General features: G+C 53.6%; 52 protein-coding genes, 13 pseudogenes and 1 riboswitch (1 of these 66 only partly in view). Of the genes and pseudogenes, 36 read left to right on the top strand and 29 right to left on the bottom strand.

From position 1 onward, the window contains the following. Positions 1-196, top strand: the 3' portion of a protein-coding gene (locus DO97_RS07135) for a hypothetical protein (protein WP_036532064.1). The gene continues 152 nt to the left of window position 1, outside the view; the window shows 196 of its 348 coding nt (coding positions 153-348); its start codon lies beyond the left edge, outside the window; it ends in the stop codon at positions 194-196. Positions 197-272: 76 nt separating this feature from the next. Next, entirely contained in the window at positions 273-656 is a 384-nt protein-coding gene (locus DO97_RS07130; protein ID WP_036532062.1) for a hypothetical protein, read from the top strand. Positions 657-664: 8 nt separating this feature from the next. Here DO97_RS07130 and DO97_RS07125 read toward each other — a convergent pair whose 3' ends face one another. From DO97_RS07125 to DO97_RS07115, 4 genes are all read right to left on the bottom strand, one after another. Continuing rightward, positions 665-1009: a hypothetical protein gene (locus tag DO97_RS07125; protein WP_036532061.1), complete on the bottom strand. Its 345-nt coding sequence runs from the start codon at positions 1007-1009 to the stop codon at positions 665-667. 68 nt (positions 1010-1077) lie between these two features. Next, on the bottom strand, positions 1078-2238 hold the full coding sequence (locus DO97_RS07120) for a glycosyltransferase (RefSeq protein ID WP_204368520.1): 1161 nt from the start codon (positions 2236-2238) through the stop codon (positions 1078-1080). Between the two features lie 214 nt (positions 2239-2452). Beyond that, positions 2453-2713, bottom strand: a complete 261-nt coding sequence (locus tag DO97_RS23780; protein WP_156120477.1) for a hypothetical protein — start codon at positions 2711-2713, stop codon at positions 2453-2455. Positions 2714-2717: 4 nt separating this feature from the next. Next, the gene (locus tag DO97_RS07115) at positions 2718-3449 is read right to left on the bottom strand and encodes an MOSC domain-containing protein (protein WP_239651545.1); all 732 of its coding nucleotides are present in this window, start codon (positions 3447-3449) and stop codon (positions 2718-2720) included. Between the two features lie 341 nt (positions 3450-3790). Here DO97_RS07115 and era point away from each other — a divergent pair, with 341 nt between their 5' ends. After that, positions 3791-4747 carry a GTPase Era gene (gene era / locus DO97_RS07110; RefSeq protein WP_052128480.1) on the top strand — a complete coding sequence of 319 codons (957 nt, stop codon included), beginning with the start codon at positions 3791-3793 and terminating at the stop codon, positions 4745-4747. Between the two features lie 11 nt (positions 4748-4758). On the opposite strand, the gene aroB is transcribed toward era, so the two are convergent. Further along, positions 4759-5853 (bottom strand): 3-dehydroquinate synthase, encoded by a 1095-nt coding sequence (aroB, locus tag DO97_RS07105; RefSeq protein WP_036532057.1) that lies wholly within the window; start codon positions 5851-5853, stop codon positions 4759-4761. Positions 5854-5966: 113 nt separating this feature from the next. On the opposite strand from aroB, the gene smpB reads away from it, so the two are divergent. The 3 genes and pseudogenes from smpB to DO97_RS07090 all read left to right on the top strand — a co-directional run bounded on the left by smpB (position 5967) and on the right by DO97_RS07090 (position 9385). Then, positions 5967-6434, top strand: coding sequence for an SsrA-binding protein SmpB (gene smpB / locus DO97_RS07100; protein ID WP_036532056.1), 468 nt, complete (start codon positions 5967-5969; stop codon positions 6432-6434). Between the two features lie 231 nt (positions 6435-6665). Then, positions 6666-8460, top strand: a pseudogene (gene menD, locus DO97_RS30895) (2-succinyl-5-enolpyruvyl-6-hydroxy-3-cyclohexene-1-carboxylic-acid synthase). Beyond that, on the top strand, positions 8453-9385 hold the full coding sequence (locus DO97_RS07090) for a DNA-methyltransferase (protein ID WP_036532054.1): 933 nt from the start codon (positions 8453-8455) through the stop codon (positions 9383-9385). The pseudogene menD and the gene DO97_RS07090 overlap by 8 nt, the downstream one beginning before the upstream one ends. A 106-nt stretch (positions 9386-9491) precedes the next feature. Here the strand turns inward: DO97_RS07090 and ribD are convergent, their stop codons facing one another. Then, positions 9492-10559: a bifunctional diaminohydroxyphosphoribosylaminopyrimidine deaminase/5-amino-6-(5-phosphoribosylamino)uracil reductase RibD gene (ribD, locus tag DO97_RS07085; protein ID WP_036532052.1), complete on the bottom strand. Its 1068-nt coding sequence runs from the start codon at positions 10557-10559 to the stop codon at positions 9492-9494. On the opposite strand from ribD, the gene DO97_RS27515 reads away from it, so the two are divergent. Then, a complete protein-coding gene (locus DO97_RS27515; protein WP_275574969.1) occupies positions 10535-10657 on the top strand; it encodes a hypothetical protein in 123 nt (40 codons plus the stop codon). The genes ribD and DO97_RS27515 overlap by 25 nt on opposite strands. Before the next feature lie 73 nt (positions 10658-10730). Here the strand turns inward: DO97_RS27515 and DO97_RS07080 are convergent, their stop codons facing one another. The 3 genes and pseudogenes from DO97_RS07080 to DO97_RS07070 form a co-directional block, all read right to left on the bottom strand. Beyond that, a complete protein-coding gene (locus DO97_RS07080) occupies positions 10731-11477 on the bottom strand; it encodes a M48 family metallopeptidase (RefSeq protein ID WP_036532050.1) in 747 nt (248 codons plus the stop codon). A gap of 11 nt (positions 11478-11488) precedes the next feature. Then, positions 11489-12314, bottom strand: a pseudogene (locus DO97_RS07075) (DUF1838 domain-containing protein). A 242-nt stretch (positions 12315-12556) separates the two neighbouring features. Beyond that, positions 12557-13541, bottom strand: a pseudogene (locus tag DO97_RS07070) (GntR family transcriptional regulator). Positions 13542-13758: 217 nt separating this feature from the next. Between DO97_RS07070 and DO97_RS07065 the strand changes: the two are divergent. The 10 genes and pseudogenes from DO97_RS07065 (at position 13759) to DO97_RS20760 (ending at position 22604) form a co-directional block, all read left to right on the top strand. Beyond that, on the top strand, positions 13759-14055 hold the full coding sequence (locus DO97_RS07065; RefSeq protein WP_036532047.1) for a hypothetical protein: 297 nt from the start codon (positions 13759-13761) through the stop codon (positions 14053-14055). Between the two features lie 61 nt (positions 14056-14116). Beyond that, a complete protein-coding gene (locus DO97_RS20770; RefSeq protein ID WP_081980660.1) occupies positions 14117-14776 on the top strand; it encodes a serine/threonine protein kinase in 660 nt (219 codons plus the stop codon). Beyond that, positions 14773-15312, top strand: a complete 540-nt coding sequence (locus DO97_RS20765; RefSeq protein WP_052128478.1) for a serine/threonine-protein kinase — start codon at positions 14773-14775, stop codon at positions 15310-15312. Before DO97_RS20770 ends, DO97_RS20765 begins: the two co-directional genes overlap by 4 nt. 176 nt (positions 15313-15488) lie before the next feature. Continuing rightward, positions 15489-16669, top strand: a pseudogene (locus tag DO97_RS30890) (chromate transporter). A 75-nt stretch (positions 16670-16744) separates the two neighbouring features. Beyond that, positions 16745-17489: pseudogene (locus DO97_RS30885) on the top strand (TVP38/TMEM64 family protein). An 85-nt stretch (positions 17490-17574) separates the two neighbouring features. Next, a pseudogene (locus DO97_RS30880) lies at positions 17575-19071 on the top strand (mercuric reductase). Positions 19072-19131: 60 nt separating this feature from the next. Continuing rightward, positions 19132-20052, top strand: coding sequence for a metallophosphoesterase (locus tag DO97_RS07040; RefSeq protein WP_072016388.1), 921 nt, complete (start codon positions 19132-19134; stop codon positions 20050-20052). After that, positions 20025-20702, top strand: a complete 678-nt coding sequence (locus tag DO97_RS07035) for a lecithin retinol acyltransferase family protein (protein WP_036532130.1) — start codon at positions 20025-20027, stop codon at positions 20700-20702. Before DO97_RS07040 ends, DO97_RS07035 begins: the two co-directional genes overlap by 28 nt. 277 nt (positions 20703-20979) lie before the next feature. After that, the gene (locus DO97_RS07030; protein WP_052128477.1) at positions 20980-21339 is read left to right on the top strand and encodes a hypothetical protein; all 360 of its coding nucleotides are present in this window, start codon (positions 20980-20982) and stop codon (positions 21337-21339) included. Positions 21340-21776: 437 nt separating this feature from the next. After that, complete coding sequence (locus DO97_RS20760; protein ID WP_052128476.1) at positions 21777-22604, top strand: DUF4115 domain-containing protein; 828 nt, start codon at positions 21777-21779, stop codon at positions 22602-22604. A gap of 110 nt (positions 22605-22714) precedes the next feature. Here the strand turns inward: DO97_RS20760 and DO97_RS07015 are convergent, their stop codons facing one another. Beyond that, entirely contained in the window at positions 22715-23062 is a 348-nt protein-coding gene (locus DO97_RS07015) for a single-stranded DNA-binding protein (protein WP_162182955.1), read from the bottom strand. A 151-nt stretch (positions 23063-23213) separates the two neighbouring features. Here DO97_RS07015 and DO97_RS07010 point away from each other — a divergent pair, with 151 nt between their 5' ends. Further along, positions 23214-23684 (top strand): DUF4079 domain-containing protein, encoded by a 471-nt coding sequence (locus tag DO97_RS07010; RefSeq protein WP_036532123.1) that lies wholly within the window; start codon positions 23214-23216, stop codon positions 23682-23684. Here DO97_RS07010 and DO97_RS07005 read toward each other — a convergent pair. From DO97_RS07005 to speB, 6 genes and pseudogenes are all read right to left on the bottom strand, one after another. After that, positions 23681-24451: an ABC transporter ATP-binding protein gene (locus DO97_RS07005; RefSeq protein ID WP_036532044.1), complete on the bottom strand. Its 771-nt coding sequence runs from the start codon at positions 24449-24451 to the stop codon at positions 23681-23683. The two genes, DO97_RS07010 and DO97_RS07005, sit on opposite strands and share 4 nt — an antisense overlap. Before the next feature lie 4 nt (positions 24452-24455). Next, the gene (locus tag DO97_RS07000; RefSeq protein ID WP_036532121.1) at positions 24456-25301 is read right to left on the bottom strand and encodes an ABC transporter permease; all 846 of its coding nucleotides are present in this window, start codon (positions 25299-25301) and stop codon (positions 24456-24458) included. A 44-nt stretch (positions 25302-25345) separates the two neighbouring features. Then, a complete protein-coding gene (locus DO97_RS06995; RefSeq protein ID WP_036532042.1) occupies positions 25346-26380 on the bottom strand; it encodes an ABC transporter substrate-binding protein in 1035 nt (344 codons plus the stop codon). A 49-nt stretch (positions 26381-26429) separates the two neighbouring features. Further along, the gene (gene hypB / locus DO97_RS06990) at positions 26430-27143 is read right to left on the bottom strand and encodes a hydrogenase nickel incorporation protein HypB (protein ID WP_036532040.1); all 714 of its coding nucleotides are present in this window, start codon (positions 27141-27143) and stop codon (positions 26430-26432) included. Positions 27144-27243: 100 nt separating this feature from the next. Beyond that, complete coding sequence (gene hypA, locus DO97_RS06985) at positions 27244-27609, bottom strand: hydrogenase maturation nickel metallochaperone HypA (RefSeq protein WP_036532039.1); 366 nt, start codon at positions 27607-27609, stop codon at positions 27244-27246. After that, positions 27609-28794, bottom strand: a pseudogene (gene speB, locus DO97_RS30875) (agmatinase). Before speB ends, hypA begins: the two are co-directional and overlap by 1 nt. 95 nt (positions 28795-28889) lie before the next feature. Then, a riboswitch (guanidine-I (ykkC/yxkD leader) is annotated at positions 28890-29028 on the bottom strand. Positions 29029-29204: 176 nt separating this feature from the next. On the opposite strand from speB, the gene DO97_RS06975 reads away from it, so the two are divergent. Next, positions 29205-29585 carry an Npun_F0494 family protein gene (locus DO97_RS06975; protein WP_156120481.1) on the top strand — a complete coding sequence of 127 codons (381 nt, stop codon included), beginning with the start codon at positions 29205-29207 and terminating at the stop codon, positions 29583-29585. 53 nt (positions 29586-29638) lie between these two features. Here DO97_RS06975 and DO97_RS06970 read toward each other — a convergent pair whose 3' ends face one another. The 3 genes and pseudogenes from DO97_RS06970 to DO97_RS06960 all read right to left on the bottom strand — a co-directional run. Beyond that, on the bottom strand, positions 29639-31225 hold the full coding sequence (locus DO97_RS06970; protein WP_036532035.1) for a B12-binding domain-containing radical SAM protein: 1587 nt from the start codon (positions 31223-31225) through the stop codon (positions 29639-29641). A gap of 549 nt (positions 31226-31774) precedes the next feature. Beyond that, on the bottom strand, positions 31775-31957 hold the full coding sequence (locus tag DO97_RS06965; RefSeq protein WP_036532033.1) for a CsbD family protein: 183 nt from the start codon (positions 31955-31957) through the stop codon (positions 31775-31777). Between the two features lie 188 nt (positions 31958-32145). Further along, positions 32146-32406 (bottom strand): annotated as a pseudogene (locus tag DO97_RS06960) (IS4 family transposase); the annotation flags it as partial. Between the two features lie 220 nt (positions 32407-32626). Here DO97_RS06960 and DO97_RS23020 point away from each other — a divergent pair. Continuing rightward, a pseudogene (locus tag DO97_RS23020) lies at positions 32627-33426 on the top strand (IS5 family transposase). A gap of 125 nt (positions 33427-33551) precedes the next feature. Here the strand turns inward: DO97_RS23020 and ilvN are convergent. The 6 genes and pseudogenes from ilvN to atpD form a co-directional block, all read right to left on the bottom strand. Beyond that, positions 33552-34070, bottom strand: coding sequence for an acetolactate synthase small subunit (gene ilvN / locus DO97_RS06945; RefSeq protein ID WP_036532119.1), 519 nt, complete (start codon positions 34068-34070; stop codon positions 33552-33554). Positions 34071-34158: 88 nt separating this feature from the next. Beyond that, positions 34159-35241: a cobalamin biosynthesis protein CobW gene (gene cobW / locus DO97_RS06940; RefSeq protein ID WP_036532025.1), complete on the bottom strand. Its 1083-nt coding sequence runs from the start codon at positions 35239-35241 to the stop codon at positions 34159-34161. Between the two features lie 62 nt (positions 35242-35303). Next, positions 35304-36723: pseudogene (locus tag DO97_RS30870) on the bottom strand (aldehyde dehydrogenase). A gap of 216 nt (positions 36724-36939) precedes the next feature. After that, positions 36940-37179 carry a hypothetical protein gene (locus tag DO97_RS06930; RefSeq protein ID WP_036532024.1) on the bottom strand — a complete coding sequence of 80 codons (240 nt, stop codon included), beginning with the start codon at positions 37177-37179 and terminating at the stop codon, positions 36940-36942. Between the two features lie 116 nt (positions 37180-37295). Then, positions 37296-37712 (bottom strand): ATP synthase F1 subunit epsilon, encoded by a 417-nt coding sequence (gene atpC, locus DO97_RS06925; RefSeq protein WP_036532021.1) that lies wholly within the window; start codon positions 37710-37712, stop codon positions 37296-37298. Between the two features lie 94 nt (positions 37713-37806). Next, positions 37807-39258, bottom strand: a complete 1452-nt coding sequence (gene atpD / locus DO97_RS06920; RefSeq protein WP_036532020.1) for a F0F1 ATP synthase subunit beta — start codon at positions 39256-39258, stop codon at positions 37807-37809. A gap of 132 nt (positions 39259-39390) precedes the next feature. Between atpD and DO97_RS06915 the strand changes: the two genes are divergently transcribed. The 13 genes and pseudogenes from DO97_RS06915 to DO97_RS06865 all read left to right on the top strand — a co-directional run bounded on the left by DO97_RS06915 (position 39391) and on the right by DO97_RS06865 (position 49952). Further along, positions 39391-40260 carry a TlyA family RNA methyltransferase gene (locus tag DO97_RS06915; RefSeq protein WP_052128485.1) on the top strand — a complete coding sequence of 290 codons (870 nt, stop codon included), beginning with the start codon at positions 39391-39393 and terminating at the stop codon, positions 40258-40260. 38 nt (positions 40261-40298) lie between these two features. Further along, positions 40299-41126 carry a type I methionyl aminopeptidase gene (gene map / locus DO97_RS06910; protein WP_036532018.1) on the top strand — a complete coding sequence of 276 codons (828 nt, stop codon included), beginning with the start codon at positions 40299-40301 and terminating at the stop codon, positions 41124-41126. A gap of 83 nt (positions 41127-41209) precedes the next feature. Further along, positions 41210-42076, top strand: a pseudogene (locus DO97_RS23015) (response regulator transcription factor); the annotation flags it as partial. A gap of 89 nt (positions 42077-42165) precedes the next feature. Continuing rightward, positions 42166-43491, top strand: coding sequence for a sensor histidine kinase (locus DO97_RS06900; protein ID WP_036532016.1), 1326 nt, complete (start codon positions 42166-42168; stop codon positions 43489-43491). Between the two features lie 87 nt (positions 43492-43578). Then, the gene (locus DO97_RS06895; protein ID WP_072016387.1) at positions 43579-44409 is read left to right on the top strand and encodes a pseudouridine synthase; all 831 of its coding nucleotides are present in this window, start codon (positions 43579-43581) and stop codon (positions 44407-44409) included. Next, positions 44354-45160, top strand: coding sequence for a helix-turn-helix domain-containing protein (locus DO97_RS06890; protein ID WP_036532015.1), 807 nt, complete (start codon positions 44354-44356; stop codon positions 45158-45160). The genes DO97_RS06895 and DO97_RS06890 overlap by 56 nt, the downstream gene beginning before the upstream one ends. Positions 45161-45166: 6 nt before the next feature. Continuing rightward, entirely contained in the window at positions 45167-45475 is a 309-nt protein-coding gene (locus tag DO97_RS24965; protein ID WP_204368518.1) for a hypothetical protein, read from the top strand. After that, positions 45472-46515 carry a hypothetical protein gene (locus DO97_RS06885; protein ID WP_204368517.1) on the top strand — a complete coding sequence of 348 codons (1044 nt, stop codon included), beginning with the start codon at positions 45472-45474 and terminating at the stop codon, positions 46513-46515. Before DO97_RS24965 ends, DO97_RS06885 begins: the two co-directional genes overlap by 4 nt. A 153-nt stretch (positions 46516-46668) precedes the next feature. Next, a complete protein-coding gene (locus DO97_RS26100; protein WP_239651536.1) occupies positions 46669-47043 on the top strand; it encodes a ferritin-like domain-containing protein in 375 nt (124 codons plus the stop codon). Continuing rightward, a complete protein-coding gene (locus tag DO97_RS26095; protein ID WP_239651535.1) occupies positions 47030-47335 on the top strand; it encodes a ferritin-like domain-containing protein in 306 nt (101 codons plus the stop codon). Before DO97_RS26100 ends, DO97_RS26095 begins: the two co-directional genes overlap by 14 nt. Positions 47336-47421: 86 nt before the next feature. After that, on the top strand, positions 47422-48615 hold the full coding sequence (locus DO97_RS06875; RefSeq protein ID WP_036532013.1) for an MFS transporter: 1194 nt from the start codon (positions 47422-47424) through the stop codon (positions 48613-48615). Between the two features lie 103 nt (positions 48616-48718). After that, positions 48719-49291, top strand: a complete 573-nt coding sequence (locus tag DO97_RS06870; RefSeq protein ID WP_036532012.1) for a sigma-70 family RNA polymerase sigma factor — start codon at positions 48719-48721, stop codon at positions 49289-49291. Positions 49292-49352: 61 nt separating this feature from the next. Beyond that, positions 49353-49952: a cupin domain-containing protein gene (locus DO97_RS06865; protein ID WP_036532011.1), complete on the top strand. Its 600-nt coding sequence runs from the start codon at positions 49353-49355 to the stop codon at positions 49950-49952. 12 nt (positions 49953-49964) lie between these two features. On the opposite strand, the pseudogene DO97_RS06860 reads toward DO97_RS06865, so the two are convergent. After that, positions 49965-50758 (bottom strand): annotated as a pseudogene (locus DO97_RS06860) (glutathione S-transferase family protein). 69 nt (positions 50759-50827) lie between these two features. After that, on the bottom strand, positions 50828-52267 hold the full coding sequence (locus DO97_RS06855) for a sugar transferase (RefSeq protein ID WP_036532010.1): 1440 nt from the start codon (positions 52265-52267) through the stop codon (positions 50828-50830). A 334-nt stretch (positions 52268-52601) separates the two neighbouring features. Between DO97_RS06855 and DO97_RS06850 the strand changes: the two genes are divergently transcribed. After that, positions 52602-53153, top strand: coding sequence for a hypothetical protein (locus DO97_RS06850; RefSeq protein WP_036532009.1), 552 nt, complete (start codon positions 52602-52604; stop codon positions 53151-53153). Here DO97_RS06850 and DO97_RS06845 read toward each other — a convergent pair. Next, positions 53143-53574, bottom strand: a complete 432-nt coding sequence (locus tag DO97_RS06845) for a universal stress protein (protein ID WP_036532007.1) — start codon at positions 53572-53574, stop codon at positions 53143-53145. The two genes, DO97_RS06850 and DO97_RS06845, sit on opposite strands and share 11 nt — an antisense overlap. A gap of 48 nt (positions 53575-53622) precedes the next feature. Further along, a pseudogene (gene hisD, locus DO97_RS30145) lies at positions 53623-54922 on the bottom strand (histidinol dehydrogenase). Positions 54923-55123: 201 nt separating this feature from the next. Here hisD and rpsT point away from each other — a divergent pair. Beyond that, positions 55124-55423 carry a 30S ribosomal protein S20 gene (rpsT, locus tag DO97_RS22050; protein ID WP_072016386.1) on the top strand — a complete coding sequence of 100 codons (300 nt, stop codon included), beginning with the start codon at positions 55124-55126 and terminating at the stop codon, positions 55421-55423. 57 nt (positions 55424-55480) lie between these two features. Beyond that, a complete protein-coding gene (locus tag DO97_RS06830) occupies positions 55481-56320 on the top strand; it encodes a TatD family hydrolase (RefSeq protein WP_052128474.1) in 840 nt (279 codons plus the stop codon). The last annotated feature ends 10 nt before the right edge of the window (positions 56321-56330 follow it).

The raw sequence follows: 56330 nt of genomic DNA, 5'->3' as shown, positions 1-56330 counted from the left end.
TGCCAAACTGGTGACGGCTGAAGTGCTGATTGATCAAACAACGGCGACGGAAACTGCTGTGCGGATGAGTCTGGTGGTCAAAAATGAAGAATTACCCCTCCAGACCGACAACCACTGTCGTCAAATGTTTGACTTAGTGCATCATACAATGGCGGAATATGACCGCTGGCAGCTACTCGGCAGAGTTATTGGCTAGTATGGGGTGTGGAACTACCCACTCTACCTACTCAGTCTGATCTTGGAAGCGTGGTTTTCTTGGAGATTATAACCCCATGTGGCAACTCATCCTTCCGACACTCGCGATCGGGGTAGCACTACCCTCACTGGCTCAAGTCAATCCCGCAGATACTCCCCTAGTACCCTCCTCTTCTACCAATCTGTTAGCAGAAGCCCAGAGTCGCAGTCGAGCCAAGAATGTAGCGCGGCAAACCGCCGAAAAAATCAATGGTGGCCTGGAAAAATATCGTGCGGATGCGTCAGTCTTTGTTCCCGGTGCTGCCGCCATCGATCAAGGGGATCACTGGATTTTTAACATTCTCGGAGGCCCCCCCGGTGCCACTACTCCCAGCATTGAAAGCGAAATTCGCATCGATAAAGCTGATTTCACAGTGACAGTGCTTTACAATGGCCCCCTGCGAAACCAGATTACCCCCTAAGCACAGCCCTAAATAAGATTATTTTTGACCGCACTATCCGGTTGACGCTCACAACAGACCTCGTAGAAGGTACTGACCGGGGGATGGACAAATAGGTGCGCCATTTGCTTTAAGATTTCGTCGTAGGTGGCGTTATGATGCTCTGCCATATCACCAATACTTTCCCAGAGAATCATGGCAATTCCCCGATCGGTTCCGGGTTCTTGGAGTAAATAGGCTCCCTGGAAACCTTGGCTATAAGTAGAAACAGCCTTTTCATAAAGCTGCCGAGCCTCGGCAAATTTGCCCGGTTTAAATTCTCCGATCGCCACATAGGCAAACTTATGCGTCAGCAGATCCAGAAAGTCAGTCATGGTTGCCGCCCTCGGCCTGTGTAATAGTGTGCAGTGATCCTACACCGGGAGGCGTTGTAACGACTTCTTTAGTTACTAGCTTTAATCTTTTCTTGCAGGGTGCCGCTGGCTCCCACTTCCAACCAACGGCCCCGCCAGTAAATCTGTTGACCATAGGAACCCGCCACCCAAATCACAAAGCTCATCCAGTCCCGGAGGGGTAATGCCCACAGCCAGGGCAACAGATGGGGACACCCCAGGTGGTAAATAGCTAGGGTAACTTGCAGCAGACGCACCAGCCAAACTGCTGCAAAAAGCGCGATCGCCCAGGGCTGGAATCCCGTTACCAAGACTAAGAGCAGGCTATGCACCGTGCCATAGGAGAACACCAGCCCATAGTACTGTGCTCCCCGATTCCAGCGGATGGTTCGTGCCCAGCGTAATTCCCGTTGAAAGACCTGGTTCAGGGTTTCCCGCCCACAGTCGTTTTCTAAAATATAGGTGGATAGTTCTACCCGATAGCCTGCGGCAACAGCCAGTCTACCCATGTGGAAATCAGAACCGATGCGGTTGACAACCATTTGTAGCCCTCCCATATTTGCCACCACAGATTGGCGAGTCGCCACTGTTGGCCCCAAGGCAAATTTAAGTCCACCATCTAAGCTACGGGCAATCAGGACGCTGGGAATGAAATCCACCCCTCGACCCAGCGCCGCGATCGCAGCTCCTAGAAATTTCGGGGCGTGATCGAGATAACCACAGGTCACCACCCCAATGGCAGGATCGGCTAGGGGCGCGGTGACAATGCGCAGATATTCGGGGGTGACTCGAATGTCGCTATCGGCAAAAATGATTCGTTCAAACTGGGCTGCTTCCAGCAGGTGCATGAGATTACTGATCTGGTGATTGATGCCCCGTACCTCCTGGCACAATATCAGTCGAGCGTGATCGGGGAATTGGGCGATCAGGGTTTTGAGAATCGGTACGGCTGGATCCTCAGGGTTCATTACCCCAAACAGGACTTCGTAGGTGGGAATATCTTGGATGCAAAAGGAAGTCCAGTTAGCCAGTGCCCCCTCATCCACCCCACACACCGGAATCAAAATCGAAACTGGTTGTGGGTCAGTGCTGTCGGGTCGTTGCCGCAGGACAAAGAACCAGAGCGTGGAAACAGTACAAACGATGTAAAACCCTAGCGATGCAACGATTAGAAGTAATAGCAGGACTTGCAACACCATCAACATGCCCATCTTCCCCAGCAAAACATAGCAATTAGCGCGGAACTCCCCAGAGAGAGCGTCTTCGACGTTTTAACTCTAGCAAGTCCGCTGGAGCAGTAACAGGTGTCTAGCTGCAAAAGCCAGAGGTAACAGATAGCCCTTTCCCCACTGCATCGGCCACGGTGAGGAAATAGAAGTCGGGGGCGATCGAGACTAGATTTCCGAGGGTTCTAGCCTAATTTCATCAGGGTGGATTCAGCAACACGGCTAAAAGCTGCTGAGTGATAGGAGCATCAGACAACTCAGCGGTGCGATTCTCGGCCATCACCTGCAGGAGAAATTGGATCAAGGTACCGATAACGGTTTGGGTATTGGGATGCTCTTGCCCTAACACAGACAACAAGATCTCACAACTTCGCACATACAGCGGTTCGGCGTCGCTGTACCGCCGAAAGGGGGGACGTGGAACGCAAGTTGGAGGGCTAGGGTGGGGGGTGGGATTCACCGATTTACAGGGTGACCCGATCGCCCACGCGCACCACCTTTCCCACCTCAGATCCGGGAATGCGGGTATTCACACTCAAGCGAAAAAAATGATTGAAGCGACTTTCATTTACCCACGGGGGCAGTGTTAACTGACGACGGGCAACAAAGGTTTTTTGAAATCCAGGATAGGCTTTACCCGTAACCGGATCACGGGTAGGCACCACACAGCGTTGACAAGGGTTGACCCCGACAAAATGAACCGTGCCGACGGCAAATTGGACGGTGTTCCCAACCTCGGTGAAGAGTTGATCCTCCCAGAACGCAGGCACACCACTGATCTCCAGATTGGCACGGAACCTGAGGCGCAACTGCTCTAGGCTCAAGTCAGGGAACCAATCCGCGATCGCCGCCAGAGTAGCCGTGCTAATCACCGTTGGCCCCGGAGCATCGGTATCATCCGGAAACCCAATTTCGAGATTCTGTACCAGGTGTACCGGGAAGCCAAAATAATCACTAAACCAGGTTTCCAGCCCAGGGCGATCGCGATCCCAGTGGAAGCTTTCCCAGGATTGATGGGACGGTAGACGCAAACTCACCGTCCGCGCTGCTAGATCAACGGTCGATCGCAGTAACTGCATCTTGGCAGTCCGCTTGGCATTCACCACCTGACCCGCGCCATCCACCAAGGCAAATTCCCGATCATGCTGCAGCGCCCCCCCCAGACAGAACCTTGCTGGCAGAAACCTCCAAACCATCGAGAGACTTAAAGGGATAAATCAGAATCTTGGAAATGCTCGGAAAGCTGAAGTTGTTCAAAGCCTACCTCGTCTCAATGGATCAGCAACCCCCTCCCCCCACGGCCACCGCAGGTGCAAGGGTTCAGTACTTGGTTGACAATGAGCCTTGCTCTCAATTCTACGAGTTCTCTAGGGGGTTGCTGATGGGCAATTACCCACCCTCAGACCTCAACCCAGCTGCCCAATCCCTGGCGGCTCCCCAAAGTTGCGGAGAAACCCCGAGAATAGATCTTAAGATCTTAAGATCAAGCTGAGGCAGGAGGCTGGCTCTGTGGTTCCACACCAACCCTAGGAAACAAATGAATCCACAACCAGGGAATGACCCGAGTAACTTCAGTACTGCCGTGATTCCAGCTTCACCCCCAGGGTTTAAGTCAGGATTTATTGGCATTATTGGCCGTCCCAATGTGGGCAAATCCACCCTAATGAATCACTTGGTGGGGCAAAAAATTGCCATCACCTCGCCAGTGGCCCAGACCACCCGCAATCGCCTGCGGGGCATCCTCACCACCCCGGAAGCCCAATTGATTTTTGTCGATACCCCCGGCATCCACAAGCCCCACCATCCCCTGGGGGAAGTGCTGGTGAAAAATGCCGAGATTGCCATTCGCGCTGTGGATGTGGTGTTACTGGTCGTCGATAGTTCAGTGGCAGCGGGAGGGGGCGATCGCTACATTGTGGAACTTCTCAGCCAAACCACCCATCCTGTGATCCTGGGCTTGAATAAGCTCGATCAGCAATCTGAAACAGCCCCGACCCTCGATCGCAGCTATGCGGAACTCATCGCTGGAGCGCCTTGGCCGATGGTGAAATTTTCTGCCCTCACCGGCGCTGGCTTAGAAACCCTGCAAACCCTGCTGATTGACCACCTCGATCCTGGCCCTTACTACTATCCCCCGGATTTAGTCACCGATCAGCCGGAACGCTTTATCATGGGCGAACTGATTCGAGAGCAGATTTTGCTGCTGACGCGGGAAGAAGTGCCCCACTCCGTTGCGGTTACCCTGGATCGGGTGGAAGAAGACACCACCATTACCCGCGTCTTAGCCACCATTCATATTGAGCGCACCTCCCAGAAGGGAATCCTGATTGGCAAAGGCGGCAGTATGCTCAAAGCCATTGGCAGCGCTGCACGGGAACAAATGCAAAAGCTCATTGCTGGCAAAGTCTATCTAGAATTATTTGTCAAAGTCCAGCCCAAGTGGCGACAATCGCGCCTACGGCTGGCAGAATTTGGCTATCGAGTCGAAGAATGACCCCTGGTGGGCTATTGCAGGGTTGCCAACACCTTGTGAATTAACGCCGACCCCACCTGATCCGTCACAGTAGCAGTCCCAATTTGGGTCGGCAGCACAAATCGGACGCGTCCGGCTGCCACCTTTTTATCAGTTTGCAGTGCCGCTACAATTTCCCCCCTGTCCAACCCTGGGGGGAGTTGGGTGGGCAAGCGGGCTTTTTGAATCAACGCCAGTTGACGCTGGTGATCCCCCTGACTCCAGAGCTGCATCTCAACGGCGATCGCTCCGGCTGCCACCATGCCAATCCCCACTGCTTCTCCATGATTCACCCCCCGGTAGCCGGTTAAACTTTCCACCGCATGACCGATGGTATGTCCGTAATTGAGAATCGCCCGCAGCCCTGATTCTTTCTCATCTTGACTGACCACATGGGCTTTGGCCTCACAGGAACGGGTGAGAATTTCCTGAAGCAGGGACTCACGGACATAGCGTCGTTGATCCAGTCGCGGGCTGGACTCTAACTGGGCAAACAGTGCCGCATCCCAGATCACCCCATATTTAATCACTTCTGCCATCCCCGCCCGAAACTCTCTCGCTGGTAGGGTCTTGAGTACCTGGGGATCGATCACCACTAGCCTTGGTTGATGAAACGCCCCAATCAAGTTCTTGCCGTGGGGATGGTTAACGCCCGTTTTGCCGCCAATCGCCGCATCCACCATCGCCAGTAAGGACGTGGGTACTTGCACCACCGCAATCCCCCGCAGCCAAGTGGCGGCGGCAAAGCCCGTCATGTCGCCAATCACGCCGCCTCCCAAGGCCACCAGGGTTGAAGACCGTTCCAGACGCTGAACCAGGGCGGCATCATAAATTTTTTGCAGGGACATCGGGGTTTTATAGCGCTCTCCAGCGGGGAGGATGCAGGAATTAACCTCAAAGCCAGCCTCAGTCAGGGTATCCATTAGCCGCTGCCCATAGTGGCGAAAGATCATCGGGTTAGAAACCACCAGGACTTTTTGACCCAGGCATAACCGATTCATCCAACTCCCGAGATCATCGACCGCTCCAGGGGCAATGGTAATCTCATAGGACTGCTGAGGTAACTCAACGGTGATCACGGATTTCATGGGGCGATTTTAGGGGGAACAGGGCATGAGAGTATCGGGATGCCCTTGCAACTCTCGGAGATTTTCCCTGATCTTATAGCTTTTGCGGGAACCCAACCTCTTAGAATAGAGGCATGAGCGATCAGCAAGAAGGGGTGAAAATTGTCAGCGATAATCGGCAGGCTCGGTATCTCTATGAGATTCTAGAAGCCTACGAAGTTGGTATTGAACTGAAGGGCACTGAAGTTAAATCCATTCGCAATGGCAAAGCGAATTTGCGGGATGGCTATGCCCTGATTCGCAATGGAGAGGTCTGGTTACTGAATGTCCACATCTCCCCCCATGACACCACTTCACAGTACTTCAACCATGACCCGCGTCGCACTCGTAAATTGCTGATGCATCGCCAGGAGATCCGGAAGCTCATTGGCAAGGTGGAACAACAAGGCCTAACCCTAGTACCGTTGAAGCTCTATCTGAAGCGTGGCTGGGTGAAAATAGATTTAGCCTTGGTCAGGGGCAAGAAATTGCATGACAAACGTGAAGATTTAAAGCAGCGGCAGGACAAGCGCGAGATGGAACGAGCCCTCAAGCGCGGCTAGCGATCTCTGGCCTGGTATTGATTTTGGAGCTGCTAAATCCTGGCGAAGCCCACTCTTGTTATTCCTTAGATCATCCCCTTTATTGCTAAATTCGTTGCTAAGATAAAGAAACTTCAAAATGGCATTGTGTGGTTCCCTGGTTGACTTATTAGCCCCTAGTTCAAGAGAACTAGGGGTTTTGCTTGCTGTTCAGGGCATTCTGCAACCATCGCCCCAGGATCGGGGAGTGTGATGCCGATTGATTTTAGGAACACCAATACCGTTTGGGCTTCGGTTTTAGTCACAACCCTAGAGCGGTTGGGATTGACGACGGCAGTTATCTGTCCCGGATCTCGGTCAGCTCCCTTGGCGATCGCCTTTGCCCAATCCACCTCGATCCAAGCGATGCCGATTTTGGACGAGCGCTCTGCGAGTTTTTTCGCCCTTGGAGTTGCCCGCCAATCCGGTTTACCCGTTGCCCTGATCTGTACCTCTGGCACTGCCACCGCTAACTTTTACCCCGCCATCATCGAAGCCAGGGAAAGTGGGGTGCCGTTGCTGGTTTTAACCGCCGATCGCCCCCCAGAACTGCGTCATTGTCATGCGGGTCAGGCGATTGATCAGCAAAAGTTATTTGGCTCTTTTCCCAACTGGTACTGTGAGATCGCCACCCCCTCCTTGCAACTGGATCTGCTAAATTACCTGCGCCAAACCCTGATTCATGCCTGGGAGCGCACCCAGTGGCCAGAGGCAGGCCCCGTCCATCTAAATCTTCCCTTCCGAGAACCCTTAGCCCCCACCCCAGAAGCCGATGCTTCAGAACTCCAAACCCTGATCACCCAGTGGTCGGAGGCTGCGTTTTTTAGCGCTGTGGAACCGCCCCCCGCCCCCAGCATCTCAATGCCCCCCCCTGGCGACGCTGATCCAGCAATGGCAGCAATGTGCCCAGGGCTTGATTATTGCCGGGGTGGCGCAACCCCAAGATCCCTGGGCCTATTGTCGGGCGATCGCTCACCTGTCTCAAACCTTGGGCTGGCCCGTCTTTGCCGAGGGGCTTTCCCCGGTAAGGAATGCGGCGGATCTCAACCCTGGCCTGATTTCCACCTATGATCTGATTCTGCGCCATCCCCCCTTGGCTCGACAGTTACGCCCCCACATGGTGATTCAGGTGGGAGAATTGCCCACCAGTAAGGAACTGCGATCCTGGTTGAGTTCCAGCCAACCTCAGCAGTGGGTGGTGGACCCCCGGCGACGGAATCTCGATCCATTACATCTTCAAACCACCCGAATATGCCTATCGGTGGAACAACTGGCCCAGACCTTGCCCCCCCTGGAGGCTCTCCAGCCCAGCCATGTCTATTGGCAACAATGGTGTACCGCTGAGGCAACAGTACGGCAGCGACTCGATCAAACTCTGGAGGAATTGTCGGGACTGTTTGAGGGCAAGGCTGCCTGGTTGCTCAGCCAAACCCTCCCTCCCGGTACCCCCTTGTTTATCAGCAGTAGTATGCCGGTACGGGACGTGGAATGTTTCTGGCAACCCAACAATCGGGGAATTCGCCCATTTTTTAATCGGGGAGCCAATGGCATTGATGGCAGTCTGTCAACGGCTCTGGGAATTGCCCATGGACAACCCAGCAGTGTGATGCTCACGGGGGATTTGGCACTGCTCCATGACACCAATGGCTTCTTGATCCAGCAACACTGGTTAGGACACCTGACAATTATTCTGATAAATAACAACGGGGGCGGTATCTTTGAAATGTTGGCGATCGCGAAGTTTGAGCCGCCCTTTGAGGATTTTTTTGCGACACCCCAGTCGATTGACTTTGCTAAACTCTGTGCCACCTATGGGGTGGAGCATGAGTTAATCCAATCCTGGGAGCAGTTGCAGCAGCGATTGCAGGTTTTGCCCACCCGTGGGATTCGAGTCCTGGAAATCCCCACCAACCGCCGGGAGGATGCCCGGTGGCGACAGGAACATTTGGGACAGTTTGCAGCTCAGCAGGCAGAACCTGGATCAGAATCCCCGCCAACCTATGGCTGACCAACCACCCAAAGCCCCGCGTAACCGCACCCTCAGTATTTCAGCGACTGAGATCAACCACTACCAGCCCCAACTGTTGCCCCTCACTGGGGCCGTGGCTGCCGAGGATCTGGTGAATCGCCTAGTGCATCAAAGTTTATTCACCCTCTTAGGTTGGCTGCCGGAGGCATTTGTCGATCTCTTATTTCTGGACCCTCCCTATAATCTCTCCAAAGCCTTTAACAACACCCACTTCCACGGACGGTCTACGACGGAGTATCAAGCCTGGTTAGAATCCTGGCTGCCATCCTTGCTCAAAACCTTGAAGCCAACCGCGTCGGTTTACATCTGTGGAGATTGGCGATCGGCTGCCGCCATCCAATTGGTCGCAGAGAAATACCTGATCCTGCGCAACCGCATTACCTGGGAACGGGAAAAGGGGCGGGGTGCCCAATCAAATTGGAAAAATTGCTCCGAGGATATCTGGTTCTGCACGGTTTCCAACCAGTACACCTTTGATGTCGCAGCCGTGAAGCTAAAGCGGCGGGTGATTGCCCCCTATACCGATGCCACAGGACAGCCTAAGGATTGGCAGAGAAGTCAAGGAGGAAATTTTCGGCTGACGCATCCCTCCAATCTCTGGACTGACCTTACCGTCCCCTTTTGGTCGATGCCCGAAAACACCCAGCACCCCACCCAAAAACCCGAAAAGCTGCTGGCAAAAATCCTGCTGGCCAGTTCTCAACCAGGGGATTTGGTCTTTGACCCGTTCTTGGGTTCTGGCACCACTGCCGTGGTGGCTCACAAGTTAGGGCGCAATTATCTAGGGATCGAACAGGATCTAACTTACTGTTGTTTGGCAGCCAAGCGGTTGGCGATCGCAGCGGAGGTGCCAACGATTCAAGGTTACAGTCAGGGGGTATTTTGGGAGCGAAATTCTGGGTAAGCCCATTCCCTGCCCTCCGGAGTCCAGAGGTTTCTGCGGGGTGTTGCCTGCGATCGCCCCACGGATGCAACCACCCACCTTTGGAGGTTCTCTCCTGATGCCTGAGTTAAGAACCCCTGAAGGGCAAATAGCCCTCCACCAGTAGATCCGAGCCAATCGATCGCCAGGTTACCCGCTCTAAGGCCAAAGCCTCCGTCATGGTGGTGAAGCCCAAATCACCTACAGGAGAGGGCGCAGTGAGGCCCCCAATAATTTTTGGAGCAATGAAGGCCAGGATTTTCTGAACCGCTCCTTCCGCGATCGCCCTGGCTGCTAAGGTGCCGCCGCATTCCCACAACACCGATAGAAACCCCCGTTGATAGAGGTAATCCATCACCTGGATTGGGGTCAGGGGCGACAGTTCTATGACTTCCACCCCCTGTTGGCGAAGCAATTGCTGAAAGGCGGGATTGGTTCCTACCGCCGTTAACACCAGGGTCGGGGCATCCTCGGTTTGCCAGAGGTGGGCGACCGACGGTAGATCCAGAGACCGACTCATCACCACCCGCAGGGGATTATGGGCATTGGCTTGGTGACTGGTGAGTTGGGGGTTATCCTGTCGGACGGTATTACTGCCAACAATGACGGCATCACAGGCCGCCCGCAACTGGTGTACCTCCATCCGTGCCATCGAGTTGGTAATCCAGGTACTATGGCCACTAGTGGTGGCAATTTTGCCATCTAGGGTCATGGCGTACTTCAAAATTCCCCAGGGTCGCTGGTGTAAAATCCGATGTACAAAGGCTTCATTGAGTTTCTGACAAGCAGCCTCTTCCACCCCCACTACCACCTCAATCCCTGCTTGGCGCAGGTGAGCAATACCCTTGCCCGCAACCAGAGGATTGGGATCTACCATCCCGATAACTACCTTTCTAATCCCGGCGGCGACGATTGCCTCGGAACAGGGCGGGGTGCGTCCATAGTGGTTGCACGGCTCAAGATTCACGTACAGCGTTGCCCCCTCAGCCCGTTCTCCTGCGGCTCGGAGTGCCCAGACTTCGGCATGGGGTTGTCCGGCTCCGGGATGAAATCCTTCCCCGACAATTTCCCCCGCTTGCACAATTAGCGAACCGACCAAGGGATTGGGCGCGGTTTGTCCCAACGCCTGTTTTGCCAGTTCCAAACATCGCTGCATCAGGGCGCGATCGCGGGGGGTACCTACAGATTCCTCCCCAAGGGTTGAAGTCGCGGGAGGGGGGGGTGCAAACCCGTCGAGTTGTCCAGGGGGGGTAAGCCTCTGCCATCACATGGGATCACTCGTTACATCCATCACCAGAGTAGTTTAGCGCTACCGCTCTGGGTGCTTTCACGATCGCACCCAGAGCGGTAGTGTCCACCAGGATTGATTCAAATCTGTGTCGCGTTGTTGGTAATCCTTACAGTGACTGGCAACCAATGCCCAAAAACGGGGGGAATGGTTGAGGTGCATCGTATGGCATAGTTCATGAATCAACACATAGTCCACCAGAGGCGCTGGAATCAACATTAGTTTGCAATTCAAATTGATCGTGTGGAGGCTAGAGCAACTGGCCCATCGTGATTTCTGATTCTTGATCACAGCTTTGCTAAAGCACAATTGGCTGCTGTGGCTGCGGTGCTGTAACCAGGGAATTAAGTGTTGCTGGGCTTGACGGGCCAGCCAGCGTTGGAGGGCTTGTTGGCAGGCATGGGGATTGTCCACGGGGCCAAAAATTTGGAGGTGATGGCCGGATTGCTCAAGCACGGTGAGACGGGACGCTGGGGTCTGGCAATAGGTAACTGCCCACTCAGTGGTGATCGCCGCCAGGAAAATGTGGGTTGGTAGCAAACTGGGAGACGCTGCTAGCAACAACTGGCGGCGGGCTTCCATTTGTTGGAGGGTGCGCTGCAACCAAGTTTTCTTACTCAGGAGCATGGCTGGTATTTGCCGCTGGTCAAAACCCAGGGGCACTATGACTTCTAAACCGACTTCGACCGAAACCCTCAGACGCGGGTATTTCGCCCGCTGACTTTCCCGCAGGGTGTAGTGGGGGCAATCACTGGAGGTTTCCGGTAAAAGCGGTTGCAAATTCATGGGGGTGGAGTCTATGCGACCTCATCTGCTAGGGTTGCTGGCATCGGGAACACCGCACCCGCTAGATAGGACTGGAAATGCTGACGAAAGTATAACCAGGAGGTCATATCCTCCCCCTCTTGGTAGGCACGGGGGGTCATTTTGAAACAGGGGCACACGGGTCTGGATCTGTTCTTGCAACAGTGGTGGTAACTCAGGGACACCACTGACCTTACGACCACAAGCACTATAGATTAAATGACCGGGGCGATCGCCCATTTTCATCCAGGGCACCCAGGGGCCAATGCGATCCCAACTCAAACGCAGATCCGAGACCGAAAGTATCGCCGGATCAAGGAGATCTTGGGTAGGCACACTCAGCTTAAACAACTCAGCCGCTTGATAGATGGCTTGGGGGCTGTAGTCTCCAAACTGTGGATCTTCCGCCAAGGAGTTAGGGTAGGTGGGGAACAGATCAAAGATAAACGTTGTGGTATCGCCATCGACCTGAGCTGGGAACTGCCGCTTAAACGCACCCTGAACAGGACTATTGGCGACATGGACAACGGTGAGGGTTTCCTCTGTCCAGGGATTTTGCCACGTTTGCAGCATTTCACCCGAAGTAGGGTCAAGGTAGTAGGTGAGTTCGCGGGAGGTAAAGTCCCAGGCATTTTCAGCCACGGGAAGACAGCGGCTGACGCTCATCCCCACCATTTTGAACAGGCATTGGCGGGGCTGCTCCGGGACAAACGCATAGATGCTGCCTGACCATGTGAGAAAGCTTTGTTGTCCTGGGTCGAGGGATGATCGAACTTTGACAAAGTCCCTCGCCTCGAACTCCTGGGTAACTGCAACCATGGCTCATCCTCTGTAAATGCTGCCTTGAGGGCGATTGCCAACAGTTCATAGCTTACACGGAACTACCTGCCATCTTGAGGCTAAATTCCTCACAGAAATGGGTGCCTTGCTGTTTCAGGTGGGTCTAGCAATCCTTGGGAGAATCTTGCTGGTCAATGCTGATCAGTTGCTCACCCAGCAATCTTGGGTGCAGTCATAGAACCTCTGTCCTGATTTAGCCTCAGTTTCGGGAGGCATGGGGCTTAATCAAACCCCAGTTCCCGCTTTAACAGTTTGAGCGACGCAGCACTAATGTAGTTCTCACAGCACAGTAGCTGGGGGGGACGAATAATGTCATCCCTGGCGGCCATCACCGCTGTCTTGACGATTGCAATGCTGGCCTGGTCGCTGATAATAGTTTGGGCGCTGCGGACAATGGAATTAAGTTTATAGGCATCCTCCAGGGGGGCAATCATCACCAGTAGGTCGTCCCCTCGCAGACTATGGATAATCACACTGGCGGCTCGGAGAATCCCACTGCTAATGCTGACAATGCCCACGCAGCTATCCTTAGGCAGGCGCTTAATCACCTGAATTTCAGCCGCATAGTCGTAGATATCCAGGGGAATCACCCGCACAGACTGGGGCAGGGCGATCGCCTCGGCATCACTGATAAAGTAACGGGTGGTGACTACGGTGCCCGAACGGGTTTGGGACAACACCTGCGCCAGTTCTTCCAGAGGCACAATTTGCACCGGGATCGCTAGGGCTTGCTCTAATTCCCGCGCCATCAATTCCGCCACCCCAATGTCTTGGGCTGGAGCGGTGATCAATACCTGGGCACTACAGCGCAAGCGCCAGTCAATTTCGGTCAGAAATAACTCACGCACCTGATTCAGGGTGTAGCCCTGGTTCAGCAAGGCATCAATACTTTGCTGCAAAAGCTTGTGAGCCTCAGGATACTGTTCTTGTAATGGGGAACGAAACTTCCCCCCCCCGTTCGTGGCTCCGTGCCCGGACATAAATTCCTGAACCCGCCAGGGCTTCTACTAACCCAGCCTCTTCTAGCTGACGATAGACCTTACTGATGGTGTTCCGGTGCAATCCCGTCTGCATTGCCAGTTGACGGGTACTCGGCAGGCGATGACCGGGCGGATATTGACAGGAGGCGATCGCCAAACGAATTTGGTCATACAGCTGGGTTGAGGCCGGAATTTCACTATCAAGTTGGATATGAAATTGAATCATTGGAGCGACTCCACAGCGCTCGTGTCAGCAGTGGATAAGAGATGCAGAATCTGTGACAGTTACAGGGCATGATACCGGAAGTCGTCAGGAAAGCCCATGCGTCTCAACCGCTATTGCTGGTCTACTCGACGGGTGATTCAAACAACGCGCCAGACAATTTGGTCTTTACAGTTCCTCTGACGGGGCACGGCTCTGGTTTGCATCGGATTGTAGTTTTGTGATTGCCAATACTCCTGTGTTTTACCCTGACCACACTCCCCATGAGGAGGGACGACGGGCAGTACAGTCAGTTCTGGAGGCACGGATCAACCCTGAGTTGTTTGAAGCTGATCAAATGGAACAACTGATTGTGTCATCGGGAGCGAATTTGCGGCATCTGTTTTCCCTGGTGAACTATGCAGCAGACAGCGCAATCTTGCGCGGAAGCGATAACGGAACGATTGCTCTGGAGGATTGCAATGGCGAGATCGCTGCTGCACCAGGGTTAAGTAACGTTACTTGCCGAGGGAGCTGAAATCCTTGGCGAGAGTGATAGCATTTCAAAATCCCTATTCATCTAACACTGTGTCCTCGCCATGAGTGACCTGTCTACCGATCTACTGAAGTTCCGGGTAGGAACGCTGCACAAAACCCAACTGGGAAGGGCGATCTCAGCACGAGTGCTCTTTCAAGAGCGCTATCAGGTGCTGAAAGTAGTAGGAAGGGGCAGTTTTGGCGTTACCTTTCTAGCTCAGGATGCCTCCCTCCCCCATCATCCTCTGTGTGTGATTAAGTTCCTCAGTCCCAAAGTGCATGATCCGGCGTTATTGCGAACGGCTCAGGAACGTTTTCAGCGAGAGGCTAAGATTCTCGGTCGTTTGGGTGGACATGCCCAATTACCCTTGCTCCTCAACTACTTTGACATTGAGGGAGAGTTTTACCTCGTCCAAGAATATGTACAGGGGGTGAATCTAGCAGAAGAGGTGATGGTCACAGGCATCAAGTCTGAGGCAGCAGTGCGAGAGATGTTAGCAGAGGTTTTGCCCCTGCTTGAATATCTGCACCAGCAGCGGGTGATTCACCGGGATATCAAGCCAGAAAATATGATTCGCTGTTGGCGCGATCGCCGCCTCGTGCTAATTGACTTTGGCTCTGTGAAGGAAGCCATCCATGACCTCGGCGAAACCTGTATCACCATTGCCTCTTCCACACAGGTCATGGGCACCTACGGGTTTGCCCCCCCGAACAGCTATTGAAACGCCCCATCTTTGCCAGTGATTTATATGCCTTGGGCATGACCTGCCTGTTTCTGCTGACGGGGAAGTATCCCTGGGATTTCCCGTGGGACTCGGTGACCACAGCCGTTGACTGGCATCAGGCAGTGGTCATCAGCGCTGACTTTGCAGCGCTGATGAAGCGGATGACAGCCTTATCTCCCCAAGACCGCTACCCCTCGGCGGCGGCGATTTTGGCAGATCTCACCGATCTCCCACCGATCCAGCATCCCGTTGTGGAGGCCCTGCCCCCCCCCCGCGATGCTCAAGGAGCACGCTCCCAGAATCGCAGCGGTGAAGCCTCGACCCGCGGACGGCTATCTTTCCCCCGCCGTGCGGCTGGCCGCCAATATTCGCGATCGCAAAGCTCGAATGCAACAGAAGCAAAAACGGGGATGGCCTTGAACCACGATGCAGTGACTTCAATCACCCGATCGGGCTACCCAACTAGAGGAATGCTGATCAGAGGGGCTTCAGAGAGGATGATTACAGAACAACATCCTAAATCTTGCGTGTAGAGCAGTCCCCCAGGGCTGCTTTTTTGTGCCTCGGGGTTATAAAGATTGCTTGATGGTTTGCAGCTTCCCAGACGACGGCATCAGGAGAATGGTCTGGCGTACAATCAAGCCGATGCCCCATCTGTTGCCCCCCTGGAGACGCACCCGTGCCCGAACCCCTTGAGGAAATTCCCGGAATACAACGTTCTGATGTCAGGATTTTTCCCCCGCAAATTGACCCGGAGCAGAATCCCCAGCGATTGCGGGAACTGGCGCTGGTGTTCTTGAAGTTAGGGGCGATCGCCTTTGGGGGGCCTGCGGCTCATATCGCCATGATGGACGATGAGGTGGTGAACCGTCGTCAGTGGATGAGTCGGGAAAAACTCCTGGATTTAATCGGGGGTGACGAATTTAATTCCTGGCCCCAACTCTACGGAACTCGCCATTCACATTGGCTATGAACGGGCTGGTGTCTGGGGACTGGCGATCGCGGGTGCCTGCTTTATTTTGCCCGCAATGCTGATTGTCTGGGGATTGGCGGTTCTCTATGTTCACTACCAAACGCTTCCAGAAATGGGCTGGCTTCTCTACGGTGTCAAGCCAGTGATCATTGCCATTGTCTGCCAAGCGGTGCTGAAACTCGGTAGGACGGCGATTAAGGATGGGGTGACTACGGTGGCCGCAGTGGCGGTGATGGTTAGCTTCTACTTAGGGGTAAATGAAATTTCACTGCTGCTGGCAGCCGGGATCGGTGTGATGCTGCTGAGAAATCTGACACCCACCGCTGGGACTGGAGCCACCACCGCCCTATTGCTCCCTGGCTTGCTGACCCAGGGGGGAGCCTTGCCCCTCGAACCCATCACCTGGGGTCAAGTGTTTTGGATTTTCCTCAAAATTGGCTCCGTACTCTATGGGGGGGGCTACGTCCTGCTGGCTTTTTTACAACGGGATTTAGTCGAACGTACCCATTGGCTGACCTCCCAGCAATTGCTCGATGCCGTTGCCATTGGCCAGATCACCCCCGGGTCCTGTGTTCACCACCGCAACCTTTATTGGCTATATCCTGGCGGGGAACCCTGGGGCGATTGCGGCAACAGTGGGGATTTTTCTCCCCGCCTTTGTGCTAGTGGCATTGGTCAATCCTTGGGTGCCCAAACTACGAGCTTCCTCTTGGATGGGGGGCTTTTTAGATGGGGTGAACGCTGCGGCTCTCGGACTGATGGCGGTTGTCACTTGGAGGTTGGGGCAGGCGGCTTTGGTGGATGTGCTGACTTTGGGCATCGCTGTTGTCAGTTGGGTGATGGTGTTTGGGAGCGCCGTCAATTCTGTCTGGCTGGTAATAGCTGGGGCACTCATCGGCTTTTTAGTCCAAGCTTGACTTCTCAGGGAAATTTCAGCTTCACCCGCTAGCATCGACCTTAACCCTGCGTCCGTGATCCCGACTGCGTTTACTATGAAACTTCCTAACTGGATGCTCCGCGTTTTGCAACCGTTGTTGTGCCTGGGGGCGATCGCCGTGGTGATCCAGGGGGGGCTGATGTTGACCTCAGTGCCAGTCCTTGCCCAGACGGCTAGTGAGCCGATCCTTCCCCAACAACTGCTCCTCAGTGGCTTGGATCAGGTGCGGAGTTACGGGGCGATCGCCCCCATCGTCTTTATCGGACTCTATGCGATCGCCACCGTTGCCCTGATCCCCGGTTCAGTGCTGACCTTACGGGGCGGGTTCCCTGTTTGGAGTCATCATTGGTTCAGGGGTAGTTATGGTGGGAGCCACCCTGGGAGCTACCGCTGCCTTTTTGGTGGGTCGCTATCTGGCACGGAACTGGGTGGCTCGAAAAATCGCAGGCAATGCTAAATTTAAGGCCATTGATGATGCGGTCGGTCGAGAAGGGTTGAAAATTGTGCTGCTCACCCGCCTCTCCCCCATCTTTCCCTTTGTGTTGCTCAACTACGCCTATGGCATCACCCAGGTCTCCCTGTGGGACTACGTTCTAGCCTCCATAGGGATGATTCCAGGGACAGTGGCTTATGTATATCTGGGGTCCCTGATCACAGACCTTGCCCTGATTGGAGTTGCCAGTCCCTCCCTCAATCCGGCATTTCAGTGGGGCATTCGCCTCCTGGGTCTTGTGGCCACAGTCGTTGTCACGATCTATGTCAGCCGCATCGCCCGCCAAGCCCTCACCCAAGACGTTTGACAGTCTGGGAATCTTCTAACCTGCCTGACCAGTACGATAAAAAGGCACCGCCATGGCTCCCTCTGACCCGGTTACCCTGCCCCCGATGGATGGTTACAATCAAGCCCTGATTGCCAATGTCCATCCCCCCGAACTGGGTGAATCCAGAACCGCTAGAACGCTACAACCTGGTGGTGATTGGGGCTGGCACCGCAGGGCTGGTGGTGGCGGCGGGAGCCGCTGGACTGGGCGCTAAGGTGGCATTGGTAGAGCGGTATTTGCTGGGGGGGGGATTGTCTCAATGTCGGGTGTGTGCCCTCTAAGTGCTTGATTCGCTCCTCCCGCGCCTATGCCGATGTTCGGGATGCCCACCACTGGGGGGTAGAGGTTCCCCCAGGAACGACGGTTGATTTTGCCGCCGTCATGGAACGAATGCGGCAGATTCGCGCCGATATTAGCCACCATGATTCGGCGCAGCGGTTTCAACAGCTCGGGGTGGATGTTTTCTTAGGAGCCGCTCGTTTTGTGGGTGCCGATGCAGTGGTGGTGGGAGAGACAAAACTCCGGTTCAAGCGGGCGGTGATTGCCTCGGGTGCCCGCGCCGTTCAGCCTCAAATTCCGGGTTTGGCAGATGCGGGATACCTGACCAATGAAACCGTGTTTTCCCTCACGGAACGCCCAGGACGACTGGCGGTGATTGGCGGTGGCCCGATTGGTTGTGAACTCGCCCAGGCATTTCGACGCCTCGGTTCTGAGGTGATTTTGCTTCACAAAAACTGCCCAGATTCTGGATCGGGAAGATGCTGAGGCGGCGGCGGTGATTCAGCAGGCGCTGCTCCAAGATGGCATTCAACTGGTGCTCCAGGCCCAGATCCAACAAGTTGTCGTCCAAGGAGCAGAGAAGGTGCTGATGTTTCAGTCTCAAGGTCAGGCCCACACCGTCACCGTGGATGCGATTTTAGTCGGAGCCGGACGCGCCCCCAATATCGAAGATTTGAATCTAGAAGCCGTGGGGGTGGCCTACGACCCCAAACGGGGGGTACAGGTGAATGACCATCTACAAACCACCAATCCCCGGATTTATGCAGCGGGGGATGTCTGTATGCAATGGAAATTTACCCATGCGGCGGATGCCGCCGCCCGGATCGTGATTCAAAATGCCCTGTTTCTGGGTCGCAAGCAGCTCAGTACCTTGACCATGCCCTGGGTGACCTACACTGACCCAGAGGTGGCCCATGTGGGGCTATATGAACCGGAGGCCAAGGCTCAGGGCATTGCCATCGATACCTTTCAGGTGCCCTTGACCCAAGTAGACCGGGCGATCGCCGACGGTGAAACCACAGGCTTTGCCAAGCTCCACCTTAAACAGGGGACGGACAAAATTCTCGGGGCCACGATCGTGGCTCGCCATGCGGGGGACATGATCAGTGAGGTCACCCTGGCGATGGTGGGCAACCTGGGCTTAAAAACCCTTGCCTCGGTGATCCATCCCTACCCTACCCAGGCAGAGGTTATCCGGAAGGTCGCCGATGCCTACAACCGCACCCGCCTCACCCCAAGGGTGAAGCGATTATTTGAGCGATGGTTAGCTTGGACACGCTAAGGGATCAAGGGGTTTCTGGTAAGCTGTGTTGCAGCTTGTTGTCTTGCTACCTGGAAGGTCATGCACCGAATTCTGACCGGGCCCCTCACCATTGAGTCTGTAACAGTTGCGATCGCAGGGTTACCCGATCGACTCCAGGGCACCACCCTTGTGCATCTGTCCGATCTCCACTACGATGGCTTCCGTCTCTCAGAAACCCTCCTGCAACAGGCGATCGCAGCGACCAATCGGGCAAACCCTGACCTGATTCTGCTGACGGGCGACTATGTGACCGACGACCCCGAACCCATCCATGACCTAGCCCAACGGCTCCAGTCCCTCAGCAGCCGAGCTGGCATCTATGCGGTCTTGGGCAATCATGACCTCTGTTATCGCCACTCCCAAACTCAGATCACCCAGGCATTGACCGCCATTGGCATTCAAGTCTTGTGGAACCAAATTGCCTATCCCCTTGGGGCTGACATTGCCCTCGTCGGATTGGCAGATATGTGGTCACGGGAATTTAATCCCCAGTCACTCCTGAGCCAACTCCCCCTGCAACTGCCTCGGATTGTTCTCTCCCACAATCCCGATAGTGCCGTGCCACTCCAAGCCTGGCGGGTAGATTTACAGCTCTCTGGACATACCCACGGGGGGCAAGTGGTGATTCCAGGGCTGGGAACGATCTCTCAATGGCTCGATCCGGTGCGGCGAAAAGTTCCCAAATCCCTACGTCGGGGGTTACCCCTGATGCGCAAGTGTCATAAGGTGGTGCAACATTGGGAATGGGCTCAGGGATTGCACAGAATTGGTGATCATACCCTCTATGTTAATCGGGGGTTAGGCACGTACTTTCCGGGTCGCCTCTTCTGCCCACCGGAGGTTACAGTCATTACATTAACAGGGAAGCCAACCCCGGACGCGTGGGGAGCACCCATGGCCAACAACCGGGACGTTGCACTAGCGGTGAATCCATCATGCGGGGCGATCAAATCTATGTGATGCGGGAGTGGCTCAACTTCCAGGAAGTCTATCAGCACCACGGCATTGACTGTGGGGATGGCACCGTGATTCATTACCGCAAACCCAGTGAGACGATTGAATGCACCTCCCTCGAAACCTTTGCCCTGGGCGGTTCAATTTACATCAAACCCTACGCCACTTGTTTTCTGCCAGAAGTGGTGGTTCATCGGGCACAAAGCCGCCTCGGGGAGCAGCAGTACAACCTGCTCTCAAATAACTGCGAACATTTTGCCACTTGGTGCAAAACTGGGGTCAACTACAGCGACCAGATTCAAGACTTTATGCCCTACCTAGGGGCGATCGCCCCTAGACAGCTCTCCGAACCCATTGCCCAGGCACTCCGAACCTCTAGCCCCGCCGAAGCAACCCGGTTATTGAATCAGGCTCTGGCCGATGTCAAGCAAGTTTGGGATGATCTCCAGCCGAAATATCATCAGGCCCGTGAGGATATGACCACCTGGGAGCGCGTTGCCTTTGAAGCCCTAAAACAGGGGAGAGAAGACCTGGCACGGGCGGCGATCGAGCGCAAGTTATCCGCGAAAACCCAGGCAACCCAGTTACAAGCAAAGCTGGAACAAATGGCCAGTCTCACCGAAACCTTGTTAGAAAATCATAGAGCACGGGCGTGACTGGAAGGGGCAATTTCATCGGCGATCGCCAGCTGCTATAGCCCCGCCTCAAACAATCCGGCTAGAATAAACGTCCTGGAGACGTTGCAACTATCCACACCTGATAAGGCAAATCTCTTAGAGAAATCGTCGCCATTCAGGTCACCTGGTATTCTGTCAACAGCCGGATCTGAAATATACTCTGATAGCCACTGATCAAACTGAGGGTCTAGTCACCGGGCGGCTATCCCGGACGCTCAGTCGTGATCTGCCTGATTACCCGCTGTGCTTCCGTACCATGCAACCGAATCTTTTAGAATCCGCAAAGCAGGGCGACCCCCAAGCCATTACGATTTTGATGAATCGGGTACTGCAACCGAAAGGAGTGACCGTGAAAGTCACCTGCCGGGATGGTTGCATGCACCTACTATTGGAATCGGAACAACCCTTAGACCAAAAGCGACTGATCCCGGCACTGCAAAAGGCGATGCAGGATCTGGGCGCACCCTCGATCTCATGGGTCAGAGTCTATGGCCGCCAAATCAATGGTGCGACCCCAGTATGGAGTCAGGAATTCCAGCTACTGTCCCCATCGGTGGCGATCACTGAGACGGTGGCATCGGAAGCCATGGCAGATACTGACATCGACCCCCCCTGAATCGCCATCAACCCCAACTCCCCCAATATCAGCCTCACCCGCACCGACACCTCCATCCTTCGTCCCCACCACACATGAGGATGAGGATACGGATACGGATATTACAGCGTCCTTTCCTGTTGTCATACTGACACCCCAACCCAAACTACCGTTCCCCCAGCAGCGATCCCAACAGACTAAGCCTCCCCTCGTAGCACCGCCGCCCCCCAGTCGCCCCCCCGCCCCCCCTCCCAGAATTCCCCAGCGAGATCCGATCCCTGCCCAACCTGGGGTTCCTAACAGTGAGTTCAGTCCAGCGGTGTTGGCAGAGGGTACTGTCGGGACTCCACCAGCGCCGAGCGAGATCCTGAACCCGCCCGATCCTGTGGCATCTCCCCCCCGGACGGAGGCTAGAAAAGCCACCGATCCGTCCGATTACGAAGCAACAGCTACTGGGTGTGACCCTGGTGATTCTCGTCATGGGAGTGGGTGGCTGGTGGTGGGGCTTGCACCAGCGGCAAACTCAAATTCGCACTCAAGCACAAGCCCTGGTGGAGGGAGTTGGCAAAATTGAGCAGATCAATGATCTGAAAACCCTCACCAGTGCTAAAAGTCAGTTACAAAAGGCGATCGCTCTGTTGAAGTCCATGCCCCAGGGGGACCCCCAAGTGACCCAGGAATTAGCGGCGATTCGTGAAAAATTAACCCTGGTGGAACGGCGGTTACAAGCTGAGAAGGACGCGGCTGCTAACTTGAAGCTAGCCCAGCAACTGAGTCGTGCGGCTGAGAAGACGCTGGGGAATAACCCCAATCCCGAAGCCCGCCAGACTGCCGCCCAAAAGTTGCAAACGGCCATCAACCTTTTAGAAGTAATTCCACCGACTGCCTTTGTCGCTAAACAGGCACAGACGGATCTGGCTAAGGATCGCCAGCGCTATAGTGTCATCAGTGGAGAGCCTGTCCCCAAGCCACAATTTTCCAATCAACCCATGGTGTCTCAGGGACATCGTCCCATCCAAGTGGTGCTCAATTTCCAGGGACAGTCCTGGCTCCAAGTCACGACGGATGGCAAAATCCAGTATGAAGGTATCTTGTCCAAAGGTACCCAGAAAACCTGGACGGCACGGGAGAAACTGATTCTACGGGTGGGGAACGCCGGTAATATCCTGGCGGGATTCAATGGCGCACCGATGAAACCCCTGGGTAAACCGGGAGAAGTGAGTGAATACAGCTATACCCCCAAAGAGGCAAGTTCGCGGCAGCTACTCCCGAACCCCCGCCGCTAGGACGCCGTCAACCGTTAGTGGATAGGTAAAGACTTTGAAATGGGGTGAGTTTTTTGAGGGTTTTTCACCCATGAAAAAAATCTTGACAGCCCACTCAAGGTTGCAGTCGATCAGTCTCCGGGGCGATCGCCACTGGGTTTAAAGCCATAGTCCAAGACTTGGGCAAACCGAACTTTGATCTGAGTCACAGGGTTGCCTTCACGATCCTGATAGGACTCTTCGTCCAGGGTTCCGGTGACCGTTGCCTTGGAGCCCTTATCGAGAAGGTTCATACAGCTGTCTGCCTGTTTGCCCCAGACATCGACATAGAGTTTCAGCGGGGGTGGGCCATCGGTCTCACCGCTTTTGGGACGATTGACATAGAGAACAAAATTACAGACCACATTCCCGGTGTCAAAATGTTTGATGGTGGGTTTGGCACCCAAGTTTCCACAGACTGTAACCAGTGCCCACGTCATAACGGGTTGCTCCCTGATTTCTGGGTGAATGCCCCAAATCATAACAAAGAGATGCTTCCAGAAAGAAACGCCTTAACCTGTCAAATCGTTGACAAAACAATAAGAAATATTAAATTATGATAAAGTGTCGGCGATCCTTACCGCAGCTATCATGATTTTTGAGATCCCCCCGTCCGCTAAGTTCTGGTTGAATTTTGTCCATCCCACCCTGATGTGGCTGTTGTTAGCCCTCACCCTTTACGCCCTGTACACGGGGATTCAGGTTCGGCGAACTCGGGCTGTTGAGACTGAACAGCGTAAAGAGTTGATCAAGGGGCGATTTAATCTCAAGCATTACCAGATCGGCTCCCTGCTGCTGGCAATTATGGTGTTGGGAACCCTGGGCGGGATGGCCGTCACCTATATCAACAATGGCAAACTATTTTTTGGCCCCCACCTGCTGGCTGGTCTGACCATGACCGGATTGATCGCGATTTCAGCCTCCCTCTCACCCTATATGCAAAAGGGTCACGATTGGGCTCGCTACTTGCACATTGCACTGAACGTCAGTCTGGTTGGGCTATTTGGCTGGCAAGCCGTGACGGGAATGGAAATTGTGCAACGGATCATCAGCAAGGCTTAGGCCAAAATTGGCAGAGCCTCTTGGCGCAGCAGTGTGACAATTTCATCTTTGTAGTTTTGGAAGCGAGGGTGGCGGCGGATCTGATAGTCACGTTCTCCGGGCAGATCGATAGATAGCTCTTGTTTGATACTGCCGGGTTGGGAGGTGAGGACATAAATCCGCCCCGAGAGAAACACTGCCTCTTCGACGTCATGGGTAATCATTAAAATTGTGGTGCCAGTGCGTCGCCAAACTTGCAACAGAAATTGTTGCAGGGTTTCCTTTGTCTGGACATCTAAGGCTCCAAAGGGTTCATCCATGAGCAAAATTTGGGGCTGAGAAGCTAAGGCTCGGGCGATCGCCACCCGTTGTTTCATCCCTCCGGAGAGTTCCTTGGGAAAGCACTGGGCACAGTGGGACAGCCCCACCACGTCTAAGTAGTAATTCACCTGCTGATGGCGATCGCGCGCTGCCATGCCCCGCAACTTCAGCCCAAACCCCACATTGTTGGCAACATTCATCCAGGGATAGAGGGTATAACTTTGAAACACCATCCCCCGATCAGGGCCTGGGCCTGTGACAGGTACGTCATCGACACGAATCTCCCCAGCGGTGGGCATATCGAGTCCGGCAACCAACCGCAACAGCGTTGACTTTCCAGAGCCAGAGGCCCCGACTGCACAGATAAACTCCCCAGTCTCGACATGGAGGTTGATGTCCTTCAGGGCCACGAGGGTTCCCTGTCTAGTTTTGAATTGTTTGAACAGGTGGCAAACTTCTAAGTGCATGTCCTTACTCCACAGCCCAGCGACAGGCAACGCGGGAGAGCAGCCGAAAGAGTAAATCCAGCATCAAGCCAATCAAGCCGATGGTAATTAAACCAGCAAAAATTTCATCGGTTCTTAAGAAACGCTGGGCGACACTGATACGCCGTCCCAAGCCTTCTGTGGCAGCCACCAGTTCCGAAACAATCACCAAATTCCAGGAGGCGGCCATGTTTACCCGACAGGCATCAATAATGTTCGGTAAGACGTAGGGGGTGATGACCTGGAGTAACACCTGCCGTCGCCGTCCCCCGAGGGTATAGGTGGTTTCAATTAATTCTTTGGGGACAAATTTCACCGCATCCATCACCATCAAGGTATTGAAAAACAGAGTGCCAATGCTGATCAGGAGAATTTTGGGTGTTTCCCCGAGGCCAAAGTAGAGGATCAGTAGAGGAATGAAGGCTGGCGCAGGCATATAGCGGACAATGCCGATCAACGGCTCTGCCAGCGATCTCACACTGGTAAAGGTTCCCATGAGAATGCCGAGGGGAATGGAAATCAGCGCTGCTAAGGAAAACCCACACAACACCCGCATCAAACTCGCGGTACTGTCCTTGAGTAAACTACCGTTGCTCCAAAGACGCTGCAACGCCCCTCCCACCTGGCCTGGGGAAGGCAGAAACAGCGGTGCCACTACTCCGGAGGAGGCAATCAGCCACCACAGACTGAAGGGAAGCACGATGGACAGGGTCATCAAGATCCAAGCTAAGGCGCGAGGAATTGGGTCAGCAATCCGCCAAAAGATGGTTGGCGAGAGCATTTTTCGTGGATCTGGAGCTGACACCTGGAAGTTGGAGAGGGGACTGTCCATCATTTCTTCGGCAACATCTGGCGGGTGGCTGGGTTCCATGGCAATTAACTGGGATGGGCGGCGGCGTAGGCTTTGACAAATTGCGGATCAAACAAGTTACTCAAGTCTGGGGCTTGCTTAATGAGACCGCTACTGACGAGAAACTGACTAATTTGTTTGGCAGCAAAGGGTAAGGCCGTCATATCTTGCCCTGGCTCAAAGGCTTTCAAGTTTTCGGCCACGGAGAAAATGTGAGTACCGGCATCGTAGTCTTTATATTCAGCCACCGTCACACCCGCCCGCTTCGCCATGATTTCTAAGGCTTGAGGCTGGTTTTTTTGAATGAAATCCAGGGTGGCGAACCAACTGTTCACCATTGCCTGCACTTCCTGGGGATGGGCTTGTAGAAACTTACGGCTCACTGCTAGGTGATCAGAAATCGCCCCTGGAAAATCCTTGGAGCTGAACAGTACCTTACTGCCAGAACGTTCCAGCGCCTTGGTGGTAAAGGGGGCAAATACGCCCACGGCATCCACTTGACCCGCCGCAAAAGCGGCGGCTGCCGCCCCAGTTTCCAGGGGTTTAAATTCAATATCTTTCTGGGCGAGTCCAGCCTTTTGCAGTCCCAGCAGCAACAGGAAATGATCGACGGTGCCTTCCTCCGCCGCCACTTTCTTGCCCTTGAGATCAGCGATCGCATTAATGCCCTGCCGGACAATAATTTGGTCGTTGCCCGTGGAGTTATCGTTGACGAGCACAATCACTTGATCAGAGCCAGCGGCAACGGAGCTAAGGGTGTCGTTTAAGGTTTGACTGTTACCATCCAATTGCCCAACGGTGAGGGCATTGATTGAGTCCAGATACCCATCAAACCACTTCAGATCCACGGCTACCTGATTGGCCGCAAAAATTTTAGCTTCTTCAGCCACCTGCCAAGGGAACCAACCCGGCCAAGCACTGAAACCAATCCGCACCGAAGTTGAGGTGGTCGGGGTGGGGGTGGGGGTGGTCGGGGTGGTTGGGGGGGAAGCACAACTCACCGTAACAATTAAACTGACGAGAAAAATACCGAACCAAGCTAAGAGTCGGCGAATTTTCATAGAATCTCCTCACAACTGAGAACGGACAAGCCAAGGTTACAAGCAATGGTCATCGACCGGAGAACTCCTGGGTGACTACTGACAACTTATCGGGACGGGTGACCTGTGTCCGTACCCAATCGAACCAGATATCCAACCCGACCCCTGTTTTTGCTGACACTGGAATCAGGACAATCTCGGGGTTAATCTGACGCACGTTGGCGGCGATGCGCTCTAAATCGACATCCACATAGGGAGCGAGGTCGAGTTTCGTCACCAACAAACAATCTGCTTCCCGAAACATAATCGGGTACTTCAGGGGTTTATCGTCGCCTTCGGTGACACTCAACAGTGCAACTTTGGCATGTTCCCCAACTTCAAACTCAGCAGGGCAAACCAGGTTACCCACATTCTCAACCAGCACCAGATCTAAAGAGGTTGGGTCAACCTTGTGGGTGAGTTGATGCAGTCCTCCCGCCACCATTCGGGAGTCGAGATGACACGATCGCCCCGTGTTGATGGCAATCACAGGTACCCCATACTGACGCAGGCGATCGGCATCTAATTCCGTCGTCATGTCCCCTTCAATCACCGCTATCTGAAGTTCTGGATGTAACGCCGCGAGGGTACGTTCTAGGAGTACGGTCTTCCCCGCACCAGGGCTGCTCATCAAGTTGAGGCAGGTAATCCCCCACTGGTCAAAATGAGCCCGATTCTGATCGGCTCCTTGCTGATTGGCATGGAGTAGGTTGATTTCAAGCGCAGCATCAAAGGTTTGGTGCATGGTGGGGAGGAGGAGCCAAGGGGGTAGGGGGCAGGATGAAAAACGGTAGCAATCACGACGGCAAAGCTGGGGCATCTCGTCGGAGGGACAGTTCCCCGCTTCAATCGCGATCGCCGGACTGGGTATATTCAATGTGATTGATTTTCAGTTCTCGTCCGGAACGAATCTCTTCCATGGGAGCCTGACATTGGGGACAAGCGTACTGCAACCCCATCTCAGGACGATACTCGTGGTCGCACCCATGGCAGAAGGCGATCAGTGGGGTTTCGTGAATCACCAGTTGAGCCCCCGCTAAAACGGTCTGACGGCTTTGCACCTCGAAGGCAAACTGAAGTCCCATGGGTTCAACGCAGGTGAACTGGCCGACGGTCAAATGAATCGCCTGAATCTGGGGTTGCTGTGGCTGCGATCGCCACCAGTCCTCAACCGTGAGTATCAGCGCCTGGGTCATGTCGGTCTCGTGCATCAGGAATCCAGCAGTTCGGGCTGGGCCTCAGGATGGATATAGTCTGGTTTTTGTCGGCGGGGTAGTTGGCCGGAGATCACTAAATGGGCCATGGCATCGCAAATGACGCGGGTTGCCATCAAAGAGGTAATATCACTGATGTCGTAACGGGGGGGAAACTTCCACAATTTCCAGCCCACAGACCGGTGCCCGTTGAATAATTTTACCCAGCATGGCAAGGGCTTCCCGGGGCAGCAGTCCCCCTGGTTCCGGCCAACCCGTGCCAGGGACAAACCCAGCATCAATGCAGTCGATGTCAAAACTGATGTACACACAGTCCGTGCCATCCATCGCGTGTTCTAGGGCAAACTCTACGGCAGCATTGATCCCCATTTCTGTGATGTCGGTAACGGTGAGGATGTTGGTGGCACGCTCGCGGCAGACCTTGACCCCTTGTCGGGGAACTTGCCAGCCGCCAATCCCTAACTGCACCAGATTTTTAGCGGGGGCATTGCGGATATTGGTGGCATGGAACCAGGGACAGGTGTGCATCCGCTCATCCAGATCAGTCTCCTGGGTATCGACATGGCGATCGAAGTGGATAATGCCTACTTTTTTATCCCCGAGGTGACGACAAACGCCCCGCACCGTTGGATAGCCAATGGAGTGGTCACCCCCCGAAAATAATCGGGAAGGCACCGGAACTAAACACATGGGCCACGCCTTTGGAAATCTGATCAAAGGACTTTTCGTTGTTAGCAGGAATGGTGAAAATATCGCCGACATCACAGAGGGTAATTTGCTCCCGCAGATCGACCCCTAACTCAAAGTTGTAGGGGGTGTAAAGGGCTGAAATTCGGCGAATCCCTTGGGGGCCAAAACGGGTTCCCGGACGGTAGGTGGTGCCGGAGTCATGGGGAACCCCGACAATGGCGACATCGTACTCTCCCACCTTCCGAACATCTTCTAAATAGGGAGCCTTCAAGAAGGTGTTAATGCCTGCGTAGTGGGGCAACTCCCCCCGGCGAAAACGGTGGGAATGGAGCGATCGCGAATGCTCTCAGCGGCTTCGAGGCCAAATTCTAAGCCCCGACTCACCTCCTGCTGCCACCCGGTGAGGGGCAATCTGGCTTCTCGTTGCAGAGCCTCGGCGGCTTCGGTGATCGGGGGCTGGAAGTTCGGCGTGTCAGCGGATGATTCTGTCATGGTAAGAACCTCAATGGCAGGTTAGATATCGGCTTTAATGAGTCAGGAGCCAAAACAAAAGCCCGGACGAACTCAGAACAGCCTTGCGACCGCGTTCCTCCCGGGCTTTTTTCCCGCCGTGTAGCTTACTGAGGACTCAGCAAGCTGCTTCTCTCGGACCAGACACTTGCACGAAGCACTTCATTCCCAGCAATGAAGCCTTCATTTCAAGTCGGAACCCTAGAAGCTGATAGCTAATTGTTCAATCTGACGCGATAGGGAACTCAATAGATGACAGGATGCATCTAGACGATGATGTTCCTGGATCAATATCACTACACTTGTATCAATGCCCCTTGAGAAAAAACGTATCTTAAGGCACAAAAGTTCTTCGATCACCGATCACTGTGCTGCTGTTAACTCGCCACTCCATGGAATATCCTGCCCGTACCATTGCCCGTGCTAATCGCGCCCTGCGGTGTGCGCCATTTGATTTAGACCTATTTGTAGAAATGCAGTTCTCCAGTGTGGCACTCTCGGCGATCGCAGGAGAGGCTGGGGTCGAGCATCATTACACCCTTAAAGTGCTGCCGGAATTTGCGGTTGAACATCACCTGCTATGGTTAATCCAGGTAGGAGTCTTACGACGGGAAGTTGACGGTCAAGGACTCACCGATAGCTTTCGCCTCACTCCCTTAGGACGGCAGTTAGTTGAGAGATGGCAACATCAGAGCAGTCGGACGTTGTATGCCCCGACCTGGGGCGATCGCCTTCTCAACTTTTTGCGCCGATGGTTACGTTTACCGCTTTAGATTGAATCCCCAGTGATCGCTTTAAATGGGCGTTTACAAACAGTTGTTGTCTATTAAGATCTTGCCAATACTGGGGCTTGCTCGGGTAGCAATATGGCAGTTAGAGGGTCGTAGCCTAGCTGTTGAGTGATGCGTTCTCTGGCTAAAATGCGATACTCCCAGAAATGTTCACCCGTCAAGCATAGTCCCAAATACATATTTAGAACCTGGGGCTTTCTTTGTAAAATAATCCAGAGTTGTCGCCAAAACTGTCCTCGAATTTCACGATGGCGGAGGCCTTGATGCCAAATCAACTGGATGAAAACCCGTAATCCTTTATCCAACGGTAGTTTCATCGTTTGTTGCCAACTATTTTGTACGCTGATACTGAGGCATTGCTGAAAACAGCGTCTGAGATAGTCTGAAGGTTCATATAACATCCAGAAGCCTTCCACGTACTCTTTAGCAATTTCAGCGATGGGGCGAGTTGGACAAAAATTCATCAGGGTATTCTGATCTCCTGTCTCAGTTATTCCAATCCCTTCGATTAAGCGCTGTTCTTTCTGGAGTCGATTCCATAGAGCTGTATTGGGCAATGCTTGCAGGATTCCCAGCATCGGTTGGGGAATACCGGTTTGTTCCACAAAGACTTGAATCCTTTCCCCTGCACCCACTCGCTCACCATCGAAGCCCAAAATGAAACCTGCATAGATTAATAGACCTGCTTGATTGATCTTGCGACAGGCATCAATTAGTGAGTTACGGGTGTTCTGTATCTTTTTTGTAAGATGTAAACTGTCCTGATCGGGGGTTTCAATCCCTAAAAAAACTGCATAAAATCGAGCTTCTGCCATCAGTTCTAGTAGTTCATCATCCTCGGCTAAATTTACAGATGCCTCAGTCATAAAGGTGAAGGGATAGTTGTGCTGTTTGACCCAGGGAATTAGTTCTCGTAAGAAACGTTTTACATTCCGCTGATTGCCAATGAAATTATCATCGACTATAAACAGCGAACCTCGCCAACCTAAATCGTAGAGGGCTTGCAACTCTGCTAGGGCTTGCCTCGGCTCTTTAGTGCGGGGTTTACGACCGTAGAGGGTGATAATGTCACAGAACTCACAGTTGAAGGGACAGCCCCGAGAAAACTGAATTGCCATCATGAAGTAGGCATTTATTTGTAGCAGATCGAAACGAGGCATGGGGCTGGTAGTAACATCTGGCTTATCTATGGAGCGGTAGATACCACCGGATTCTCCCTGCGCCAATGCTTCTAAAAACTGCGGTACCGTCATTTCCCCTTCATCTAAAATTAGGTGGTCTGCTCCGGCAGCCAAAGCGTCCTGGGGTACGGATGTTGGATATGGTCCTCCGACTGCCACCTTTTTCCCTAACCTCACAGCATTTTGAATCAATGCCTGGAAGTCGGGCTTCTGCACCAGCATCGCAGAGAGAATCACGATCTCACACCACTCCCAATCTGACTCAGTTTCTAGGCTGACATTACGGTCATAAAATCGAATTTCCCAGTCTTTGGGCAGTAGTGCTGCCACGGTCAGAATTCCTAAGGGTGGAATAACAGCCTTGAGTCCGGCCATTTTCATTGCACGATCGTAAGACCAAAAAGATTGAGGAAACCGAGGGTAGAGCAACAGTGCTTTCATCGTAAACTTCTAATAATGATGGATAGCGGTTACTTAGCTGAGGCTTGAAACTAGCTAAATTCGATGTAAGTTATTTAAAATCAATACAAATAAGTAATCTCCAAGATTAGGAATTACGACAAACTAACTGATTGATATCTGAGTTTTTATAGCCACCAAAAAACTGCAACGGTTGAGAGCCGAGCGAAGTAGTAGCATCATCCCTACCATCCGTATTCCCTGTTCGATAAGCTTCTACGGAATTTCTAGCTCTATCTAAATTCCCACCCAGAATTAGCTTTAATTTTAGGATAATAATGATTACCTAAGTCTGGTGCGGCCAGTTTTTACGAATGAATTAAAGACAAACGAAATAATGGTTGACAAGAAACTTGAATGGGGTAAAATCCCTGAGGCATCAACCTAATTTCACAACTCCTTAATCTATTAATAATTATTCAGTAATATATAGCAATCCTAAATGAGTCGTAACTTAAATTTGTCTAAAATCCTTACTCAGAAGGAATCAAAATTTACAAGTGACTTAGGACTGCTATACCAGTCATGATACTAGTCAAGAATTTTTTTGACTTCATCTTTTACATCTTCGACAGTGTGGCGAACTTGTGCCTCTGCTTGTTTCGCTTGACCTTCTGTTTGAGCTTTGGGATCTCCAGTTAGATCGCCTACTGCTTCTTGAATTTTACCTTCAATATTAATGGCAGTTGCCTTGAGTCTCTCTTCTAAGCTCATGATGTACTCCTTACTGAATTTGAGAACTGTTTATCTGTGCGCTGAATGAACAACTCTGACTTTATGATCAGTGTGATCGGCGATTGTTTCATTTAATGCATGAATTGATTAAATACGTTATAAAATGTTAGTAAAAATAGGCTGGTTTAAAACCAGAAGTGCTGAATCCAGAGATAAAACTTCACATTTCATTTAACAAGTGTGTCCGGCAGTAGATCGTAGCTCCAGTGAATGATCGAACAGCGTCGGCTCAATTCTAATTTTAAATAGCGAAACTTGTCCAATAATCGTTGCCCATAAAATGCCGGAATTTCCATCAACTGTAAAATCGGATAAGCAATCAACACCATGTAGATTTGCATCGTCACGCCGTTGATATTTTTGGTAATTAATCGGTCAAGTTTTAGATGCATCTTCAAAAACTTCCAAAGAATCTCGATTTGCGAGCGTGTTTATAAAGTAAATCTAAAGCGAGAGGGGAGAGCGGAGAAGGGGAATAAACTGCTAACACCCAGTTGAGAGCAGCGATATGAGCGAACCCATCTACTTCAGTGACCTAAGAGGATGTTTTAAAAGTCTTCCTGGGTGTATCCAACCACTCAGACCACCTAGAGACCGCTACGACAGAATCAGGGTTTATGGATTTTAGATTGCACCACTGAGTCGTATTTGAGGCTCAAGACGACCCTTTTAAAACATCCTCTAAGTGACAAAGAATGGGCAATTTTAGCCCCTCTGATTGCGCCTGGGAAATCGGGTGGACGTCCCCGCACAACCGACATGAGAGGCGTTTGTAACGGCATCTACTATCAATTGAAAAGCGGCTGTCAATGGGAGATGCTACCCAAGGAGTATCCGCCGAGTTCAACCGTTTATTCCTACTACCGCAAATGGCAACGCCGAGGGTTGTGGGAGCAGTTCAACCACACCCTGCGTGACCAAGTGCGAGAGCAGATGGGCAAATGCCCGCAACCCACAGCGATTGCAGCCGATAGCCAGTCGGAGAAAACGGCAGAAACAAGGGGGAGGTGTAGGGGTTTGATGGCGGTAAGGGGGTGAAAGAGCGCAAGCGGCAGGTGATTGTGGATAATCTGGGACTGCTGTTGAAAGTCGTTGTTGCCTAAGCGAATGGGGGGAACGGGTCTTAGGGGCGTATGCCCTGATGGAGTTAGTGGCAGAGCATCCCGAAGTGCTTGAGCAGGTGGAAGTATGATGGGTAGATGCAGGGGATAGGGGGGGATAAGTTTGCCCTCGTCGTGGGGTTGATGCTGCAAGCTCGGGTGGAGGGGAGGCAAAAGCTCACCGAGTACTTTGAGCGGTTGCCCAAGCGCTGGGTGCTGGAGCGGACATTTGGATGGCTCAATTGGTTTCGGCGGCTGAGTAAAGATTATGAGCGGTTGCCGGAAATGAGTGAGACTGCCATTTATGCGGCAATGACGCGGATTATGCTGCGACGATTAACCGCCTAAAAATTTACTTTATAAATAGCCTCTTAGCTCTTGGCGTCTAACCAAGGAGCTATATCTCCTTCATTGGAGAGTTGCGATAGGTATGGAGAGAGAGATCGCTATCATTGTGCTCTCTCCCTGCCTGTTTAGACCTTGGACTCCAGGGACTTGAGATATTCTGTATTTACCCCTGATTCACGGGTGAGGGCAATTTTGCCCGTGCGGGCAATTTCTCGAATTCCAAACTTATTTAAAACCTGGACGATCGCCACCATTTTCCCCGGATCACCCACCACCTCTAGGGTCAAAGACTCTTCGGCAACATCGACCACCCGCGCTCGGAAAATTTGCGCTAGCTCCACAATCTCAGAGCGATTGGCGCTGTCAGCATTGACTTTAAGCAACATCAATTCTCGTTCGACACAGGGGGACTCTGTGATGTCCTGGACTTTTAAAACATTAATCAGTTTGTAAAGTTGTTTCGTCAACTGCTCAATCACCCGATTATCGCCGGGAACTACCATGGTAATTCGAGAAATCCCCACTTGTTCTGCAGGGCCAACTGCCAGACTCTCGATATTAAAACCACGACGGGCAAATAGACCTGCAATTCGGGTCAGCACCCCTGCTTCGTCTTCAACTAAGACAGACAATGTATGCTTCATATTCTGAATGCGGATATCCCTGGTCAGCACCAAGCATGGCTTTCTATCTTAACGTGATTAGACCCAGTTTCTATCGATTGGGGAGTTCCTAAAGTCTGGGTGCCGCTTCAGCGATCGCCAGAGATTCTAACTGAAGCTGAATCTGTTGCGGATTCAATGCCCGACCAATAAAAACCAGTTGGGTCTGCCGCATTTCTTCCGGGTACCAGGGGCGGTCATAAAACTGTTCAAATCGCTCTCCTACCCCTTGGAGCACCAACCGCATGGATTTCTCAGGAACCGACACAAAGCCTTTAATACGATAGATCTCCTGTTCCGCCACCAGGGATTGGAGACAGTGTTGCAACTGCTGGGGTTCAAAGCTATCGTTCACCAGAACATGGGTCGCTGTGATCTCGTCGTCGTGGTCATGCTCCCCCTCCAGGTGATCATGGTGGCTAGGACGACTAGCCAGGTTATCTTCCACTGCACTGTGGAATCCCAGCAACAACTCTGGTGACAACTGCCCATATTTGCTGGAGACAATTTTGACCGCTCTCGGGAGTTCTTGCTGAATGCGGGTGATGATCTCAGCTTGCACAGCCGCATCCACCAAATCGGCTTTGTTCAAAATCACCAAGTCGGCACAAGCTAACTGGTCTTCAAACAGTTCTTGGAGGGGGGTTTCATGATCCAGATTCGGATCTGCTTGCCGCTGAGCCTCTAGTGCCTGTAGGTCAGTGGCGAGGGTACCGACGGAAACCGCTTCACAATCGACGACGGTCACCACCCCATCCACCGTGGCAGCATGGCGAATTTCCGGCCATCGAAAAGCTTGAATCAGCGGTTTTGGCAAAGCCAGCCCCGAGGTTTCAATTAAGATGCAGTCGAGGCGATCGCGCCGTTTCAGCAATTCCAGCATCGTCGGCAAGAATTCTTCCTGGACGGTGCAGCACAGGCAACCGTTGGTCAGTTCTACAATATTGCTGACGGCAGCTTCATCGGCAGGACTTGCTTCTGGACAAACCTCGCAGGCTCGGAGTAACTCTCCATCAATGCCCAACTCACCAAATTCATTCACCAACACCGCAATTCTGCGACCCTGGTTCTGTTGGAGGAGATGGCGAATCAGGGTGGTTTTGCCACTCCCGAGGAAGCCAGTGACAATTGTAACGGGAATCTTTGCAGCCATAGGAAACGGGGAGTTGCAATCAATTGGATAGTAGAGTTCACTTAAGGTTCGATGGGATAGGGTTATCCCCAGCCCATGAGCTTTTTGATGATCGGCAGTTTATTTGGGTAGGGCGGATAGCGCCAAGGAAAATCGAGCCACAGGCCCCGTTGGAGCACACTTTTGTAATGGGAGAAGGTATCAAAACTGGCTTTGCCGTGATACCGCCCCATGCCACTGGCACCGATCCCACCAAAGGGAAGTTCTGAGAGGGCAATGTGCATAATCGTATCGTTGATGCAAACACCGCCAGCAGAAATTGATTGTAAGACCTGGGCTTGATGTTGGGCGTTTGTGGTAAAAAGGTACAGCGCCAAGGGCTTGGGATATTGATTCACTAGGGAGATCGCCTCCTCCAGGGTTTGATAGGGGATGATCGGCAGAATCGGGCCAAAGATTTCTTCCTGCATCACCGCGGAGGTCAAGGACACTTGATCTAAGAGGGTAGGAGCAATGTAGCGATCGCTGGCATGGGTTTGGCCGCCGCTGATCACCTGTCCATCCTGGAGATAGCGGCAGAGGCGATCAAAATGAGGTTGACTAATAATTCGAGCAAAGTCCGGACTCTGAGCTGGATCATGGCCATAGAAGTCAAGAATCATCCGTTGGAGCACTGCCACCAACTGGGGCTTAATGGTCTGATCGACTAGGAGATAGTCTGGAGCGACACAGGTCTGTCCAGCATTGAGAAACTTCCCCCAGACAATCCGACGGGCGGTGGTTTCTAAGTCAGTGGTGGCATCGACAATGCAGGGGCTTTTCCCCCCCGAATTCTAGGGTGACAGGCGTAAGATGGGCTGCCGCAGCCGTCATCACCCGTTTGCCCACCTCCGTACTACCCGTAAAGAAGATGTGATCAAAGCGGTTTGCCAGAAGTTCTTGGCTGGCTGTAACTCCCCCTTCCACCACAGCAATGTAGGCCGGGTCAAAGGTTTTCTGGATCATGCTTGCCAAAACCAAGGAGGTTTGAGCCGCTAATTCTGAGGGTTTAAGAATGGCACAATTGCCAGCGGCGATCGCCCCCACTAGCGGGGCCATGGCTAGCTGAAAGGGATAATTCCAGGGACTGAGGATCAGTACCACGCCCAAGGGTTCAGGATAAATCTGAGCCGTTGCCGGAAACTGTTGCCAGGGCACAGATACAGATTGAGGTTTTGCCCAAGTAGTCAGATGCCTCAGCGCATAGTTAATCTCCGCCAGCACACTAATTCCAATTTCTGTCACGTAGGTTTCAAACTCTGATTTGTGCAAATCTACGCGGAGTGCCTGGAGAATCTCCGGTTCATGCTCCCGGATCGCCTGCTTCAGCGCTTGGAGTTGTTGGAGCCGAAACCGCAGGTCTTGGGTACGACCACTCTGGAAAAAGGTTCGTTGTTGCTGCAAGAGGTCTGAGATAGTGCTTGGCGTAGCCGCTTCGCCACAACTAGACTGCTCTCCCAGCATCGCCCCAAGGGTTGTCGGGTGTTGAGTCTGACCTGCCGCTACCATAACGAGCCGAGTCCCTACCATATTTACTTCGAAGTCTATTATCCCTCAAGGGATCACGTCAGCCCACTGGAACCATCCCCTAGCTACTTACCAGGGGGGATCTGTCCTCTTGCCCCACGCGGGCTGCCGACACAAGCGCAATGCCTGTAGGCAACCATCGCTTCTCCCCTCCTACTCGTCGTCCCAAGACCCCTGGGTGTAGCCGAGTTGTTCCGCCGCCTGCCGCTCCTTGCTGCTCAGATCTTCCCAATATTGATCATCGGATGCAGGGGGATCAGTGTCTTCTTCCCAACTGGCTTCGTCCCAGCCTAAACTTCCCCAAAGCGCTTGTTCGGCACTGCTCATGTCCGTCCAACTCAAATCATCCCAAACTGCTCCTGGATTGCCTTTAACCTGCCGAATACTAGTCATAGTTCCTCATCAAGAGACTACAAATCGATTTCGCTCATCCCTACGGGTCTATTAAAACAATAAAACTGGGAATAACCTCCCAGCTTTTTTACCCTACAAAATGAGCCGACCCTTCGCTAAAGTGAAACGGCAACGCCAGCGGCTTGGAGTCGGGCACGGGCACGTTTAAATGCCTGGGTTGCCTGGATTTGCTCTTGACGAGTGCCAGTGCTTTGCACTTGGGCAAATCGGTCTGCCGCTGCGGTAAAGGTGGTGCGAGCTTCTTCGCGATCGATGGCATCGCCGCGCTCCGCGCCATTGACCAAAATAGTGACTTCATTGTTCTCAACTTCGGCAAATCCCCCCATCAGGGCGATGGAGAGCCAATTTTTGCTGGCTCGCACCCGCATGACACCCGTGTCCAAAGCGGTCAAGAGCGGCGCATGTCCGGTGAGAATCCCCAGCTGTCCAGTCGTACTGGGGAGAATGACTTCCTCAGCAGTTGAATCCCAGACCGTTTTATCTGGGGCAATGACACGAACGGTTAACGTCATAACTTCCTTGCTTGCAATGAGCTGTCAGTGTCCCACCCTCGGCGGTTCATGGCAACAGAACTTTCACGAACCGCTGAGGGTTGTCTAGGTATGCTTAGGCATTTTTGAGTTTTTCAGCTTTTGCGATCGCCTCGTCAATGCCACCCACCATGTAGAAGGCTTGTTCAGGCAGGGCATCCAACTCTCCGGAGAGAATCATCTTAAAGCCCTTGATGGTATCTTCCAACTTCACATACTTGCCGGGAGATCCGGTGAACACCTCAGCCACAAAGAAGGGCTGGGACAGGAAGCGTTCAATTTTACGGGCACGGGCAACAATCAGACGGTCATCCTCAGACAATTCATCGAGACCCAGGATGGCAATAATGTCCTGAAGTTCTTTGTAACGCTGGAGCGTCGATTGCACCGCCCGCGCAGTGCTGTAGTGATCTTCCCCCACAATACTAGGTTGCAGCATCGTCGAGGCAGAGTCCAGGGGATCTACTGCTGGGTAGATCCCTTTCGATGCCAAGCCACGGGAGAGTACCGTTGTTCCATCCAAGTGGGCAAAGGTAGTTGCCGGAGCCGGGTCAGTCAGGTCATCCGCCGGCACGTAAACCGCCTGAATCGAGGTAATAGACCCTTCCTTCGTGGAGGTAATCCGCTCCTGTAGATCGCCCATATCGGTTCCCAGGGTTGGTTGATATCCCACCGCAGAGGGCATCCGACCGAGGAGGGCAGACACTTCTGAACCCGCTTGGACAAATCGGAAGATGTTGTCAATAAACAGCAGCACGTCTTGTTTGTTGATATCCCGGAAGTACTCCGCCATGGTCAGGGCTGACAGACCAACCCGCATTCTAGCTCCAGGGGGTTCATTCATCTGACCGTAGACCAGGGCGATCTTGGAACTGCCCAGGTCATCTTTGTTGATTACCCCGGATTCCATCATTTCGTTGTAAAGGTCGTTGCCTTCACGGGTGCGTTCCCCCACACCGCCAAAAACCGAGACCCCCCCGTGCTGAGTGGCGATATTGTTGATCAACTCCATCATGATCACGGTTTTACCGACTCCGGCTCCCCCAAACAGTCCAATCTTGCCCCCCCGACGGTAGGGAGTCAGGAGATCAACCACTTTAATGCCAGTTTCAAACACAGAAGGCTTGGTTTCCAAGTCTGTCAACTTGGGAGCCGGACGGTGAATGGGCAGGGTATCTTGAACGTCAACAGGGCCTTTCTTATCAACAGGCTCACCCAAGACATTGAAAATCCGACCCAAGGTAGCAGCTCCCACTGGAACAGTGATGGCGGCACCGCTATCAATCACTTCCATCCCCCGTACCAGGCCATCAGTGGAGCTCATGGAAACTGCCCGTACTTGGTGATCTCCAAGCAATTGCTGAACTTCGCAGGTGACGGAAACGTCTTCTCCAGCTTCGTCAGTGGACTTAATAACGAGGGCATTATAAATTTGCGGCATCTTACCCGCAGAAAACTTAACATCGACCACTGGGCCGATGATCTGCGTAATGTAGCCAATGTTTGCCTTTTCTACAGTGGTGACCATGCTACGCCTATATGTTTTAAGTCAGCTATTTCAGGTTACTGGGAGCTAGTTTCGCTACTGAAACTGCCATTTCTTAGGGTATCACTGAACGGATGAAGATTTTTAGATTAAATTTATGTTTTGGGGGCAATGGTGGCAAAACAACGGCTGGATATTCGACTGGTAGAACTGGCATTGTGCACCTCCCGGCAACAGGCACAACGCTTGATTCGTGCTGGGGAGGTGCGGGTGAATCAGCAGGTGATTGACAAGCCCGGCACAGAAATTGACCTGATGGCAGCAATTCAACTGAAGCAGCGATCGCCCTTTGTATCCCGAGGGGGTGAGAAGCTAGCTAAAGCACTGGAAGTCTTTGCCATTGATGTCAAGGGGCGGGTCTGTCTGGATGGGGGAATTTCCACCGGTGGGTTTACAGATTGTTTGTTACAGGCGGGTGCCCAGCGGGTCTATGGCATTGATGTCGGCTATGGACAGGTGGACTGGCGGTTACGCAACGATCCCCAAGTGGTTCTGCGAGAACGCACCAATTTGCGGTACCTTACCCCCTCAGATCTGTATGAACCTGAGCAGCCCCCGCCGGATTTGGGGGTGGTGGATGTCTCCTTTATCTCCTTGGTCAAGATTTTGCCCGCCCTGTGGCAGTTGCTGATTCCTCCCCGAGAAGTGGTGTTGTTGGTGAAACCCCAATTTGAAGTCGGGCGGCAACGGGTGGGTAAAAATGGGGTGGTGCGAGGGGCTGGGGAGCATGCCCGTGCGATCGCCCAGGTGGTGACCGCCGCCCAAGGCTTCAATTGGTACTACCAGGGGTTAACCTGGTCACCCTTGGTGGGGCCAGCTGGCAATTTAGAATACTTACTGTGGTTGCGGGCTGACCTCGCCACTCCATTTCCCAACCTAGAGCTAATACAACGGGTTACTCAGGCAGCCCAGACGCTGGTCAAAGACCATCCTGCTAGCATCCCTCCCCAGGCTCCAAGCCATGGAAGCCAACCAGTAGAATAGAGAAGATATTTGCCTACCTCCCCGCCTTTCCTTGCCCCATGAATATTTTCGGCAGCTTATTATCTCAATCCCCTCCAGGCCCCTCGATTAAAAAGCACCGCCGAGGGGTTGAGATCAAGTCTGAACGAGAGATTGACATCATGCGTCAGGCCAGCAACATTGTAGCCACCGTGCTCCAGGAACTTGCCCAATGGGTGCAACCCGGCATGACCACCGCCGATTTGGATGCCCATGCCGAAAAGCGGATTCGTCAGTTGGGGGCAACTCCCAGTTTTAAGGGATACCACGGCTTCCCCGCGTCCATCTGCGCTTGCCTCAACCATGAAGTGGTTCATGGCATTCCCAGCCGCAAGAAAATCATTCGCGAGGGCGATGTCTTAAAGATAGACACCGGCGCTTACTTTGAGGGCTTCCATGGTGATTCCTGTATTACCCTTGCCATTGGCACCGTCACCCCCGCAGCTACCCATCTGATTCAGGTTGCGGAAGCCAGTCTCTACAAAGGCATTGAGCAGGTCAAAGCCGGGAATTGCCTGCTGGATATTGCTGGAGCGATTCAGGATCATGCCGAAGCCCACGGCTTTTGCATTGTGGAAGATTTCACGGGGCATGGTGTCGGGCGTAACCTCCATGAAGAACCTTCGGTGTTTAATGTCCGTACCCATCAGTTACCAAATGTGAAGCTACGGGCTGGCATGACCTTGGCCATTGAACCAATTCTCAACGCTGGGTCGAAGTTTACTCGGATTTTGGGCGATCGCTGGACTGCTGTCACCGTTGATAATGCGCTTTCGGCTCAGTTTGAGCATACGGTGTTGGTAACGGAGAGCGGTTACGAAATTCTCACAGATCGATCGCACCTATAGGTAGATCTTCACGTTAGGGTCAGAGCCAGGATGATACAATTAGGCTGACTCGCAAGACACAACCCTGGGAAATCTCCTTACGTATGCTACTAGCAGAAACTACCAAGTCTCAAGCAACGCTGAAGTTAGGGCGTGTTCTCGTTGTTGAGGATGAAGAACTGATCCGGGAAACCATTGCCCTGGCGCTGCAAGAAGAAGGATATGAGGTAGTCACGGCGGTGGATGGTCGCAGCGCCCTCTCCCTCCTCAGCACCCTGGAAGATGGGCGAGATCGAGAGGGAACTTCTGCCGTGGGCGGGTCAACCAGTCGGTTTGGTTCTGAGCGTCTGCCCCAGCGATCTGTGGGCACCACCCTGTCCCCCATCGCTCCAACCGTCGAAGCCAGAGGGCAGCAGCAGGGTAGCTTTGATGTGATTATTCTGGATTTGATGTTGCCCTATATCAATGGCTTAGATCTGTGCCGGTTGATTCGTCGGGATGGCAGTAGCGTGCCAATTTTAATTTTGAGCGCTCGGGGGAGTGAAACGGATCGGGTGGTGGGGTTGGAGGTGGGTGCGGATGATTACCTCACCAAGCCTTTTGGGATGCGAGAGCTGGTCGCCCGTTGTCGAGCCCTGTTGCGACGACATCGCCATGTGTCGTTACCTGCGGCTGAGGCGGTGATTCGGCACCAAGATATTGCCCTCTCCCTCAGTGAGTGCCGTGTCACTGTGCGGGGCGAAGAGATTAACTTTTCCCCGAAGGAATTTCGGATTTTGGAGCTATTCATTCGCCATCCTCGCCGAGTCTGGTCACGGGAACAACTTCTAGAGCGCATTTGGGGGCCCGATTTCATGGGAGATAGCAAAACGGTGGATGTCCATATCCGCTGGTTACGAGAGAAACTAGAAATCGATCCGAGCCAACCCAAGTACTTACAAACCGTGCGGGGTTTGGGTATCGATTTGGGTAGTTGGCGAGATGCTCCGATCCCAGTTCTGTCCCCACAAACTGGATGTAGAGGCCAAACGTGCTCCTAGGGTTTTTACTTGGATTGTCGATGGCACTGGCCTGCTGGGTATGGCAACAGCGGCGTCTCAACCACAGCCTGAGGGTGATGTTATGGAACTTGCAACCCCGAAACCCGGAACCGAAGTTCTCCCTCATATCCCAGTTGTCTGTGGCGATCGCCCGTTCCCAGCAACAATACCAGTCCCTAGAGATGCAGCTGCAATCCTGGCAGCAGATACTTCAAGTGGCACCGATCGCCTGTCTGGTCGTGGATCAGGAAAACTGTTTAATCTGGTACAACCAGATCGCCGCTGAACTCTTGAATCTGCAAGTCATGCAGGAAACCAAGCCGCGATTACTCTTAGAGGTGGTGCGCTCCTATGAACTGGATCAACTGATTGAACAAACGCGCAATTCCCAACAAGCAACTCAGAGTCATTGGCTGTTTCAACCGATTTCTGCCGATGCCTCCACTTTGGCACGGATGGTGGCCTGTCCCTTGTCTGGCTATGGCTTTCCCCTGTCCCAGGAACGAGTAGCCATCTTCCTGGAAAATCGGCAGGAGATCTTGACCTTGACCCAGCAGCGCGATCGCTGGGCTTCGGACGTTGCCCATGAGCTCCGCACCCCCCTGACATCGATTCGTTTAGTTGCAGAGACCCTGCAAACTCGTGTGGAACCGGGGCATCGTTCCTGGATTGATCGACTCTTGGATGAGGTTGCCCGTCTGAGCAACCTGGTGCAAGATCTCTTGGAATTGAGTGAACTGAGATCGGGGATGCGCCAGCGTCTGAGTTTGACGACCTTGGATTTGGTAAGCCTCATCCAACAAGCATGGCAAACCTTGGAACCCTTGGCGCGTCAGCAACAGGTGTACCTGGACTATCAGGGGCCTGCATCCCTATGCCTCCAAGCCGATGAACCCCGGATGTATCGGGTGCTGCTCAATTTATTAGACAACAGCATTAAGTACAGTCCTCCCCACCGCCCGATTCGGGTGCAACTGCAAACCTCTGATTCAGCGAACTTAGACGTAGTAACCAAGGGTCAGGCTACTCACCCGCCGCTGCTGGCAAAGTCATCCCATCGTCCCAGTCAGCTGGTTCATTTGCAGGTGATTGACACCGGCAGTGGCTTTCCTGAGAGTGATCTCCCTTACGTCTTTGAACGTTTTTACCGTGCCGATCCCTCCCGCACTCGCAGTGCTTTGCCCGTCTCTAGCTCCGAAACGACCGTTGCCAACCATGGGGGCAGCGGCCTGGGACTCGCCATTGTCCGTCAGATTGTGGAAGCCCATGAGGGGATTGTCAGTGCCAGCAACCATCCGGAAACGGGGGGAGCCTGGTTACAGGTCTACTTACCCCAGCGATCGTAGTCCGCGAGAACAGTCCTGATCCTGTAATATTTATACATAAACTGCACTGCTATCCTGGATCTATACTGCGTTCTGGCAGATTCATCCATGACTGAACGGCTTCAGAAAATTCTGTCCCAGTGGGGAATTGCCTCTCGTCGTCAGGCTGAGCAAATGATTCGAGACGGGCGGGTACGCCTCAATGGAGAAGTGGTGTTGCAATTGGGGCAACAGGCAAGCCCAGACCTAGATCGGATTGAGGTGGATGGACAGGCGGTAGAGCCGTTGTATCGTCCTGCAACGGTCTATTTACTACTGCACAAACCAGTCGCGGTGGTTTCCACCTGCCACGATCCCTGGCATCGGTCTACGGTGCTCGATCTGCTCCCAGAATCTTGGCGGACAGGTCAGGGAATTCACCCGGTGGGTCGTCTCGATTACCAGTCAACCGGGGCATTACTTTTGACCAATGATGGCGCTTTAACCTTTGGGTTGACCCATCCTCGCCATCACATTGCCAAAACCTATCGGGTCTGGGTTCAGGGTCAGCCACCAGAACCGGTACTCCAGCAATGGCGGCAGGGTGTCCTCCTCTCTGGGAAGCGAACGCTCCCGGCTGAGGTGCAGGTGGTTCAACGCCAAATCGGTCAGACACTGCTGCATATCATTCTCCATGAAGGTCGCAATCGCCAAATTCGCAAGGTAGCAGAGCAACTAGGCCATCCGGTGGTGCAACTCCATCGCACGGCCATTGGAGCGATTCAGTTAGCGTCTCTCCCTGAGGGACATTATCGGTGCCTCACCAACGCTGAAATTCGTTTTTTAAGACAACAAATCAATCAAACACCGGTTCATGATCGTGTTGGGGGCAAGAACGTAGCATATGATCTGGAATCGCAAACCCAAGACAATCCGCCATCCCGAACAGGAACGGTCTGAAAAGCTCCTAGAGTTAGGGAATTACCTGCGCCAAACTCGTCAGGCGCAGTCTTTGTCCTTGGAAGATGTGGCGGCAAAAACCAGGATTCAGATGCGTTTGTTACAGGCGATCGAAAACGGACGACTGGAGCAACTCCCCGAACCCGTCTACATCCAAGGATTTATTCGTCGGTTTGCCGATGCCTTGGGTCTCGATGGCACTGCAATTGCGGGCGGGTTTCCCACAGGAGCCACCCCCCGCCCCGTGCAAGCGTCTTGGCGCGATTTGCCTGCGGCGCAACTACAACCCGTTCACCTCTACTTAATTTACATTGGTGTGATTATTCTGGCTGTCAAGGGGTTGTCGGTGCGTCTGAATTCGACCCCCGAAGCCACCCCAAAAACCGAGAATCAGGCTCAAGCAACAATCGTTGCTACGCCCCCCTCCCCTCCCTCCGGCCCCCCTGTTCCCACCACCTCATCTGGAGCTACCACGAGTTCAGCCGTGCCTCGCCAAGTGCAGGTGAAGACCATCATTACGGGTGAATCCTGGATGTCCGTGGTGGCCGATGACAAAACCGTTTTTGAAGGCATTCTCCCCGCCGGAACGCAGAAGGTCTGGCAGGCCAAACAACGACTGCTGATCCGAACGGGGAATGCGGGGGGGGTGATGATTGCCGCCAATGGTGAAACTGCCAAACCCATGGGTGCCCTCGGAATGGTTGCAGAGTCCTCCTTTGGGGTTCCGACATCCCCAGCCATCTCCCCCTAGCCTGCCATGTCCCTCTCGGAATCCTCAGAGCCTGTGAACCCAACGGCGGATGGGGCGGCGGGTATCCAGCATCAAGGTACCCATCGCTCTTGGTCAGGTCGCTCTTGGTCTTGGCTGAGACAATCTTGGCACCACCCCTGGGGGTTTGTTGGCAGTATGTGGTTGTTGAGTCGACTGCTGATTGTCAGTGTCTTGTTGTGGGTAGCCCCTGCCCTGCCCGTCCCACCGGGAGGGGTCACCCCTAAGGTTGGGTGGGAGGTCTTCGTCCACTCGGGATGGCATTTTCTACCAACTGATTGCCACCCAAGGATATGAACATTCCACGGCTCCCTTCGCTGCCGTTTTTTCCCCTGTTCCCCTTGCTGAGTCGAGGGGTGATGACCTTGGGACTGCCCTTTGCAGTGGCGGGCACCTTGGTAAATAATCTGGCCTTTTGGGGGGCATTGCGCCTTGTCTATGGCTGGGTAGCAGCGCGTCATGGGCTGGCCGCTGCTCGCTGGGCCACGGCGGTTTTAGCCTGGTGCCCCCTGTCCCTATTTGGCACCGTGGCCTACACCGAAGGCTTGTTTCTGTTATGGAGTACAGCGGCGCTGCGAGCCTTTGATTGCCAGCAGTATGGGCAGACTGCCCTTTGGGGAGCCTTGGCGACGGCGACCCGACCGACGGGATTGGCCTTATTGCCCGCTTTCTGGATTGTCGCCTGGCGGGAACGACGACCCGAGATCGCCTACTTGGCAGGAGGGGCAGCAGTAACGGGGGTGTTGTTGTTTAGTGTCTATTGTGGGTTGCGATTGGGAGATCCCCTGGCATTTATCCATGCTCAGAAGGCTTGGAGACCAGCCCTTGGCGTTGATTGGGCGGGCTGGCTGAAGTTAATCTCCCAGGTGACCAGTGGCCCCGTAGATCGATTCACCGGAGCCGTCAAAGATCCCCTCCATCCCCTATTGTTTACCCTGACCATTGCCGCCGCTGGGCTGTTGCTGAAGTTTCGCACCCACCTGGGAGGCTCGACGGGCTATGGTTTCTGTGGCTTGGTGTTATTGCAGTGGATTCTGGGGGGGGATTCCTGGCTGAATGCTATGGCAATTTTTGGAGGCGCTTATCTGCTGTGGCAGAGTCGTCAATCCCTCCGTCCCATTGTCCTGATTTATGGTTACTGCGCCTTAGCCCTGATTCTTAGCTCGGGCAGTACCTATTCCCTGAATCGGATTGCCTATGGGGTTGTCTCCTGGGCGATCGCCCTGGGGATTTTGCTCGCCCGTTATCCTCGATGGGGCTACCCCACCCTGATCTTCTTTGCCATCATCCTAGCGAGTTTTGCCCTGCGATTTGCCCAGCAGCAGTGGGTGGCCTAAAAATCCATAGATCCAACTGAGTGGAGTCAGCGTATATCCCTGTATATCCCTTCAGATGGGTGACTGACGCAGCTGAAGTTGGTGGAAAGCACAGAGCTAGGAGGGCTTGGTGCAACTTTTACCTGCCTATTTTTTATTGTTCAGGAGAGGACTATGAATCGTAAACATGCCCCTTTGGCTAGCACCCCCCGTCGCTCTGGGGGATTGTCTCGCCGCAACCTGCTCACGGTGGGAACTGCGGTGGGTGCGGCGGGTGCCTTTGGACTCCCTTTTTGGGGGAACCGGGTGGCTGCCAGCCCCGCTGGCGATCCACAGCATGACATCCAAATTCTCAACAAAGCGCTGTTCTATGAGCACCAAGCCATCTGGGCCTACGGTGCGGCGGCCAGCAAGCTGACGGAGACCGCCGTCGGTAAAGCCGTGCTCAGTATTGCCTTAGCCAATCAAGGGGATCACAAAAAACACCGGGATACGTTGGCTATGGTCGTCAGCAAGTTCGGGGGGCACCCCGGTGATGGCGGAGTCTAGCTATGATCTCTCCTCCTATCTCAGTCGTCAGGAAGGCGGACTAGACTCGGATGTCAATATTGCCAAGTTAGCGTTGGCCTTAGAAACCGATGCCGCGATCGCCTACGGCACTGAGATTGCGGGATTCAAAACCCCGGCCCTGATTACCGCCGGAGCCAGTATTGGCTCCAATGAAGCCAGTCATGCCACGATTATCCGGGCTGCATTTAAGTCCCTAGGGGTTGATCTGGTGGTGGTACCAGCGGCCTTTATCAGTGCCGAGACCCGCAATAGCTGGATTCTCAAGGTCTAGTATCGACTGCTAACTTTCCCTAACCAAGCCGCCGCTGGCGAAGGTCACAGGACACAATGGATGCGATGAATTCAATGCCATTGCCGATGCCCTCCTCTCGATCCACCGCTCCCATCTGCTGGCGACAAGTTTGGGGATTATCGGCTGTCCTCACCGCCGTGATGATCAGCTGGTTGGCCTACGGCTTGTATCAGCCTCAAATTCTTCAGCATCTGGGTTTTGTCAAACTGGCAGCTTGGTTGGAAATTCTTCAGGGGGGCTTGGGAGCCTTGATTGAACCAGGGGTGGGAGGACTCTCCGATCGCATGCAGCAACGATTTGGCAGTCGCCTGCCCCTGATTACCACGGGGGTTACCCTGGCTGGTTTAATCTTTGTGGCCGTGGCGCTGCTGCTTCAGGGGCAGATTCCCACGGGAATCCGCTGGAGCATCCCCGTCCTGATGACGATTTGGGTGGCATCGATGATCTTGTTTCGTGGCCCCGTCATCGCATTGTTGCGGCAGGCGGCTCCCCTGGAAGCCCTCCCGGAAGCCAACGTGGCCCTCACGGTTGTCTTTGGTCTCATCGGTGCCTTGGCCCCGGTGCTGACGATGTTCCTCCAGTCTGTGGGGGCTTCCCTCACCTTCCTGCTCGGAGCGATCGCCCTGGTGGTAGCGGCAACCCTGCTCTATAAAACCATGCCCCCCGGTGATTTGTTTCCCGCTGCTGGGGAGGGGCGATCGCCCCTCGTCCCGCTGCAAATGGGCTGTATTTTGGGTATTGGATGGGGTGCTGGCTTCCTGAGTAACTTGCTGCTGAGGACGTTTCCTCCCCTGCTCCAGCCCGCTCTTGGCGTCACCCCGCCATGGATCACGTCGATGATTCTGTTGGTGTCTGCCGTGGCGGCAATGCCGGCGGGGAGGGTGATCGAGCGCTTCGGAGGGGCATTGACGATGCTGGGGGGACTGGCCTTGGCGCTCGCCTGCCTGGGAGGGGCAGCGTTGGCTCCTAGCCCCGTGATCGCTTGCAGCATGGTGCTGCTGGCTGGGGGTGCTTTTGGCTTGGTGTTTGAAAGCCAGATTCCCCTGGCCCTAGGGATGTTGCCCCGCGATCGCGCTGGTCTGGCAACGGGACTGCTGTTTGGGGGGCTGGGTGGGTCCACTGCCTTGCTCTCGGCCTTGCAACAATCGGGAGAGACTTTCACGACGTTGATGGCAATTCCAGGGGCGATCGCGGCTCTGGCATTGGTAGCCCTCTGCCTGACAGTGCACCAGCGGCGTGGCTCAGCTATTCACGATTGAGGCTGTGAGGACAACCTGTGGGGTACCCTCCCACCCTCTGTCCGCCTCTGTCATCCTGTGATTAAATGGCATCACCCTCTCTCGCAGATGTCAGTCCGCCTCGATGACCATTCAGCCGTCAAGCAATGACGCTTCCCTCCTGGCTCGGATTGCCCAACACGACCAAACCGCCCTCTCAGAACTCTATGACCGCTATGCTCGCGTCCTCTATGCTGTGAGCTTCAAAATTCTCGGGTCGGCGGAGGAAGCCGAGGAAGTGGTGCTGGATGTCTGGACTCAGGTTTGGCGCACAGCTGGGCGCTATGATGCTCAACGGGGACAGGTGGATAGCTGGCTGTTTCTATTGACGCGCAGCCGCGCCCTCGATCGCCTACGCAAGTTACAGCGATCGGCACGAAGCCTGGTGGCCTCCCAAACAGCTACTCAACTTCAGTCGCCCCCGCTAGACCCGGTGGAAGTGGCCTGGATCTTGGAACGTCGTGCCAGTGTGCAGTCGGCCTTGACCCAATTGCCTGCGGAACAGCGGCAGGTGATCGAACTGGCTTACTATCAGGGGCTGACCCACGCTGAAATTGCCACCCAAACTGGAACTTCCTTAGGCACCGTGAAAACCCGAATTCGTCTGGGACTCAGCAAGTTACGCTTGACCCTAGCAATCCCCGATGAGATGAATTGAGCAGGTTAAGATGAAGCAACTAGCCACCATCACCCACCTAGCCCCCTGCCAATAGACTTCCATGGAAAACCGGGATGCCTTGAGTGAATTAGCCGCCCTCCACGCCCTCAACCTCCTCAATGACACGGAGGCAGGGGAGTTGGCGGTTGTGATGGCGACGGTTCCCGATCTGGCAACGGAATTAGCTGCCTACCAAAGGACGGTTGCAGCCCTGGCCTACAGTGCTCCCCCCATCCCCCTGGCACCTGATCTCAAGGGTCGCTTATGGCAGCGGATCGCCGCTGACTCGGTGGAGCAACCCACCTTCCTGGGAGATTTAATCCAGCAATCCACCCAGGTGCTCTGGGAACCGCATCCCTTCACCGGAGTGAGGATGGGCAAACTTTCGGAAAACTTACAGAAACGGGAGATCAGTGTATTTCTCCGGGCGATGCCGGGGGTGGTGTTTCCCCGCCATCGCCATGGCAGTGACGAAGAAATTGTTGTCCTGGAAGGGGATCTAGTACTGGATGGTGTTGTCTATTACCCCGGAGATCGCATCTCCTCCCAATCCGGCTCCATCCACCAACCCATCACCCAGGCAGGCTGTTTAGTCTTTGTCCGCACCTCCCTGGACAATGAATATTTCATGGTATCGTCTGCTGCCTCGCCCCCGTCTTGAACTTGTTACTGCTTAATCCACCGGAATTGCGGTGGGGCCAGAGTCACTGCTATCACCCAGGGGGCGGCGATATTGAGCATACAGGCGATCGCGCCAACTAAAAAAACGGCTCAAAGGTGCCGATATCCGCTAAACCGGGTACCCCCATCCCCCCGGATAGCCGGGGGCAAATCGAGATAGGGGCCCTCGGGAATTTTGAAATACAAACTCATGCCAGCAACGGCAAAATCAGCCAGGGTGGGATGATCCGCCACTAAGTAGCCATGCTCTTCCCCCAACAACAGATAACACAGGGCTTCGAGATCTTGTTCTAGGGCGGTGTGAGCGGCCTTGATCACCTCGGGCGTTAACCCTACCCCCGCCCCCAGAATTTTGAACACGTCACTGGGAACAGCACCAACCAGAGATTTCAGGGACTCTGGTAAGGCGGTGGGCAGCAGAGCGGTGCGAAAATCAGCATCCTGACTAATGGTATTCAACAGGGCAATGCGCCCATTGAGACCCAGGGACTGATCCGCCCAGGACTCGATCAGCCAACAGAGGCCCCGTTGTTTGGGGTTGGTCGGCAGAATCGGGCGATCGGGATAGTGATGCTCCAAATATTTTGCGATCGCCGTTGAGTCGGCAATGACTTGATTGCCATCCTTGAGAACGGGAACTTGGCGCTGTCCGGATAGCTTAAAGACATCCAGCTGTCCGAGACCAGGGGTAACGTCGATTTTGCGGTACTCCAATCCCTTGTAATCCAGGATCAGGCGCACCTTCTCGCAGTAGTGGGACAGTTCAAACTGATATAGCTCCAACATATTGCGGCTCCTGGGCGAGCATACAGGGTTCTTCCCCATGATATCGATCTGCGGCTGAACTCACGGGTTTTAGTAGGCACCTTGGCCAAACAGGATAATCTGCACCGTCTCTAATAAAATCTCTAAGTCCAGATTCAGCGACCAGTTGTCAATGTAGTACAGATCCAGGCGGGCGGCTTCATTAAAGTCCGCAATCTGCGATCGCCCCGAAATTTGCCAGAGTCCCGTAATCCCCGGCAATACCTGATGGCGAATATGGTGCCAGGGAGCAAACCGCTCCACATCCCGCAGGGGTAAAGGGCGTGGTCCCACCAAGCTCATTTGACCCAGAAGGACATTAAACAGCTGGGGCAGTTCATCAATGCTGGTGCGCCGTAAAAAATGCCCCACGGGGATAATCCGGGGATCATCCTTAATTTTGAACATAATCCCATCTTGGGTCTGGTTGCGCTTTTCCAGGGTGGTTTGCCACTCGGAGGCATTGGGAATCATGGTGCGAAACTTCCACATCTGGAAGACCTTGCCATGCAATCCCACCCGTTCTTGACAGAAAAACACCGCCCCTGGGGAAGAGAGTTTGATGGCGATCGCCACCCCGATCAACAAAGGCGACAGGAGTAGCAGTGCCACCAATGCCCCCAAAAAGTCGATCAATCGCTTCAAGCGATAGTCCCAGCCATTGAAGAACGGAGCTGTGATCCGCAGGGTGGGTACCCCCGCAAAAATCTCTGACAGCCCTCGGCGATAAAGCGTATCTAAGCTAGTAGGTACTAGGCGCAGTGTAATGTCAAAGCGGCGCAACTGCCAGTAGAAACTTGACGCCAATTCCATTTCTGGCAATTGCTCCGCCAGTACCTCTTCTGTCCCAGCCGCCAAAATTGCCTCAAGGGTGGCCGGGGTGTTCACCGTTGTCGCTAGGGCCGCTCCCACCACCTGATAGTGGGGATGGCGCTTTAAAGTTTTAGCCAGTCGTGTCAATCGCTCTGCGGGGGCAATTAAAAACACTTTCACCGCTGTCCCCATCAACTGTCGCAGCAGCAGGGTTGTCAGTAGCCGCATGCCAACGATCAGCACCACACTACTGACCCAGGCGGTAAAAAATAGCGATCGCGGAGGGTCTAACTTGGGGTCATAGAAGTACTGCAACACCAAGGCTAGTAAGTACATGAGACTCACCAATTGTCCGGTTCGAACGTAGCTTTTTCCTTGGGCAGGCAAACTATAAAAGCCATGCCAGGCTAGAACCACCAGTGTCATGGCTGTAAAAACCCAGAATAAACTGGGTAATCCTAGCCAATCCCACCACACCAACTGGGGGGGCAGAGGTAAATAGGGGCGGTTCAAGGTGGCGGCCAATTTCCAGGACAGCGCTAGGGCCAGCCCATCACTACTGAACAGCACCAACCCCCACAACCGAGAACGGTTGCAGAAGCCTGAAAACCTGAGTTGGAGGGGAGCACGCAGATCAGTCGGCACAGATTTACCGGGGTGGGTGCAAAGGGGGTTCATGGCCAGCCGCGCGGGGGGGTCTAGCCTCAGTCTTCCCCAAAACAGGCGGTAAGCTGGCGTACGGGATGAATCTTCATTGATACATCCTTGAATCCCAGCGTAACTTCTCTTGAACAGATGCCGATTGGCAATCGTGATGGGGTAGAAATGGACATTTTATCTACTTCCTTTGCCATGATGGTAGACGTATCAGCCAATCCAGTCCTATAGCCATCACCCAAAGCTTTGGGCAATGGTATGTCAGGCAGCCTCTCAGTATTGGCGTTTGAGAGGCTGGTTCTAAGCTACCTGACCAACGCTCTATCTCAACCTCAGGTCATTGCATGGAGGCCCTATGAATCTGCGTCGCATTGTCTCAAGTACGGTTGTCGGTCTAGCAGTTCCCCTTGTGGTGGGGGCAGTTCCCCCCCTCGCCCACGCGCAACCCCCTGACTCACTTACGCTTTCAGACCTCACCTGTACTCGGGTGGGCATCGGCGATTATTGGCACGTAGCACAGCCCATTTCCATTGGTCGTCAGTACTACGATACTGTCGCTTACATGGGCCGCTCCTTAGACTATGGATTGCGTCAGAGTGAAGTTGCTGAGGTCGTCTGTAACTTAAATTCCATTGGCAGTGCCCCGCCCTTAAAAACCTTGACCTTAACGGTTGGCCTCCAGGATGGAGATTTTCATGTCGATGAGGTCACCAGTATTCTGGTATCCATCTACCGAGATGGCAAAATTTACCAAACCAAACCTGTGATGAGTGGCAGACCCGTGCAATGGTTGGTGGATTTACAGAATGTTGAGAGTATTGCCGTCACCAGTCAGTGTGCCACACCCGCAGTCAATTCCCCCTATTGCCCCAACCTCTATATCCTGACGGACTCCCTCACCCGTTAAACACCACCCCAGGCTCACTTAATTTCACCACCAACACGGAGCAGGGGGCATCAGCCACCACTTGACTACTGACAGACCCCTGCAAAATCCGCTTCAATCCCGTGAGTCCCCGACTGCCAATGACAATCAACTCTGCCTTGTAGATATGCGCCAAACGAACAATTTCTTCTGCCGGATCACCCGCGACCATTTCTAACTGGCTGGGGCAGGACAGATCTGTCTGGTAAGTTTGCAATTGCTGCTCTAAATCTGGATCGTGAGGTCGATCAGCAACCAGTTCTCCCTCTGATGCTACGACTGGGATCACATGGCAGAGGATGATCTGGGTGTCTGGCTGGAGGTTTAATGTATCGAGGGACTGGAGGACGAGATCTGCTAACTCTGTGCCGCAATCAAGGGCCACCAGAATAATTTTGGGCACGAAAGATGCTCCTCGCTGTAACGGCTAGTGAGATTTCAGATTCAACTGTCAACTGCCTTCCGTTCGCAGCCGCACTGAATCGGCATGGGAGGGCAGACCCTCAGCTTGAGCCAAAACCTGAATGGCATGGGACACTTTCTGGAGGGCAGCGGGAGAATATTGAATCAAGCTGGAATATTTCAGGAAAGTCTCGACGCTCAGGGCTGAAGCATAGCGAGCTGCACCCGATGTGGGCAGGGTATGATTGGGACCCGCCAAATAATCTCCTACCGCCTCCGGTGTGGAGGTCCCCAGAAAAATTGCCCCAGCATGGCGAATCTTAGGCACGATCTCCCAAGGGTCAGTAACCTCCAGTTCTAGGTGCTCAGGAGCAAACTCATTGGCCAGTTCCGCTGCGGCATCAAGAGACTCAACGATCACAATCAGCCCATAATGGGCGATCGCCTTCTCGGTGAGTAAGCGCCGAGGGTGGTTAGTCAGTTGCCGTTCCACCTCGGCAACGACCTGGCGGGCGAGGGCAGTATCGGTAGTCAGGAGTATCGCCGCCGCCATGGCATCATGTTCCGCCTGAGCGAGGAGATCCGCCGCGACATGGGTGGGATTCGCTGTCCCATCAGCAATAATCAACACTTCCGATGGCCCAGCTAGGGAATCGATGCCCACGGTGCCATAGACCAACTTCTTGGCCAGCATCACATAAATATTTCCTGGCCCAGTAATCACATCCACTTTGGGGATGGTTTCAGTCCCGTAGGCGAGGGCGGCGATCGCCTGGGCACCTCCCACCCGATAAATCTCCTGCACCCCTGCTTCTTGAGCTGCCACCAGTACAGCGGGGTTAATATTTTTCTCGGAACCSGGGGGGGTTCACCATGACAATTCGGGGAACTCCAGCCACCTTCGCGGGAATGGCATTCATCAACACCGTACTGGGATAGGCTGCCAACCCGCCCGGTGTGTAAAGTCCTGCCCGATCCACAGGGGTGTAGCGCTTCCCTAGAACCACGCCATCCTCTCCAAAATGAACCCAGCTTTGGGGGACTCGCTGCCGATGAAAGGTCTCAATCTGCTGACAGGCGAACTGAATGGCATCCAGGAGATCTTTGGAAACCTGCTGGTAAGCAGCATCTAACTCTGACCCCGTCACCCGTAGCTCTTCAGGTTTCAGGCTTTGCCGATCAAATTCAGCTGTGTAGTGTAAGAGTGCCCGGTCTCCTTGACGTTTGACAGCCTGGAGGACTTCCCGAACCGTTGCCTCTTTATGCACAACCTGGTCGTCGTGGGTACGATTACAAATCCGTCGTAGCTCAGTTAATGCCTCAGCCCACTGAGTAATGATTCGCAGCATGGAGTTGGAATGCCAATCTCAGGAACTACCTCGTTGAGCATCGGTTGAGATTCAGGATCTTGACCTAGACTCTGGATCACCAATACTCACAACCTTAGCTTAACCCGGATTTTTTTGAATGGAGAGGCCACACAAGCGCAGCTATTGGTGCTACACTAATAGACCTCGTGTATTTTCAATCAATCATCTCCGGAACTGATTGTGGCTAATATCAAGTCTGCTGTTAAGCGCGTTAGCATTGCTGAGCGTAATCGTCTGCACAATAAAGCTTACAAGTCTGCTGTTAAGACCCTGATGAAGAAGTGTTTGGCTTCTGTTCAAACCTATGCAGCCAACCCCAACCCCGATCTGATGCAGGAAGTTCAGACAAGTCTGTCGGCTGCCTACAGCAAGATTGACAAGGCTGTGAAACGGGGAGTCTTGCATCCTAACAACGGCGCTCGTAAGAAATCTCTGCTCTCCCATGCCCTTAAGCGGCATACAGTGTCAATTGCATCCTGAACCAACCGGTTTGTTTCCTGAATTCATCCCTCTCCTCTACGGCAGTCTTCCACATCTATGCAGTTGATTGACACTCATGTCCACATCAACTTTGATGTGTTTCAATCTGATCTAGCGGTTGTCCGATCACGGTGGCAGGCAGCAGGGGTAGTCCACCTGGTACATTCCTGTGTCGAACCTTGGGAGTTTCCGGGTATTCAGGCAATTGCTAATGTTTACCCAGAGTTGTCATTTGCCGTTGGCTTGCATCCCCTGGATGCTGAGAAGTGGCAACCAGAAACTGCTACGGAAATTCTGAATTTCGCCCAGTCCGATTCTCGGGTTGTTGCCATTGGTGAAACGGGTTTAGACTTCTACAAGTCTGAAGCACAACAACAACAATACCAAGCCTTTGAGGCTCAACTGCGGGTGGCTCAGCAGCTAGACTTGCCGGTGATTGTCCACTGTCGGGATGCGGCTGCTCCCATGGCTGATTTTCTCCACAAGTTTACCAATCGTTATGGTCTCCCCTCTCTGCAGGGCGTTATGCACTGCTGGGGTGGCACCCCGGAGGAAACCCAGTGGTTTTTAGATTTGGGGTTTTATATCAGCTTCAGTGGCACTGTGACGTTTAAGAAGGCGCTTCAGATTCAAGCTTCAGCCCAAGTCGTCCCCAGCGATCGCCTGTTGATTGAAACCGATTGCCCCTTCTTAGCGCCCGTTCCCAAGCGGGGAGAGCCTCGGAATGAGCCAGCCTACGTTCGCTACGTTGCTGAGCAGCTGTCCCGGTTACGGGGCGTTCCGTTAACAGTGATTGCCCAACAGACAACCCAGAATGCCTGTCAGCTCTTTGGTCTCAAGCTCTCTGAACCAGAAGTGGGAGCTAGTGAAGTTCGTCAACCTGCTCCGGTGCCGTGATCGGTGGGGT

The sequence above is a fragment of the Neosynechococcus sphagnicola sy1 genome (assembly GCF_000775285.1).
In the GTDB taxonomy this organism is placed as follows: Bacteria; Cyanobacteriota; Cyanobacteriia; order Neosynechococcales; family Neosynechococcaceae; genus Neosynechococcus; species Neosynechococcus sphagnicola.
Note: the sequence above shows the minus strand (reverse complement) of the source record. Positions and strands in the feature narration are given on the sequence as shown.

What these genes read in the sequence shown, in the direction of transcription:
- DO97_RS07000 (WP_036532121.1), bottom strand. Translation starts at nt 25,301, where the DNA reads ATGGACAGTCCCCTCTCCAACTTCCAGGTGTCAGCTCCAGATCCACGA.
- map (WP_036532018.1), top strand. Translation starts at nt 40,299, where the DNA reads ATGAATATTTTCGGCAGCTTATTATCTCAATCCCCTCCAGGCCCCTCG.
- DO97_RS06975 (WP_156120481.1), top strand. Translation starts at nt 29,205, where the DNA reads ATGGAATATCCTGCCCGTACCATTGCCCGTGCTAATCGCGCCCTGCGG.
- DO97_RS06900 (WP_036532016.1), top strand. Translation starts at nt 42,166, where the DNA reads ATGGCACTGGCCTGCTGGGTATGGCAACAGCGGCGTCTCAACCACAGC.
- DO97_RS07010 (WP_036532123.1), top strand. Translation starts at nt 23,214, where the DNA reads ATGATTTTTGAGATCCCCCCGTCCGCTAAGTTCTGGTTGAATTTTGTC.
- DO97_RS07120 (WP_204368520.1), bottom strand. Translation starts at nt 2,238, where the DNA reads ATGGGCATGTTGATGGTGTTGCAAGTCCTGCTATTACTTCTAATCGTT.
- DO97_RS07115 (WP_239651545.1), bottom strand. Translation starts at nt 3,449, where the DNA reads ATGGTTTGGAGGTTTCTGCCAGCAAGGTTCTGTCTGGGGGGGGCGCTG.
- DO97_RS26100 (WP_239651536.1), top strand. Translation starts at nt 46,669, where the DNA reads ATGAATCGTAAACATGCCCCTTTGGCTAGCACCCCCCGTCGCTCTGGG.
- DO97_RS07090 (WP_036532054.1), top strand. Translation starts at nt 8,453, where the DNA reads ATGGCTGACCAACCACCCAAAGCCCCGCGTAACCGCACCCTCAGTATT.
- DO97_RS07040 (WP_072016388.1), top strand. Translation starts at nt 19,132, where the DNA reads ATGCACCGAATTCTGACCGGGCCCCTCACCATTGAGTCTGTAACAGTT.
- DO97_RS06930 (WP_036532024.1), bottom strand. Translation starts at nt 37,179, where the DNA reads ATGACTAGTATTCGGCAGGTTAAAGGCAATCCAGGAGCAGTTTGGGAT.
- DO97_RS07015 (WP_162182955.1), bottom strand. Translation starts at nt 23,062, where the DNA reads ATGACGTGGGCACTGGTTACAGTCTGTGGAAACTTGGGTGCCAAACCC.
- DO97_RS06865 (WP_036532011.1), top strand. Translation starts at nt 49,353, where the DNA reads ATGGAAAACCGGGATGCCTTGAGTGAATTAGCCGCCCTCCACGCCCTC.
- DO97_RS07125 (WP_036532061.1), bottom strand. Translation starts at nt 1,009, where the DNA reads ATGACTGACTTTCTGGATCTGCTGACGCATAAGTTTGCCTATGTGGCG.
- DO97_RS06995 (WP_036532042.1), bottom strand. Translation starts at nt 26,380, where the DNA reads ATGAAAATTCGCCGACTCTTAGCTTGGTTCGGTATTTTTCTCGTCAGT.
- DO97_RS06970 (WP_036532035.1), bottom strand. Translation starts at nt 31,225, where the DNA reads ATGAAAGCACTGTTGCTCTACCCTCGGTTTCCTCAATCTTTTTGGTCT.
- DO97_RS06965 (WP_036532033.1), bottom strand. Translation starts at nt 31,957, where the DNA reads ATGAGCTTAGAAGAGAGACTCAAGGCAACTGCCATTAATATTGAAGGT.
- hypB (WP_036532040.1), bottom strand. Translation starts at nt 27,143, where the DNA reads ATGCACCAAACCTTTGATGCTGCGCTTGAAATCAACCTACTCCATGCC.
- ilvN (WP_036532119.1), bottom strand. Translation starts at nt 34,070, where the DNA reads ATGAAGCATACATTGTCTGTCTTAGTTGAAGACGAAGCAGGGGTGCTG.
- DO97_RS26095 (WP_239651535.1), top strand. Translation starts at nt 47,030, where the DNA reads ATGGCGGAGTCTAGCTATGATCTCTCCTCCTATCTCAGTCGTCAGGAA.
- DO97_RS06875 (WP_036532013.1), top strand. Translation starts at nt 47,422, where the DNA reads ATGCCCTCCTCTCGATCCACCGCTCCCATCTGCTGGCGACAAGTTTGG.
- atpD (WP_036532020.1), bottom strand. Translation starts at nt 39,258, where the DNA reads ATGGTCACCACTGTAGAAAAGGCAAACATTGGCTACATTACGCAGATC.
- DO97_RS07005 (WP_036532044.1), bottom strand. Translation starts at nt 24,451, where the DNA reads ATGCACTTAGAAGTTTGCCACCTGTTCAAACAATTCAAAACTAGACAG.
- ribD (WP_036532052.1), bottom strand. Translation starts at nt 10,559, where the DNA reads ATGCAGCGATGTTTGGAACTGGCAAAACAGGCGTTGGGACAAACCGCG.
- DO97_RS06895 (WP_072016387.1), top strand. Translation starts at nt 43,579, where the DNA reads ATGACTGAACGGCTTCAGAAAATTCTGTCCCAGTGGGGAATTGCCTCT.
- DO97_RS07080 (WP_036532050.1), bottom strand. Translation starts at nt 11,477, where the DNA reads ATGAATTTGCAACCGCTTTTACCGGAAACCTCCAGTGATTGCCCCCAC.
- atpC (WP_036532021.1), bottom strand. Translation starts at nt 37,712, where the DNA reads ATGACGTTAACCGTTCGTGTCATTGCCCCAGATAAAACGGTCTGGGAT.
- DO97_RS06890 (WP_036532015.1), top strand. Translation starts at nt 44,354, where the DNA reads ATGATCTGGAATCGCAAACCCAAGACAATCCGCCATCCCGAACAGGAA.
- smpB (WP_036532056.1), top strand. Translation starts at nt 5,967, where the DNA reads ATGAGCGATCAGCAAGAAGGGGTGAAAATTGTCAGCGATAATCGGCAG.
- DO97_RS06870 (WP_036532012.1), top strand. Translation starts at nt 48,719, where the DNA reads ATGACCATTCAGCCGTCAAGCAATGACGCTTCCCTCCTGGCTCGGATT.
- DO97_RS06830 (WP_052128474.1), top strand. Translation starts at nt 55,481, where the DNA reads ATGCAGTTGATTGACACTCATGTCCACATCAACTTTGATGTGTTTCAA.
- cobW (WP_036532025.1), bottom strand. Translation starts at nt 35,241, where the DNA reads ATGGCTGCAAAGATTCCCGTTACAATTGTCACTGGCTTCCTCGGGAGT.
- era (WP_052128480.1), top strand. Translation starts at nt 3,791, where the DNA reads ATGAATCCACAACCAGGGAATGACCCGAGTAACTTCAGTACTGCCGTG.
- aroB (WP_036532057.1), bottom strand. Translation starts at nt 5,853, where the DNA reads ATGAAATCCGTGATCACCGTTGAGTTACCTCAGCAGTCCTATGAGATT.
- DO97_RS07130 (WP_036532062.1), top strand. Translation starts at nt 273, where the DNA reads ATGTGGCAACTCATCCTTCCGACACTCGCGATCGGGGTAGCACTACCC.
- hypA (WP_036532039.1), bottom strand. Translation starts at nt 27,609, where the DNA reads ATGCACGAGACCGACATGACCCAGGCGCTGATACTCACGGTTGAGGAC.
- DO97_RS06850 (WP_036532009.1), top strand. Translation starts at nt 52,602, where the DNA reads ATGAATCTGCGTCGCATTGTCTCAAGTACGGTTGTCGGTCTAGCAGTT.
- DO97_RS24965 (WP_204368518.1), top strand. Translation starts at nt 45,167, where the DNA reads ATGTCCCTCTCGGAATCCTCAGAGCCTGTGAACCCAACGGCGGATGGG.
- DO97_RS06855 (WP_036532010.1), bottom strand. Translation starts at nt 52,267, where the DNA reads ATGAACCCCCTTTGCACCCACCCCGGTAAATCTGTGCCGACTGATCTG.
- DO97_RS20770 (WP_081980660.1), top strand. Translation starts at nt 14,117, where the DNA reads ATGAGTGACCTGTCTACCGATCTACTGAAGTTCCGGGTAGGAACGCTG.
- DO97_RS06885 (WP_204368517.1), top strand. Translation starts at nt 45,472, where the DNA reads ATGAACATTCCACGGCTCCCTTCGCTGCCGTTTTTTCCCCTGTTCCCC.
- DO97_RS07030 (WP_052128477.1), top strand. Translation starts at nt 20,980, where the DNA reads ATGCAACCGAATCTTTTAGAATCCGCAAAGCAGGGCGACCCCCAAGCC.